The organism is Bradyrhizobium sp. SZCCHNS30572 (assembly GCF_032484415.1).
Lineage (GTDB): Bacteria > Pseudomonadota > Alphaproteobacteria > Rhizobiales > Xanthobacteraceae > Bradyrhizobium.
Genome location: NZ_JAUESY010000016.1, coordinates 1 through 56109 on the forward strand (window position 1 = coordinate 1; position 56109 = coordinate 56109).

The following is a 56109-nucleotide window of genomic DNA, read 5'->3' on the forward strand; positions in this document are numbered from 1 at the left end:
TCGCTGCAGCCGCTCAGAACCTTCGTAAGATGGCCAAGCTGATCCCGATGCCCGCGCTGACGCCCGCGTGAACCACACCGCGCCAATTCGTCCTCGAAACAGATGGCGTTCACGACGAAACTACTGCCGACTTTTTCAACGGAATCGGCTGAATGCGGACGCCGCCGACTCGATCGCGGAGGTCTGCCTTAGTCACGGGCTGTCCTCTCGAATGCGTCCGCTCCGCGGCTCCTGCCCCCCCATGGCTGCCGGCTTGCTGCACCGCGCAAGTCTGCGGGCTTCGGCCAAATCCGCTCATGAGCTCCCGCGCTTCATTTCGGCCGGCAGATGCAAGGCAGTTCGATAGGACATGCCCGCCCAGACCGCTGCGGAGAGTCGCTAAGACGGCATGGCTGGGCCGAGGGCCTGCCATGCCGTCGCGGCAGAGGGGCACAAGCTGATTGTGATATGCCGAAGCCCCAGGGCTTGCGTGACGAGCCAATGGCTTCTCCTCGCGCGTGCGCGACGAAGCGGAATTCGCCCGCATTCTCAGGCTGATTTGCCCTGTCCAGTCCCGCGACGAAAAATATTCTTGTTTCTTTTTTTCAGAATTCATGGCTGTATCACCCCATCCCGCCCGATCGAGAGGGGCGCTTCGCGAACGTCACGAAACGTTGGTGCGGGATGCGATGGCCGGTTCTCGTCGCAGCGTGCGTCAAGCGCGCGGACGAACGATGGGAGCCGGACGGCGAAATCGCGTGGTCCTGATACTCCGATGCTAGTATCAAGTCTGCGACGAGGCTCGGCTTCGCGCAGGCGACGGTGGCCAGAAAGCTCGGCGCGCCGGGGAGAACGCGTATAAGCCGTAAGTCCGTTGCGCAGGGAAGGCCGGATGTCCGGCTGATCCTGTGGTAACCGCCGCGTGCTTCCTTTTTTGCACGCGGGCCATGGGTGTCAGTCGACGCCCGGCCTTCCCTGTGCCCTCTCTCGATGGAGGGACGAACGGCAGACATCTCTCGGACGCTCTGCGCGTGGCGAGGATGCGAACGGCTGTCTCGTCAGATCTCGCGCGCCAAGAAAACAAAACTTCTCGCGGCATGGGTACATGAGAAACTTTCCTCTCCATATGAACAGATCTGCAAAATTGCGCAGGGCTGACGATCCTGCGAATGATCCTGGACAATTGCATGCAACCGCCTGTTTGGGAGATTGCCGAATGACACCGTCCTTCAGCGGCCTGCGTCGCGCGCGGCCCTTGCATCTCGCCCGTCGCGGCGTCCTGATGATGGCCGCGGCCCTGCTCGGCGCGCTCGCCACGTCGCAAGCCGACGCAGCCGAGACGCTGCGCATCGGCTATCAGAGATCCTCGACCCTGATCGCCCTCCTCAAGACCAATGGCGAGTTGGAGAAGGCGCTGGCGCCGCTCGGCATCAAGGTGTCGTGGCACGAATTCTCCAGCGGCCTGCCGCTGCTGGAAGCGATCAACATCGGCAGCATCGATGTCGGCGCCGATGTCGCCGATACCGTCCCGGTGTTCGCGCAGGCCGCGGGCGCGAGGCTCGCTTATGTCGCCGAGGAGGCCGCCTCGCCGTCGGCGCAGGCGATCCTCGTGGCAACGGCTTCGCCGGCCAAGACGCTCGCTGAGCTGAAAGGCAGGAAGATCGCGGTGACCAAGGGCGCCGGCAGCCACTATCTGCTGCTCGCCGCGCTCGCCAAAGCGGGTCTCACCTTCAAGGACATCACCCCCGCCTATCTGCCGCCCGCCGACGGCAGGACCGCTTTCGTCAGCAACAATGTCGATGCCTGGGTCGCGTGGGATCCGTTCCTGACCAGCACCATCCGCCAGTCAGGGGCGCGCGTGCTCGCGGACGGCAGCGACGGGCTTGCCAGCTACAAGCGCTACTATCTCGCATCCGCCGACTACGCCGCCGGGCATGGCGACGCCCTCAACGTCATCTACGGCAAGCTCGTCGAAACCGGCAAATGGGTGAAGGCCAATCCGGCCGCCGCGGCGAGCCAGCTCGCTGCCCTGTGGGGCATCGATGCCGCCACCGTCGAGGAGGCCAACAGCCACCGCTCCTACCAGGTCGGCGCGGTCACCGCGGCCGGCCTGTCGGAACAGCAGAAGATCGCGGATGCTTTCCTGGCGGAGCGCGTGCTGCCGGCGAAGGTGGACACATCGGCGTTGGCGATCTGGACTCCCAAAGCGCCGTGAGCCACACAGGAGCCGAGATTGTGCCCGGCAGCGAAGCGCGGCACGAGGCCCGACGACGAGCCTGAACGAAGGAGACTACCCGTGACTGCCCATCTTCCCCCGACCGGCCGCATCACCGAGCATCCGGCGCATCGCATCTTCGTCGATCGCTGGTCGCCGCGCGGCTTCAGCGACGAGGCGCTTCCCGAGACGGAGCTCCTGACCTTCATCGAGGCGGCACGCTGGGCGCCCTCCTCCTACAATTCGCAGCCCTGGCGCTTCCTCTACGCGCTGCGCGGCTCGGCCGAGTTCGACACCTTCCTGGCGCCGCTGGTCGAGTTCAACCGCGGCTGGGCGCAGCATGCCGCGGCGATCGTCTACGTGCTGTCGAAGAAGACCTTCATCCCGGCGGGCAAGACCGAGCCGGCACCGACGCGCACGCATTCCTTCGATGCCGGCGCCGCCTGGGCCAATTTCGCCAACCAGGCCGCGTTGTCCGGCTGGATCACCCATGGCATGAGCGGCTTCGACGTCGCCGCCGCACAGACAGCGCTCGGGGTACCCGACGGTTTCGCCGTGGAGATCGCGATCGCGGTCGGCCGCAAGGGCGATGGCGAAAAGCTGCCGGCCATGCTCAAGGAGCGCGAGAAGCCGAGCGCACGCCTGTCCATCGCCGAGATCGCCTCGGCCGGCCTGTTCCCGCAGCGCTTCGGCGGCTGATCGATGTCGCAGGGGCGGCGCACCGCGCCGCTCCTGACGGACCGCGAAATCTGTGGCAGAAGATGCGATCTGCTTGAGGAGAGTTGATCCGCATGCCACCGCCGAAACCGCCCGCCTTCGAGACCCTGAGCCTGCACGCGGGCCAGCACCCGGATCCCGCGACCGGCGCCCGCGCGGTGCCGATCTATCAGACCACGTCCTATGTGTTCGACGACACCGAGCACGCCGCGGCGCTGTTCAATCTCGAACGCGCCGGCCACATCTATACCCGCATCTCCAACCCGACCACGGCCGTGCTCGAAGAGCGGCTCGCCGCGCTCGAAGGCGGCGTCGGCGCGGTCTGCACCGCGAGCGGCCAGGCGGCGCTGCATCTGGCCATCGCCACGCTTCTGAATGCGGGCGATCACATCGTGGCCTCCTCCTCGCTCTATGGCGGCACCATCAATCTGCTCGCGCACACGCTGCCGCGCTTCGGCATCACCACGAGCTTCGTCAAGCCCAGGGATCACGACGGTTTCCGCGCCGCGATCAAGCCGAACACGCGGCTCCTGATCGGCGAGACCCTCGGCAACCCCGGCCTCGAGGTGCTGGACATCCCCAAGGTCTCGGCGATCGCGCACGCGGCCGGCGTGCCGCTCCTGATCGACAACACCTTCGCTACGCCCTATCTCAGCCAGCCGATTTCCCAAGGCGCCGACATCGTGATGCACTCCGCGACCAAGTGGCTCGGCGGCCATGGCATCGCGATCGGCGGCGCGATCATCGATGGCGGCCGGTTCGACTGGCGCGCCTCGGCCAAGTTCCCGCAGCTCACCGAACCCTATGCCGGCTATCATGGCATCGTCTTCGACGAGCAGTTCGGCGCGGCCGCCTTCATCATGCGCGCGCGGACCGAAGGCCTGCGCGATTTCGGCGCCTGCCTGTCGCCGACCAACGCGTTCCATCTGCTGCAGGGCGTCGAGACGCTGCATCTGCGCATGGAGCGGCACGTCACCAACACCCGCGCGGTGCTGGAGGCGCTGACCGCCAACAAGGCCGTCGACTGGGTGCTGCATCCTTCGCTCGAGACCCATCCGGACCATGCGCTCGCCAAGGAGCTGTTGCCGCGCGGCGCCGGCTCGATCATCTCGTTCGGTATCAAGGGCGGACGTCCCGCGGGACGCAAGTTCATCGAGAGCCTGAAGCTGATCAGCCATCTCGCCAATGTCGGCGACGCCAAGACGCTGGTGATCCACCCCGCCTCGACCACGCATCAGCAGATGGACGCAGCCCAGCTCGCCACGGCCGGAATCGGCGAGGAGCTGATCCGGCTCTCGGTCGGCATCGAGGCGGCCGGCGACATCATCGACGATCTCGGACAGGCGCTGCGCGCCTCGCAGAAGGTGTGAGCCATGCAGCTGTCGATCGGAGATCATGAGGTCTTCGCTGCCACGGGCGGCCGCGAGTTCGATTCGTCCCTGCCCGCCGTCGTCTTCATCCATGGCGCCGGCTTCGATCATTCGGTCTGGGCGCTGCACAGCCGCTGGTTCGCCCATCACGGCTTTGCCGTGCTGGCGCCCGATCTGCCGGGCCATGGCCGCTCGACGGGGCCGGCGCTGCCGACCATCACCGCCATGGCGGATTGGATCGTCGCGCTGTTGCAGGCGGTGAACGCGAAGCCCGCTCACCTGATCGGCCATTCGATGGGATCGCTGATTGCGCTGGATGCCGCGGCGCGCCATCCCGATCGCGTGTCGGCGCTCAGCCTGATCGGCACCGCGGCAGCGATGACGGTCGGACCTGACCTCCTGAAGGCCGCCGAAGCCAACGATCACGCCGCCATCGACATGGTCTCGATCTGGGGCCTCGGTTTTGCCGCCGAGCTCGGCGGCAGCCGCGCGCCCGGGCTGTGGATGCATGGCGGCGCGCAGGCGACCCTGGAGCGCTGCGCGCCGGGCGTGCTGTTCAACGATCTCTCCGCCTGCAACGCCTATCAGGATGCGCTGGCAGCGGCGGCCAAGATCAAGGTCCCGACGCGGTTGATCCTCGGCGAGAAGGACATGATGACGCCGCTGAAGGCCGGCAAGGCGCTGGCGGCTGCAATCGCGCAATCGCGCATCATCGTGCTGCCGGGCGCGGGACATACGATGATGGCGGAATGTCCGGATGCGCTGCTCGATGCGCTGATCGAGTAGCTTGCGGTCACGGTTCTGCCATTGGATGCGACCTCGTGCCGCCGACATGCTCCGTCGCGGCGCGGAACGGAGGGCGACGGCGAGCCGTTGCCCTCCGGCACAACGAACAGAAAGGAGCACGCAGATGGATCTGCGCAAACTTTTGACGGTCGCCACCATCGGAACGATGTCGCTCGCGGCCGCATCGCCGCTCGCCGCCGCGCCGTTGCTGCCGAACCACCCGGCGCCGACCGCCGCCACGAACGCGACCGAGCTGCAGCAGGTGCAATATCGCCACTGGCGCGGCGGCTACGGTCATCGCCACGGCGATTACGGCCGTCGCTATGGCGGGCATCGCCACGGCTACGGTGCGGGTGCCGCCGCCCTCGGCGGTCTCGCGGCCGGCGCGATCATCGGTGGCGCCATCGCCAACAGCCGCGCCGAGGCCGCCAACGCCCAGGCCTATTGCGCCCAGCGGTTCCGGTCCTACGATCCGGGCTCCGGCACCTATCTCGGCAATGACGGCCTGCGCCATTCCTGCCCGTAGCGACATCAAGGCCGATGCCGGTCTCCGGCATCGACCGCCGCCTGGACCCATGGCGCGCGACAAAACGTCCGCCGCGACAAATGCAACGAAGTTCGTCTCATCCGGTTGAGTATGAGCCTGAATCAACGGGAGACATCGGGATGGTCACCTTCAAAGCCGCCGCGACGCTCGCCATCGCCGGCGCACTTTCTGTATCCACGCTGCACTCGGTCTCGGCTGCGCCGCTGACGTCGCTGTCAGCAGCCGCCAAACCGGGCGCCGAAAGCTCGAATGCCGTCCAGGTCCGCTACGGCGGCTGGCATGGCGGCTGGGGCGGCGGTGCCGCAATCGGCGCGGGGCTGTTGGCGGGTGCCCTGATCGGATCGGCGATCGCCGCCCCCTCCTACTATGGCGGCTACGCGCCCTATCCCTACTACGGCGGGTATCGCTACGCCGCCTATCCCTACGGCTATGGCGGCTACTACCCGGCCTACCGCCCCTATTACGGCGGCTACGGCTACAGCTACGTGCCGCGCCCGATCTATCGCAGCTACGGCTATTCCTATGGCCCGCGGCCGTGGCGCCACAGCTACGGCTATTACCGCGGTCCGGGTTGGGGCCATCACCGCCACGGCCATGGCGTGATCCGCGCCCATCATCGCTGGTGATGTGAATTCGCCGGTGCGCGGCTGGCCCGACGCACCGGCAGCTTCCCTTCGATGGGTCTCAGGCCTCGGCAGCCGCTGACGACGAAGATCCCTGCCGCGCTTCGATGATGCCCCGATCGATCCGGGCGACCTCCGCCGCAGGGATGACGTACTCGTCGTGATCGCGCCAGGCAAACACGACGAATGTCGCCAACGCGCCCATTGCGCCGAGCGCCACCATCCACCAGATGTGCCAGATCAGCGCGAAGCCCATGACCGTGGCGAAGAAGGCGCAGACGAATCCCGTGGGGGAGTTTTTTGGCAGCTCGATGTCCTGATAGTCCTTTTCCCGCGTATGGGGCTGCTGGTCTTTTGCATTTTCCTTGATCCGCCAATACGCATCCTGCCCCGTCACATTCGGCAGCACCGCAAAATTGAACACCGGCGGCGGTGAGGACGTGGCCCATTCGAGCGAGCGGCCGTCCCAGGGGTCGCCGGTCGTGTCGCGCAGGAGCTCGCGATCGCGGATGCTGAAGACCAGTTGGAGAATCTGGAGAATGACACCGATGGCGAGCAGCGCCGTGCCGAACGTTGCAGCTGCAAGCCAGGGACGCCATTCCGCGACATCGTAGTGCTGCATCCGTCGGGTCATGCCGAGCAGGCCGACGACATAGAGCGGCATGAAGGTCACGTAGAAGCCAATGAGGGTGAACCAGAACGCCGCCTTGCCCCAGCTCTCATACAGCCGGAAGCCGAACGCCTTTGGAAACCAGTAAGTGACACCGGCGAATACCCCGAACAGCACGCCGCCTATGATGACGTTGTGGAAATGGGCGACCAGGAACAGGCTGTTGTGCAGCAGGAAATCCGCCGGCGGCACCGCGACAAGCACGCCGGTCAGCCCGCCGATCATGAAGGTGATCATGAAGCCGACCGACCACAGCATGGGCGTCGTGAAGCGCACCCGCCCGCCATACATCGTGAACAGCCAATTATAGATCTTCACGCCCGTGGGCACCGCGATGATCATGCTGGCAATGCCGAAGATCGCGTTCACGTCGGGGCCCGCGCCCATCGTGAAGAAATGATGCAGCCAGACCATGAAGGAGATGACGCAGATCGCCATGGTCGCCAACACCATCGAGCGATAGCCGAACAGCGACTTGCTCGAGAACGTCGCGACCACCTCGGAGTAGATCCCGAACGCCGGCAGAACCAGGATGTAGACCTCGGGATGCCCCCAGGCCCAGATCAGGTTCATGAACATCATCATGTTGCCGCCGGCCTCGTTGGTGAAAAAGTGGAAGCCGAAATAGCGGTCGAGCATCAGCATCGTCAGCGTCGCCGTGAGGATCGGAAACGCCGCGACGATCAGCAGGTTCGTTGCCAGCGTGGTCCAGCAGAACATCGGCATGCGCAGATAGCTCATGCCCCGGGTGCGCAGCTTGAGGACGGTGGTGACCAGGTTGATGCCGCTGACCAGGGTCCCGACGCCGGAGATCTCCAGCGCCCAGATGTAATAGTCCACGCCGACTCCCGGCGAGTAGGTCAACTCCGACAAGGGCGGGAACGGCAGCCAGCCGGTGCGCGCGAACTCGCCGACCACGAGGGACACGTTGACCAGCAGCGCGCCGGTGGCCGTGAGCCAGAAGCCGACGGAGTTCAGCGTGGGAAAGGCGACATCCCGTACCCCGAGCTGCAGCGGCACGACCAGATTCATCAGCCCGATCACGAACGGCATCGCCACGAAGAAGATCATGATAGTGCCGTGGGCGGAGAAGATCTGGTTGTAGTGCTCCGGCGGAAGATAGCCGTTGGAATGAAACGCCACCGCCTGCTGCGTTCGCATCATGATCGCATCGGTGCCGCCACGCAGCAGCATCATGAAGGCGAGCAGCATGTACATCACGCCGATCCGCTTGTGATCGACGCTGGTGATCCATTCACGCCAGAGATAAGGGAAGTACCCCTTCGCCAAGACCCATACGAGGACACCGAGGATCGCCACCAGCACGAGGCCTGCGGCCACGAGCGGGATGGGCTGGCCAAAGGGGATCGCCGACCAATCGAGCTTGCCGAGCATGGACGCCCCCGGGGATCAGCGGGTAATATGTCGGCGCGATGGCCGCGAAGGCCGGCGGGCGCGCGCAAGAGCAACCAACGCGATGCCTCCGAGCCCAAGTGCCAATCCAATTCTGCTGAGCTGCCCGGCCGGCGGCAGCTTCTTGCGCACGAGCCAGCCGCCGCTCACCGCGGTGCCAGCGGCGATCGGCGCCAACACGGCACCTGTGCTGCGTGGTGCGCCCTTCGCGCGCGACAACAGGAAACGGAACGCCGTGCTCAGGAGTCGCTCGGTCGGCCAGCGCGCCAGGGCATAGGAGATCTGCCCGAGCCGCGCCGGCCAGCCGACGGCGACTTCGTCGTGAGGAGCGCGGATCAACTGCAAGAACGTCTCGGCGACGTCCTCGGGCCGATACAGCAGCGGTCCTGGACCGAGATTGCGGCCGGACATGTTGGCGCCATGCACGAAGCCGGGCGTGTCGACCATCGCGGGGAATACGCTGCAGACGTGGATATCCTTGTGACCGGCGAGTTCCTGACGCAAGCTCGCCGAGAAGCCGCGGAGGCCGAACTTGCTGGCGGTGTAGGCGGCGGCGAACGGAGTCGGAGCCCATCCGCCGAGCGAGATGTTGTTGATCAAGGTTCCGCGCTGCTGCCGCAGGAAGACCGGCAGAACCGCATAGGCACCGTTCATCGTCCCCAGCAGATTGACCTCGATGGTCTTACGGTGGAGCGCGATGTCGGCGTCCTGATAGGCGCCGAACACCCCGGTTCCGGCGTTGTTGATCCAGACATCGATGCCACCGAACGTCTGCACGGCCTGATCGGCCAAGTGCATGACCGCGGCTGCATCGGTCACGTCGGTGCCGACGGCGATGGCGCGCCCGCCAAGGGTTTCGCATTCGGCCGCGACATCTTTCAGAACGTCCACGCGCCGCGCGGCCAGCACGATGCTGGCCCCTTCCCGCGCCAAGTCGAGTGCCGTCGCCCGGCCGATGCCGCTCGAGGCGCCCGTCACCACGACGCGCGTTCCCTTCAGATCACGCATCAGCCGGCGCGCCTCGGGGGAGGCATCCAGCAGCCAGCCGAGCGCGCGGCGCAGCTGGTGCGCGCCGCCGGTGTCGAACCATCGGCCATGGGAAAAGACGACGCGTTCGGGCGCCAGCGCAATCAACCGCGCCGCCGCGAGCCGGACGGCACGGCCGCCGAGCCGCAGCAGCATCCGCAGATGGGTCGGTGCCTTGCCATCAGGCGCGGTGATCCCGAGCAGATTCGCCGCGGTCCGCGCCACGATGCCCAGACCTTCCGGTGCCAGGTTCTGCACGAGGTCTGTCAGGACGAGTGTGCGGCTCGGCCCGTGAAACAGCTCCACTTCGGTGAACATCGGTGCGGCAACGAGCACCAACTGGATATCTGCGGACCATTCGTCCGGCGTGACATCGGTCAGCTCACGATCGATACGCAGGCCGCTGCGGCGAACCTGCTGGCGCTCTGCCAAGCCCGGCGCAGCGAAGACCTGCGCATTCGGCAGGGCCGCCTGCCAGTCCGGCAGGAACATCCAGTGCGCGACGTTGGGCGCGAGCAGATATTTGATGGGTCCCAGCTGCTCCAGCTCCTCCCGCAGCGCATGAGTGAAGCACGTGGGCGAGTGCAGCAGCAGATCACCGCTCGACAGGCGGATCACCGTCATGCGCACGGAGAGCGGCAGTCCGGCGGCCCGAATCCGGCCGCCGTCGACGATCCACACATTGTCCGCCACGGGCCGCAAGCCATGGCCGTCGCTTCGAGGCTGAGTTATCTGGTCCATGAGAGTTCCGCCGACGAGATGCCCGTCAACAAACCTCCGGCGCGGCGCATGGTTTCAATCGGCTGGGAATGCGGATCCCAAGGCCGGCCGCCGGCAAGGTCTATGCCCGCCCGGCAGATCCGGCTCTGCTCGGGTCCCTGCGCCCTGCATCGCCGCGCGATAAGTCGGGGCTCAACGCAGGTAACTGGCCAGGTTCAGGCTCTGGATCTTGGAGATGGCGGTATAACTCGCCGTGAGCTGGGCTTGATAAGTCGAGAGCTGGGCGGTCACCGCCGCCACATCGACGCTGGTCAGGTCGGTCGCCAGGCTCTCGGCATAGCTCTTGTAATCGGTCTGCTGCGACTTCGCGCTCTCGATCCGGGACGCCGCATCGGAGAGCTTGGCCTGTACCGTGGCGACATCGTCCACCGCCTGATCGGCAAGCGACAGCGCGGAGGTGATGTCGGTTCCGGACAGGGTCGAGCTGTTGGCCACGAACTTCAGGACCCGCATGACCTCCTCGAACGCCGGATTGTCGGCAGTAACGCCATAGGTGACCGACTGCCCATCGGAAACCCGGACCGAGGCAAGCTCGCTGTCGCCCTGAAAATAGCTGGTATCCGTCGTGGTCAACGATCCCGTGCCGGAGGCGAAGCTCGACGTATCGACCGCCGCCGTCGCGGTCCGCGCACCGCCGAACAGATATTGCCCGTCGTACTGGGTGTTCAGAATGCCCGACATCTGCTGCAGCAACTGCTGCGCACTGCTGATCGCGGACGTGGTTCCCGTGCTGCTGCCGGAGCTCGCAGCGCTCAGGGCCGTGCGCAGCTGACTGACGATGTCCGACACCTGCCCCACGGCAGAGTACATGACCTGCACTTTGCTGTCCGCCAGAGTCGCAGCGTCGATGTAGGACTGCGCCCGCGCGACGGAGACCTGCAGATTGACGACGTGCTGGGTGTCGGCGCCGTAACCGGCGAGATACTCGGCCTTCAGCCCCGAGGCCTCCTGCACCTGGAGGTTGGCCATGGTCGCCTGCGTCCGCAGCGCGCCCGTGATCATCTGGTCGGAGTTCGAGAATGTCGCAATCCGCATCGTCATGATGTCCACTCCGGACTAGGTCGATTGCACGGCAGTGAGCAGCGACGAGAACATGCTGTTGACCACGGAGATCAGCTGCGAGGCGGCAGCGTATTTGTTCTGCAGCGAGCTCAGCCGCGCCGTCTCCTCGTCGAGGTTGACGCCCGATTGCGAGGACAGCGAACTGGCATAGCTCGACTGGGCCGTCGACTTCGCGGTGTAGGCAGTGGAGGCCTGCGACGCCTTGCTGGCGACATTGGCGACGATCGCCGCGGCGTAGTCGGCGAACGAGCCGGTCGTTGCGCTCAGGCCGCCAGCCGAGGCGAAGCTGGTCGAGCCGGTCAGCTTGTCAACGAGCGCGTCGATGACCGTCGCCGAGCCGGCCGTCAGCACCTGGCTGCCGGTCGTCAACGTCGCGGAGCCGTCGAGCGTGCCGGTGGGCAAACCGGCCGCGCCGCTCAGGATGCTGCTGTTGACGGCAAAATTGGCGGCGCTCGTGCCGGTGACGAGGTCATTCATGCCGAAATAGTCGGAGAAGCCGCTGCCGCCGACCGCGCTGGTCATGTCGTTGATCGCGATGCCGTTCGACGACGACGTGGCGCTGATCGACAGGTGTCCGCTGGAATCGATCGAGGCAGAGACCCCGGAGATGCCGTTGAGCGCCGTGACCAGATCGCCCACCGTCGCATAGGACGACAGGTCGAGATCCTCGTACGAAACGAGATTGCCGCTCTGGTCAGCCACGGCGATGCGGACCGTTCCGGACGCCGACAGGGCCGTCGTACTGCTGACGCTCGCCGACCCGGTCAGAGCGGTCGGAGGTGGAACGGCCGATGCGCCATTGGTGATCGCATTCAGCGACGATTTCAGCTGCGAGGCCAGCTGATCGAGCTGGGTCTGCGCGGCCGGCAGGGTCTCGTCCCGCAACGTGACCAGCGAACCGATCTTGCCCGACGTGATCTGCGACGTGACGTCGACGCCGTCGACCATGATGCCGCTGAAGCCGCCGGACGCATAGCTCGACGCCGCCGAGACATTCGCCGAGGCCGTATAGCTCAGCGTGTGCGCCGAGCTGTCGACGAGAGCTCGCCCCGACGAGGTATAGACCTGAAGGTCGCCGTTCGACGCCGCGTAGTAGCTGACGTTCATATAGGACGAAAGGTCCTGCAACGCGGCATTGCGCTCGTCCTCGAGATCGGCGGTCGATTGGCCGGACGCCGCCATCTTGCGGATCTCGACATTGAGATCGGCGATCTGTTGCAGGTCGTCGTTGGCGCTCTGAACCGACGACGCGATGTCCTTGTCGGCGTTGGCCCGCAACGTCTGCACACCGCTCGACGTGCTGCGCAGCTGGCTGGCGAAGTCATCCAGCGCGCTGACGACTGCCGATTGCAGCGAAACACTGCTGGGCGAGCTCGCCAGCGACGACAAGGCGGACTCCAGCGATGCCAGCGAGTTTGCCAGCGACGTTCCCGTCGTCGAGGTGCCGGATGTGGACGCGCTGCCGAACAGCTGCTGCAGTTGCGTCAGATAGTTGTTCGTGGTGTCGGCCGCGCCGAGCTCCGAATTGGCTCCGATCAAGGATTTCAGCAGCAGCTTGTCGACATTGCTCGAAATGCCGGTAATGGAAACGCCGGTCCCGACTCCGCCGGTCACGTTCGTGACCTGGTTGGCCGTCTTCTGCGTATACCCCTTCGTGTCGGCGTTCGAGATGTTCGACGACGCCACGCTGATCTGCAGCTCCGTGGCCGAGATGCCGCTGAAGGCGACCAGCCGTGCTATGTCGAGCGACATTGCCCTACTCCCGCTGTTGGCTGGCCATCACGCCCTCACGTTGGTTCCACAGGACGTCGCACGCGCGGTACGACGTCCACCGGCGCCATAGGGCGAGGCATTCGCGATCTGCTCGCGGATCGCCTGCATCACCGCCTCGATGCGACGATTGCTGGCTTCGATCGCAGCCCGCAGCCGAACGAGGTTCTCGTCCATCGCGCCACGAAGGTTGAAGATGTGCTCCATGAGCTGCTCGCGCAGCACACGGTCGCGGACGTCGAGGCTCGCCGTTCGCCTGGCGCATTCGGCGACCCGCTGCTCAAACAGCCCGGCGAGCCGATTCTTGTCGTCGAGCTGCTTGGAACGCGAGGCCGGGAGCCCTTTGGCAAGCTCCGCATTCTCCTCCGACACCACCGCGATGAGTTCGTCGATCAGCGCGATCAAGGTCCGCACTTCATCTTCGCTGGCCGGCCGCTGATCGGCCTGAATTGCGTGTTTCATCCTGTCGCTCCCATCCTACTGTTCACGCTGCGGTCGGCGGCTGATCTGCGCGACACGGGCGTAGGTATTCAGCGCCGTCACCCTCACGGTGGCGACCTTGAGCTCTTCGTCGAGCAGCGCGCATTCACGCAGCAGCTTTCGTCGGACCGTTTCGATATCGTCGATCAAGGCCAGCAGTTGCGCGCGGTCGTCCTTGCCGGCGGTCGCAGCGCGCAGTCTCAGCCGCCGCAGCCTCTTCAGCAGAGCCTCGCCCTCGCCGAGCCGCTCCCTCTTCAGGTCGGCCATGATCACCTCATCGACGAAATCAGCGTGTCGTACATCTTGTTGACGGCCGAGATCACCTGCGATGCCGCCGAATAGGCCTGCTGAGCCGAGATCATGTTGCTGAACTGGCCCGTGGTGTCGGTCGTGCTCGATTCCAGCTCACTGCCGTAGATGGTTCCTGCACCATTCTCGCCGGACGCCTGCAGGGTCGCATTGCCCGACGTCGCCGTCGACGTGTACATGCCGCTGCTATGCGCCACGAGACCATTGGGATCGGCGAAGGTCGCTACCGCGAGCTTGTAGATCGGAACCGTCTGTCCGTTGGAATAGGTCGCCTCGACGAGGCCATTCTTGCCGACCGAAATGCTGCTCAGCGTGCCAAACGAGATGCCATCGGAATTGGCGCTGAAATTGGAGACGCTCGGCGTCGTGCTGCCGGACGACAACTGGGTCAGGCCGTCGGTACCGCCGCCGGTGGTGCCGAAGCTGAGCGCGATCGAGCTCGCCGCGGCGCCGTTGTTCCAGGTGATACCGAGATTGGTCGAGGAGACCGTGCTGAGCGAACCATCTGAGTTGAAATCGATCGTATAGGTGCCGCTCGTCACGGTGCCGTCCGACGCCGTCGCCGGCGCGAAATCGGCGGTCCATTCGTTCGCCGTCGCCCCCTTGGTCCAGGTGACGTTGAGCGTGTGCGATTGCCCCAGCGAATCGTACACGGTCATCGAGCTGCTGAAGGTGTCTCCGCTCGCGGCATCGGCCGGCAGGTTGGCCGCAAGCGACGTCTTGGTCGTCGCCCCACCATTCGTCAGCGCCACCTTCGTATTGACCGGCTCGAGGCCGTTGCCGACCACGTTGCCGGTTGCATCGGTGCGCCAGCCTTCGAGGTAGTAGCCGTCGTTCTCGAGATAGCCGGCATTGTCGGTGGTGAACGCGCCGTTGCGGGTGTAGAAAGTCTCGCCTCCGGCCGAAGTCGAGTTGGTCGCGACGAAGAAACCCGAGCCCTGGATTGCGACGTCGGTCGCGTTGGTGGTGGCGGCCAGCAGCCCCTGCTGCGTGATGTTGGCACGGCCGGAGACCGAGACGCCCCCCGAGGAATAGGCTTTCGAACTGCTCGATGCCGTCACCAGCTGCTCGAACAGGCCGGAGGTGGTCTTGTATCCGGTCGTATCGGCGTTGGAGATGTTGTCGCTGATCATGGCGAGCGACGAACTCTGCGCATTGAGCGCCGAGATCGCCGATGACAGGGCTCCAGAAAGACTCATGATTGTACTCCGGGTAATGCCGTCAGGAGGTGACGCCGATGATGTTGCTGGCGCTGACAGGAACGCCGCCGACGGTGAGCGAGGGCGTGCTGGTCGAGGTGTCGATGCCGGTTACGGTCCCGGTGACCGTCGTGTAGTTGAGGACCGAGGTGCCCGCGGAGTCCGTCGCCGTCACGGAGATCGTGTACTGGCCGCCGTCGCTGAGCTGATTGCCGCTGGAATCGGTGCCGTCCCAGGTGATCGAATTGGCGCCCTTGTTGCCGGTCCCGGTGCCGGTCCAGACCGTGCTTCCGGAGGAATCCTTGATCGAGATCGAAACGTTCGATGCCGCCGACGACAGCGAATAGCCGAACGTCGCCGAGCCGTTCGAGAGAACGGCGGTGTCACTCTTGGCCTCGACGGTGTGACCGATGTAGTTCACCGAATTCAGCGTCACCAGGCTCGAGAACGAGCCGGCCAGCGAGGTCATGCTGCTGTTGAGCGACTGCTGCGAGGTGTAGTTGGCGTAGGACGTCATCTGGTTGATGAAGTCGGTCACGCTGGTCGCATTGAGCGGATCCTGGTTCTGGAGTTCGCTCACCAGGAGCTGAAGAAAGTCGGTCGAGCTGAGTGTCGTACGAGATGTGTCGCTGGATGATGAGGTCGATGAGGTGGTCGCAGTCGACGAACTCGCGGCAGAAACGGTCATGGCAGAACTCCGGCTCGCGCCGCGAACGACGGCGGGACACAGCACGACCACGCGGTCGTGAAGGCGTTTGCTGATCAAACGGCCGGAACGCCGATTCCAGGCGCACAATTAGTCGGTCGAATTAGTTGATCCGACGGCAGAATTTGCCGCCGCGCGGTTGCGCTGAGTGGGCAAAAATCGCCTGGTGCGAGGCTCCGATCTGCATCGGCGCGACGGTTCGCCGTCGCCGCACTCGGGCGCCCGGATTCGCGCGCAAGAGAGCTCGACAGATTGAGCGAGATGACTGATGCGATGGTGTTGCGCTTCCAGCGCCGAAGTCCAACCGGCCAAAGCGTAGCCGCCCAAGCTCGGCCCTGGCTAGGGCTCAGCCAGGCTGGTGGGCGTCGGCCGGGGCGGTTGCCGCTTCCTCTTGGGTCAGGCGATGGGCCGCAGCAAGGATGCGCGACGTCAAGCCCGCGGGTGCACGCGCCGGCGGCGACGACAGCGCCTCACGAACAAGACGTGCCTCGGACAGCAATCGATCGGCTTCGGGAGAGGATGCCAGCAGATCAGCAGCTGACTGACGCTGCTCCGCTGGCCAGCGCGAGATGTCCTCACCCAGCCTGCCGATCAGATCCTCGAATTCCCTGACGTCCATCGTCCGCCCAATCCAGCGCTTCCAGCTTGGTCATAAAGCATTCAGCCCGCGAACGAAATTGATATCGGCAATTGTGGCGATCGACCGCAACCGGACACGGAAAACTCCGTACTTTTCGGGAGCCGTATGCACGCGAGGCCGCACTGGATACCGAAACGGGAGACAATGCAGCCCGTTTCTGATCCGTTTCCCAAGATTTCCGCGGTGCGGCAGGGGCCTGATTCGCCAAAGCTACCGAGGGTTGGCCGAATCACCGGCCGCTCGCTTTCCCCGGGTTGCCGCCTCGACAGCCTCCCACGCCTCCCGCAGTTCCAGCAGACTTTCGGTGATCCGCTGGAAATTCTCGCGCATGTGAGGTCGACCGTAGGCCCGCAGCGCGGCCACGATCAGGGCGTTGTAGGTTCCGAACAGCTGGTCGGCGACCGGCCCGCCGCGCGTCGGATCGAGGTGAAGGCTCAATCCGCGCAGAATGGCCGTCGCCCGGGTCACATGGATGTGCCCCTCCTCGAAGCGGCGAGCCTCCTGCGCCTGCAGCGACTTCTGCAAGCTCATCATCGCTCCGTTGAGCAGCATGAAGACGGCCCGCAGCGGCGGAACGGCCACCGCAGCGCCGCGATAGGCCTGACTTGCGAATTGCGCCATCGAATTCTGGGTCATCAGTTACTCGAACTCGCGTTGAGAAGGGCTTTCAGATAAGTGAGCGTGTTGTTGGCGCTCTCGATCGCAGCCTGATATTTGGCGTACTGCGCCGTAAGCTGCGTCTGGAACGTGGCGGCCGAGCTCTTGATGTCATCGACCTTGGCCTGCATCGTGTCGTCCTGCGAGGTCAGATTATCGATCAGCGTCTGCAGCGATCCCGTGCTGGATGATGCGGTCTTGGCGATCTGGTAGATCTGGGTCGCGAGCCCCTGTGTGGAGGTCACGGTGATCGATTGCGACGTCGAGCCGGCATAGGTGAAGGCCATCCCGGCATAGATCGTCCCGGAATTGCCCACGATCGTGTTGCCGCTCACCGTGAACAGGGAGCTGTCGCCACCGACGGACGCCGCCGAAAGATTTCCCGACGAATCCACCGTCAGATCAAGGGTGAACGACTGCGGCGACGACCCGGTATTGACCACGCTGAGCTGGCTCGACGAGGTCTTGGTCTGCGCCGACAACAACGTCGTCACGCCGCTCAGATTGGTGCTGAGGATCGTCGACAGCGTGCTGGTATCGAGTTCGAGCTCGTTCTTCTCGTTGAACGACAGGCCAAGGTCGGCCATCGTCAACCCGCCGACCGAGGTTCCGAGCACGGCCTGAAGCGAATTCATGATGTCGCGCATGGTGCCGTCGCCGAACAGGACGGAGCTCGAGGACGCCGTCCCGTCTGAATTGGTGGTCTGCTGCGCGATCACAGCATCGCGGAATGCATTGTAGTCGGTAACGAATGTCTGCAATGCCGACGAGATCTGGCTCGTGTCCGTCCCGATCGTGACGGTCAGCGTCGTTCCGGACGGGGTCGCCTGCAGCAGGTCGAAGGTGACGCCGCTGAGAACGTCGGCGATGTCGTTGGTATCGCGCGTCAGGCTGATCCCATCGAGCGTGAATTCCGCTGCCTGCGCGGTCTGCAGCACCGTCGCGAAGGCTCCCGAGCTGTCGGTCACCCCGAGCTTGTTGAGGATGTCGTCCCCGGACGAGCTTGCATAGGTAATGTCCGCGGCATCCTGGGTCCCCGTCAACACCAGCTGATAGGACCCGCTCGATACCTGGACGATCGACGCCTCGACATTGGTCGTGGAGCTCTGGGCATTGATCGCGTCGACGACATCCTGCAGCGACATGCCGCTGGTGATGGTGATGTCGGCCGTGCTGCCCCCGGACAGGCCGAGCGAGAACGTACCGGAATAGCCGAGTGCCGCGGTCTGGCTCGACTGCGTCGCGCCCGTCACCTTGTGAGCCGTGGCGACCTGGCTGATCGTCAGCGTGTGGCTGCCGGTCGCGGCTCCGTTGCTCACCGACATCGACAGAGCCGATGAGGCGCTGACGTCGCCGGTAGCGCTGATGGTGGCGGCCCGCGTGGCGAAGGCGTTGGTCGCAAGCGAGTTCACCATCGACGTCGCCAGTGACGACAATCCAGATGACAGCGTCTTCAGCGCGGTCTGCAGCGTCTGATACGCCGTGATCTTGGCCTCATTGGCCGTGATCTTGGTCGAGATCTGGGTCGCCTGGGTGAGCTTGACATTGACGGCCGACTCGATCAGCGCGGTCCAGTCGATCGTGCTCGTCGTGCTCGTGCCCGACGTCGTGAGCGAGCTGCTCGAGCTCGTCGACGATGATGAAGACGACGACGTCGTGCTGCTCGTGCTCGAGGTTGCGCTGCTCACCGTCATCCGTCGTCGTCCTCCAAGGAAAAAGCCGGACCGGCGAGGCGCCGGCCCGGCAGATCACGGCTCAGCCCAGCAGCTTCAGGAGGTACTGCGGGATCTGGTTGGCGGCGGCTTCCGCCGACACCGCGGCCTGGGTCTTCACCTGCGCCGACGACAGCTTCGCCTGCTCGGACGCGATGTCGACGTCCTTGATCGCGGAATTGGCCGATTGCAGGTTCTGCGTCTGCGTGGAGATCGAGTCGGCCGAGAAGTTGAAGCGCGACTCCTGCGCGCCGATGTCGGCGCGGGCCTTCGACACGGTGTCGATCGCGGTGTCGAGAGCGGTCAAGGCTGCGGTCGCGCCGGTCTGGGTGCTGACGTCGAGCGACGAGACGCCGAGCGTGCTCGCGGTGAGATCCGACAGCGTGATGTTGATGGTGTCGGACGCGGACGAGCCGACCAGGACCGAGACGCCCGACGAGAAGGTGCTCGTGCCGTCGAGCAGGCTCTGGCCGCTATAGCGCGTTCCGGTCGCGATCGACGAGATTTCACTGGTGAGCTGCGAGAATTCCGACTGGATGTAGGTGCGGCTGGTTCCGACCGTGGTGCCCGATGCGGACTCGGAGGCCAGCGACTTCATGCGCGCCAGGATGTCGCTGATGTTGGATGCGCCACCATCCGCGGTCTGCAGGATCGACGTCGCCTGCGCCGTGTTGGTCGCGGCCTGCTGCAGCGTGGTGATGTCCGACGAGATGCGCGTCGAAATGGCGAGACCGGCCGCGTCGTCCGAGGCTGATGTGATGCGCGAACCGCTCGACAGCTTGGAGAGCGAGCTCGTCTCCTGGTTGGAGTTGATGTTCAGGTAGCGGACGGCGGAGTTGGCGGCGATGTTGGTGGAAATTGCGGGCACGGTGAGGACTCCTGAGTGATCGGCAAAGCACGCCGCATCGTGGAAGGACTGACGGTGCGGATCGGCCCCGTCTGACCGATCAAACGGAAGCGCCTGAGGGAATCAGGCGGGAATTCTCCCGCGACGGGATTTTTATGGTTAGCAATCCGTGAAGGCGCCGCGAATGTCGCGCTCGTGACGCCGCAGCATGTCGCGCAGATGCTGGCGTCCCCGTTTCAACAGCGACTCCACGGCGGCCACTGTCGTGTCCATCACCTCGGCGATCTCACCGTTGCTCATGTTCTCGTGATACGACAGGATCACAGCGATCCGTTGCTGTTCCGGAAGCCGCTGCATCGCTCCCTCCAGGAGGTCGCTGAGCTCCGCACGCTCGATGACGCTCACTGCATCCGGCTTGCCGTCCGCAACCTCGGGCACCACATCGACATTCTCGGTCCGCGGCTTGCGCCGGATGTCGATGCAGCGGTTGCTGACGACGCGATAGAGCCAGGTCGAGAATTTGGCGCGGCCGTGCTGCCACCGCCCGCGGTGCGTCCAGACCTTCAACATCGTATCCTGCACGACGTCCTCTGCATCGGCAGCATTGCCGACGATGCGCAACGCAATCGCATAGGCGCGGTCGATGTGGCGCTCGACGAGGAGACGAAATGCGAGTTCCTCTCCGGTGGCCAGCCGGTCGAGCAGATCCTTGTCCTCGTCAAAGATCGCAGCCTCGCCTGGCGGCGCGGAGTCGGGAACGGTGCTGGCCGACTCGCTCGACAGCAGCGTCGCAACGTCCGGCGCCTCCGGCTCCTTCGAAGATACGCCATCGGCCGGGGCCCAGACGTCCAGCGCGTAGCTCATTTCCGAATCTCCAACCCGCAATGCCGACTACGCAATTCGCAGACGGCTTCCGATCGTTGAACGCTGCGATCGAGAGAAGCAGGCGAAGATTTTTTGTGACTTTTCAGGTAGTTAGATGGAATGTTTTGCCTAGGGACAGGCAAATTCTGCCGCACTCGGATCGAGCGCTCGACGGTCGTTGAGAAGGAAAGGCCGATGTTCGGCATGGCGGGGATTTCATTCCGGAAGACGAATTCAGCAGAAAACGCGAGCCGCAACGCTTACTAACAGCATCCGTGGATGCGTACCGCGCACGCCAAATCCGCGCTCGCGCAAGGTCCGGAATTCTTGCGAAACGATCATCTCGCCCGGCAATTTTTTCCGAATCACCTCGACGAAATTATCTCATTTTTCGACTCTGTCAGTTGCCGCAGACGCGATTTTTGAATCGCGTGACGATTTTTGCGACATGACGCGCCTGATCTGTCGCGTTCTTACGTTGTAGTTGCTGATGACGCGACAAATGAAGCGAACGACGTGATGCGTCGCGCGCCATCGACACGCGCCTGGATGTCCATCGATGTCCATAGCGTCACCGAATGTTGCTGAATGTTTCGATCGATACAGACTCTCCGGAGCGGAGTTGCGTTCAATGTATCAGCGCGAAGCGCGGGATCCGCGCAGCGATCGCTTTTGCGCGCCCAATCGCTCACGTCAGTGCTGGTCAACTTGATCAGACGGGACGCGAATGCTCGTACTTCTGCTCCTGCAATCGCGATGTCGATTCAACCGTTGGGGTTTCGAGCGGCGCGCCCGGCAACATTGCGAAACGAAGTTCGCGTTTTCCGTGCTGAGAGCCTCGTCCTACGCGCATCATCGCAAGTCATCGGCGCAAGCACATGCGCGATCGACGCGCCTGATTGGCTGACGTGGTCCGTTTGATTGTGCAGGAGGACCCGGCATGACGCGACAAGACCCGAAGACCATTGACGACGACCCGGTGCAAGCCCTGCGCGCTCTCGGCGTCAAGCTCGGTCAGCAGCAAGGTCGTCGTCTCCAATGGCTGTCGCGGACGTTCGGGCCGCCGATTCACTGCGGCGACCGTCCGTCGCTTGGCCGTGGCCGTACGGTCGTCCTGCTCGACCCGCCAACGGGCGCGGGTGCCGAACTGCTGCACGGCTCGTTGACAACGTATGACGCCGTGGTCATCCCCTTCGGCGAGAATCCTGCGTTCGATTTCCTGAAATCCAAGTTGACCGCGTTCGGTACCGTCGGCACCTCAGCCGACGGTCCGCATGAATTGTGGTGGGGCGGCCGCGACTGGCCTGCTCCGGAGGCGGCACCCGCAGCCGCGATGCGCGTCGTGTCCTGCCATCCAACGACGGTCGGCGACCTGCACGTCTATCATCTCAGACGCTCGCTGCAGCGGTTCGGGCTCCCATTCGACATCGAGGCGATCGATCGACGCCCCGGCGAGCGTCTGAGCGCTGCCGACAAGGCCGACTTCATCGCGCGGATGTGGCAGCGTCACCGCGAGCCGCTGTTGTACGTCGAGGCCGACGTGATGTTTCAAGCCTCCCCGGACCTTCCTCATCTGACGGGCTGCGACTTCGCCGTCCATAAGTGGAACGGCTGGGAGATGTCGCCGCGCACCCTCTATTTCGGTCGCTCCGAGGCGGCCGAGACAATGCTGACGACCTGGCGTCAGATCGCCTCGTCATACCCCGATGTCTGGGGCGGCTATCTGATCGACCAGGCCTGGAGTGCGGTAACGTCTCAGATCGCGCTCGACACGGTCTGGCTTCCCCGCAGCTTTCATGCCGTTGCAGGGGAAGCCGGGGTCCGCAACGCGACGATCGTGCACAATCTGAAGCCGACCAAGGCTGATCTTGGTCCCGACCCGGACTTCGCCGAGGTGGCGCGGTCGCCGCGGCGGGCTGGGCGCGTCGGCGCGCTGGAGTCGCTGCTCGTGGTGCGCTCGAGAGTGAAGTCCGACCGGGGCATCACGGTCATCCTGCGCGACGTCGAACGCAGTAGCGCACGCGCAACGGCTGACAGCATCGAGAGGCTGACGAGCGCCTTCGTCGCCGATTGCGGCGGCTTTGGCCGCCTCGAGCTTTCGCTGTGCTCGTGGCCGCCGGAGGTTCGCATCGCGAGGGAGGCCGCTTTGCTGGCCGACAACATGGTGCTCGAGATCATCCCCGGTCAGGAACTGCCGGCGGATCTGTTCGCCGCCACCGCCGCCTCGGAAGCGACGCGCCGGCCCGCCAGCTTCAACGCCCATCGCCACTGACGCCAGCCAGGACAAATCATGTTCGACACCATCATCCTTCTCACCGGCAGCCGCGACCAGCAGCTCGCATTGTCGGAGCTCCTGCGGGCGCACAACCCTGCCCTCGCATTCCGTTTCGCGGTCAGCCTGCAGGACATCGAAGCCATCGAGCGCGACGTGCTCGGCAGATCCCGCCTGCTTGCCTTCACGACCGGCGTCATCGTGCCCGCCGCCATCCTTCAGGCGCTCGGCCACGGCGCGTACAATTTTCATCCGGGCCCGCCGGATTATCCCGGCTGGGCACCGGCCCATTTCGCGATGTACGACGGTGCGACGCGCTTCGGCGCGACGGCCCATGCGATGGAGACCCGGGTCGACTGCGGCGCGATCGTCGGTGTCGAGACGTTCGACATCCCGCAAGGCGTGGATGTCCGCGGCTTGGAACAGATGACGTTCGTGCGGCTCGCCTATCTGTTCTGGCGGATGTCGCGCGACCTCGCCTGCCATGCCGGCCCCCTGCCGGCACTCGGCACCGGTTGGAGCGGCGCGAAGAGCACCCGGCAGATGTACGCCGCCATGTGCGACATGCCCGTCGACATCGATCCGGCCGACATGGCGCGCCGCATCCGCGCCTTTCACGACGATTTCCGCGGCATTCCACTGACCCTCAACCTGCACGGCACACGGTTTCAGCTCATGCGCGCCGCGGACGCTGTCGGCGAGCCGATGACGGTTGACGCACCGGCGCTGGCGCTCGCATCGTGACTAGCGCTTGAGCGGCTTGATCACGGTCTGGTCGAGCCGCGTTTCCCAGCCGTGACGTTCCAACTCGGGATCGTCATGCTCCTCCTGCGGCCAGCCGACGCAAAGATACGCAATCAGGCTCCAGTCGGACGGCAACTCGAGTTCACGACAGACAGCCGCCGGGTCCAGGATCGACACCCAGCCGACGCCGAGACCTTCCGCGCGCGCTGCCAGCCAGAACGTCTGGATCGCGGCCACCACCGAGTAGCGGAGCGTTTCCGGCATCGTGGCGCGGCCGAGACGATGACCGGTGGCAGCGCCCTCGTCGGCACAGACTGCGAGATGGACCGGCGCCTGCGTCAAGCCTTCCAGCTTGAGCCTTGCATAGAGCGCGCGGCGCTCACCATCATAGCCGGCGAGCGCGGCCTGGTTCGCGTGCTGGAAGTTCTCGATGACCGTCGCGCGGCGTTCAGGGCTCTCGACGAGCACGAACCGCCAGGGCTGGCAGAAGCCGACGGATGGCGCATGGGACGCGAGCGCGAGCAACTGTTCGATCAGCTCTGGGGAGACCGGATCGGCGCGGAAACGGCGGACGTCGCGACGCCAGCGCACCAGCTCGGCAAAGCGCTGCCGGAATGTCGCGTCGAACTGCGGAGGGCTTCGGCCTGGCTCGCTCATGCGCCCTCCCCGCTCAGGACATGCAGGAACGATCCGGTCACCGACCCGCGCCGGGCGCCGCGCTCGGCGACAACGCCGCCCGACGCATCGCGGCACGCGATCAGCGGATCGTCTGCCTCGCTCAGGATGGTTGCATAGTGGAATTCGTGACCGTGAACGACGGCCCCTCTTCCGCCGAGACTGCAGTCGGCCAAGAGCGTCGCTTGACGATAGCCGAGATGCAGGCGGCGGCGCGCGAACGACGTTTCCAGCGACAGCAGCCCGGCCATCGCATGCCGGACACCGTGAGCATCCTCGAGTCCTGTCCCCAGCGTCATGTAGCCGCCGCACTCACCGTGGATCGGCACGCCGCGTAACGCCATCGCGCGCAACGCATCGAGGAACGACCGCGCCGAGGCCAACCGTCCCGCGTGCAATTCGGGATAGCCGCCTGGCAGCCAGACCGCGTCGGCTGCGGGATCGGGAGCCTCGTCGTTCAACGGCGAGAACGGAATGGTCTCCGCGGCCTGAGCGCGCCAGTGCCGGAGGAGGTGCGGATAGCTGAACGAGAAGGCGGCATCTGCTGCGAACGCGATGCGCTGTCCGGGCGGTTTGAGGCCGAGGCTGGATGTCTGCGCCGCCAGATCGGGCGCGCGGATCGGGTTCGCGAGAGCGAGCAGCGCGTCGAGATCGACCGATCCGGACACGCTGGCCGCGAGACGCTCGAGATGGGCCTCGATGGCCGTGATCTCCTGGGCCTGGACCAGGCCGAGATGACGTTCCGGCAAGGTCAATTGCGCGTCCCGCGCCAGAGCGCCGAGGACCTTGATTCCGATAGCCGCGAACGCCGGCTCGATGAGCGCTCGGTGGCGCTCGCTCGCGACCCGATTGAGGATCACCCCGGCCACGCGAACATCGTCGCGAAAACGCGCGCAGCCGAGCGCGACGGCGGCGGCCGTCTCGGTCTGTCCGCTGACATCGAGAACGAGCACGACCGGCCAGCCGGTCAGGGCTGCGAGATCCGCGGCCGAGCCGCTGCCCGCGCGCCCGGGATGTGACGCACCATCGAACAGGCCCATGACGCCCTCGATGATGGCGATATCGGCGTCGGCGGCAACGCTGCAGGCAAGCCCGAGCAGTTGCCGCGCCGACATCGCCCAGCCGTCGAGATTGTAGCTCGTCCGTCCTGCAGCGGCCGTGTGATAGGCAAGATCGATATAGTCCGGGCCGCATTTGAAGGGTTGCACGCGCGCGCCGCGCCGGCTGAGCGCACGCAACAGCCCGAGCGTGACCGTCGTCTTGCCGGCGCCGGAACGCGGCGCGGCGACGATGATTCCGTTGGGCGCCACCATGGTCATGGCCGCAACGCCGCCGAGGCATGGCAAAATGTGCTATGCGAACGGACATGAAGGAAACTGCGGATCCGCCGAACCGACCGCTGAAGCGTGGCTGGACGACCGGCAGCTGCGCCACGGCTGCGGCGCGCGCCGCCTACGAGCTGCTGATCACGGGCAACTGTCCTGCCATGGTCGAGATCGCCTTGCCCGGCGGACGTCGCGTCGGCTTTGCGATCGCGATGCATGAGGCCGACGGCACCAAGGCAACCGCGGGCGTGGTGAAGGACGCCGGCGACGATCCCGATGTCACGCACGGTGCGCTGGTCAAAGCGACTTTGCGGCGCGGTGCAGACAATTCCGGCGTGACGTTCCGCGCCGGCCCCGGCGTCGGCACAGTGACGCGACCGGGATTGCCGCTGCCGCCGGGAGAACCTGCGATCAATCCGGTGCCGCGCGAGATGATCGCGGCGGCGATCAATGAGGCCGCTGCAGCGCTCGGCGCGGCGCGCGATGTGGCCGTCGAGATCTCCATTCCCGGCGGCGAGGAGCTCGCCAGGAAGACGCTGAACCCGCGGCTCGGCATTGTCGGCGGCCTGTCGATCCTCGGAACCACGGGAATCGTGGTGCCGTTCAGTTGTGCTGCCTGGATCCACTCCATCTATCGCGGTATCGACGTCGCGCGCGCGGCTGGCCTGCCGCACATCGCCGGCGCGACGGGAAGCACGTCCGAGAAGGCCGTGCAGCAGCTCCATGGCCTGCCGGAGACGGCGCTGATCGACATGGGCGATTTCGCCGGCGGCATGTTGAAATATCTGCGCCGGCATCCGGTCGCCCGCGTCACCGTGGCCGGCGGCTTCGCCAAGATGACCAAGCTCGGCCAGGGCCTGCTCGACCTGCATTCGCGCGCCGGCGAGGTCGATCTCGGCTGGCTCGCGAACACGCTGCGTGACGCGGGGGCGCCGGCCACGCTGGTCACGAGCGCGCGCACGGCCAACACCGCGCTGCAGGTGCTGCAGGAGGCCGAGCGGGTCGGATTTCCCGCCGGCGAGGCCGTCGCGCTCGCCGCCTGGAAGACGGCGCGGCGTGCGCTGGACGACAACGACATGGTCCTCGACGTCGCCGTGTTCGACCGTGACGGCCGGCTGGTGGGACAAAGTCAGGGACCGGCTCATTCGCCCCTCCCCCGGAAGCGCCGCTGATAGCCGGTATCGTACAGCGCGCTGTCGCGAAAATCCTCGGCTGCGAGCGCGCGGCCCACGAGGATCAGCGCGGTCCGCTCCACGGCGGAAGCCGCGGCTTGTCCGACGATCGTCGCCAGCGTGCCGGTCAGGACCAACTGATCCGGCCAGCTCGCGCGATAGACGATCGCCACCGGACAGTCGTCGCCGTAATGCGGCCGCAGCTCGTCAACGACTTTATCGAGAACGTGGATCGAGAGATGGATGGCGAGCGTGGCGCGCGACTGCGCGAACAGCGAGAGCTGCTCCGTCTCCGGCATGGCCGACGCGCGGCCGGACGTCCGCGTGAGCACCACCGATTGGGCGAGGCCCGGCAAGGTCAGTTCGCGGCCAAGCGCGGCGGCAGCCGCCGCGAACGACGGCACGCCCGGTGTGATCGTGTACGGGATCCGCAACGCATCGAGGCGCCGCAATTGCTCGCCGAGCGCGCTCCAGATCGAGAGATCGCCGGAATGCAGTCGCGCCACATCTTCGCCCGCGAGCGTGGCGCGCTCGATTTCGGCGACGATCTCGTCGAGCGACATCGGTGCCGTGTCGACGATACGCGCGCCGGGTGGACAATGATCGAGCAGCGCCCGAGGGACCAGCGAGCCCGCATAGAGACACACCGGGCAGCGCGCGATCAGGTCGCGGCCGCGCAAGGTGATCAGGTCCGGCGCGCCTGGACCCGCGCCAACGAAATGCACCGTCATGAGGCAGGCTCCGCAACAATGGCGCCGTCGCCCTCCGCCACCGCGCAGGTCGCTACGGCGTTTGCGACGCGCACGAGGATCAGCCGGGCATTCACGCCGGCGGCAGCGAGCGCCGCCGTCTCGGCAACCGAAGGTACACCCTTCAAGCACCTGACGCGATCGCTCCGCGTGATCGCGCGATCGGCAACAGCCGCCATGTCAGCAGAGGCGATGGCGACGAGCGGACGGCCAAGCCGTTGCGCGGCGCAGATCACGCCAGGCTCACTGGCCTTGTCAGCCGCAGTGGCGAGCACCGCCACGTCTGCGGGCGCGAGGCGCACAAGCGAGAGCGCATGCGCGATGACCGCCTCGATATCTGCGACGTCGGCGGCACGCCGGCAACCAATCCCGAGCGCGATCATGGCTTCGTCACCCGCCACTGCGTGATCGGCATGGCCTGCCGCCAGCCATGCATGCTGCCAACCGGCTCGATGCGCGAAACGGCGATGCGGATCAGTTCACCGCCATGCTGGCCGAACAACGCGCTCAGCCGCGTCTCGCCTTCGAGCGACACCACGTTGGCGACGAGGCGGCCGCCGGGTTTCAACCGCGACCAGACGGCTTCGAACACCCCCGCTTCCGAAATGCCGCCGCCGATGAAGACCGCATCCGGCGTTTCGAGATCCGCCAGCACCGCTGGCGCGCGCCCCGTCACCAGTGTCAGCTCGGGAGTGCCGAGCGCCAGCGCGTTGCGCATCGCCCGGTCGGCCCGGTCCTGGCGCGCCTCGATGCCGATTGCGCGCAACGAGCCATGACGCAGCAGCCACTCGATTGCCACCGAACCCGAGCCCAGCCCGACGTCCCACAACAGCTCGCCCGGACGCGGCGCCAGGGCCGACAACGTCACGGCGCGGACCTCGCGCTTGGTCAACTGGCCGTCATGCTCGAACAGGTCATCGGCAAGACCGGCGGTCAGCGGGATCACGGGCGCATCAACCTCCGCGTCGACATCGATCGCGATCGTCGTCAGCGGATGAATATCAGAGAGATCGAACGCGTCGGCCGACGCGCTGCGCACCCGTTCGTGCGCGCCGCCGATCGCTTCCAGCACCGTCAGGCGCGAGCGTCCCATGCGGCGTGAGGTCAGCAGCGCGGCGAGCCGTGCGGCAGTGGAACCGTCCCAGGCCAGGGCCAGAATGCGCGCCGCCGGCGCGAGATGGCGGATGATCCCTTCGAGCGGGCGGCCGTGCAGCGTCACCTGCGCCACATCCTGCAGCGGCCAGCCGAGCCGTGCCGCCGCGAGGCTGAAGGCCGAGGGCTGCGGGACGCAAAGCATCTCGGCGGACGCGAAACGCTGCATCAGCTGCTTGCCGACGCCGTAGTTGAAAGGATCGCCGCTTGCGAGAACGACGACGGGCTCTCCCCGTCGCGCCGCGATCTGGTCGAACGCGAGCTTCAGCGGGCTGGGCCACGCCAGCCGTTCCCCCGCAATCAACGGCGCCGCAAGCTCGAGATGGCGCGCGCCGCCGACCACGAGCGCCGCCTGCGCGATGAGACGTCGTGCAGACGTCGAGAGACCGTCAACACCATCCTCGCCAATCCCGACGATGGACAGCCAGCGCTGCGCGTTGCAAGTTGCGGCCGAGTTCACCATGGATCCTGCCCCGCATGCGCATCCTCATTCTCGGCGGGACGACCGAGGCTTCGGAGCTGGCGAAGCTGCTCGCCGGCGACGACCGGTTCGCAGCGACGCTTTCGCTCGCCGGCCGCACCGCTTCGCCCAAACCGCAGCCGCTGCCGACGCGCATCGGCGGCTTCGGCGGCATCGCCGGACTGGAAGCCTGGCTGCGCGATCATGCAATTGACGCCGTCGTCGATGCCACGCATCCCTACGCCGACCAGATCTCGCGACATGCGGTTGCAGCCTGCCATGCGCTGTCGGTGCCGCTGGCGTCGATCCGGCGCGCGGCATGGCAACGTCAGGACGGCGACCGCTGGATCGAGGTCAGCAGTGCCGACGACGCGGCTTCCGCGCTCGGAGCAGATACGGCGCGTGTGTTCCTCAGCCTTGGTCGCCTGGAGCTCGCAGCCTTCGCAGCAGCCCCGCAGCATCACTACGTCGCGCGAACCATCGATCCGCCTGGCGACGTCGCGTTGCCGCCCGACATCCGCTTCGTCCACGATCGCGGGCCGTTCGACGAGGCGACAGAGGAAGCCTTTCTGATCCAGGAGCGCATCGCCTTCGTGGTGTCGAAGAACTCCGGAGGCGCCGCGACCTATCCGAAAATCGCAGCCGCGCGGCGGCTCGCGATTCCCGTGGTGATGATCGCCCGACCCGACAAGCCGCAGGGCGTCGCGCTGGACGGCGCGCGAGCCGCGTTGCAATGGCTGGAGGCACGACTGGCTCATGCGCCGCCCTCGACCTCGCGGCGCAGCGTATAGACAAACGGCGCCTTTCCCTCGCGCGCGATCAGGCGCGTGGCGGTCGATCCGATCAGCACGAGCGTTCGCATGTCCGCCTTGCCGGGATCGACCTCGCCCAAGGTGGTGATGATCCGTCGGACATCACCACTGCCGGCGGCCCGCACCATGACAACGACAGTCGACTCCGGCTTGATCCGCCGTAACAGCGCGAACGCCTCGCCCAGCTGATGAGGTCGCGCCTTGGACAGCGGATTATACAGCGCGATGACGAAGTCGGCGGCGGCAGCCGCCTCGAGGCGGCGGCGGATGGTCGTCCAGCTCTTGAGATTGTCGGACAGCGAGATCGCGCAGAAGTCGCCACCGAGCGGCGCCCCGACCTCGGCCGCCGCCGCCAGCATCGCGGTGACACCAGGCTCGACGCGGATGTCGAGGTCACGCCACGCCGCCGGTCCCGCCTCGACCGCTTCGAACACCGCTGCGGCCATCGCGAACACGCCGGGATCACCGCCCGACACCACCGCGACCTGCTTGCCGTCGCTTGCGAGCGCGAGTGCGTGGCGGGCGCGGTCGAGCTCGACGCGATTGTCGCTGGCGTGCCGGATTTGACCCGGACTCGTCGTGGTCACCCTGTCGAGATACGGTCCATAGCCGATCAGATCGGTCGCGCCTGCGATGGCGGCCGCGGCGGCCGGCGTGATCAGTTCGGCCCGCCCCGGGCCGACGCCCACGATCGTCAGCGTGCCCGTCATAGCCGACGCCCTTGTCCGGGGATCAGGATCATCGAGAAATAGGGGCCGCGGTCCAGTTCCACCTCGGCCAGCGGCGCGACACGTTGCGCCTCCATCGTGCCGCGCTCGACATAGAGCGCGCGATCGAGCAATCCGGCGCTGATGATCGCGCGCTTCACTTTGGCAAGGTTGCGCCCGACCTTCATGATGACGGCGGCCTCGCAACGCGTCAGCCGGTCATGCAGGACGTCCTCGCCCAGCGTGCCCGGCAGCACGGACAGGACATCGTCGCCCCAGGTGATGGGAACATTGGCCTTGGTCCAGCAGCCGGACATGCCGGTGACGCCCGGGACGACCTCGACCGGATGATCGCGCTCGAGCCGCCGCCACATATGCATGAACGAGCCGTAGAAGAACGGGTCGCCTTCGGACAGCAGACCGACCGATCGCCCCGCCCCAAGATGCGCGGTGATGCTCTCCGACGCGCGCCGGTAGAAATCGGCGATCTGGGACTGATAGGACAAGTCGGCGACGGGCAATTCCTCCGTGACCGGATATTCGAGCCGCAGCTCGTGGCGGCCGGATTCCATCAACGGCGCCACGATCCGTCGCGCGTTGCCTTCCATGCCGCGCTTGGCAAAGAACGCCACCACATCGACGGACCGAACCAGACCAGCGGCGCGCAAGGTCAGATAGCGAACGTCGCCCGGACCGACGCCGATGCCGTACAGCGTACCCGGATCGGCCGAGCCCGCGATGGTGTCGAGCAGGCTCATTCGACGTCGCTCGCGATCGCATTCACCGCCGCAACCGCCATGGCGCTGCCGCCCTTGCGGCCCTTGACGATCAGATACGGTACCCGACCATCGGCCGCGAGCGCCTCCTTGGACTCGCGGGCTCCCACGAACCCCACAGCCGTTCCGATCACCGCCGCCGGTCGCGGCGCGCCCTGATCGAGCATGTCGAGCAGATGAAACAATGACGTCGGCGCATTGCCGATCGCCACCAGGGCGCCGCCGAGGTGCGGCCGCCACAGCTCCAGCGCTGCTGCGGATCGGGTCGTGCCGAGCTGCGCGGCGAGCGCCGGCACCTCGTGCGCATCGAGCGTGCAGATGATCTCGTTCCTCGCCGGCAACCGCGCCCGCGTGATCCCCTGCGCCACCATCTTGGCATCGCACAGGATCGGCGCGCCACGATCGAGCGCCTCCCGCGCCGCGGCGGCGAAGTGTTCGGACATCGCGATGTCGGAGGTGATCTCGACCATGCCGCAGGCATGGATGATGCGCACGGCGATCTTCTCTTCCAGTCCGCGGAAGCGCGACAGATCGGCCTCGGCGCGGATGGTCGCGAACGAGCGGCGATAGATCTCCGCGCCGTCCTTGATGTAGTCGCGCAGCTCAGACATCGGCCTTTTCTTTCGTTTCGAACAGCCCGTCGACGTCGATCTCGGTGGGATCGAGCACGCCGCAGGGCTCGCTCTTCACCGTGCCGTTGCGGACGACGTGATAACCTTCGCCCTCGCCGACCAGCACGACGTCCGCGGCTGCCGAGCGTGCGCAGCCCTTGGCGCAGCCGGAGACGTGCAGCGTGCCGTTGAATCCGGTCCGAGCCATCGCATCCGCGAGCAGGCCGGCATGCTGTCGCGTCGCCAGTCCGGTCGATGGACAGCAGCCGACGCCCGAGCAGGCGTCGATGCGCATCAGTGGATCGGCATCGTCGACGACCAGGCCGAGCCGGGCGGCATCCGCCGCCAGTTGCTCCGCGATCACGGCACCCGCGGCGACATACAGCGCGCGCCATGGTGACAAGCGGACCTCGGCGACATCGTGTGCTGCAAGCATGGCCGCGAGCCGCGCCAGCGTGCCGCTATCAATGCGGCCGAACGGCACGCCGAGACCGACGGCGCAGGTTTGATCCGTCAGAGCGATGACGCCGCAACGTCGCTGCGAAATGGTTGCCGACGCCGTCGCGACGGCGTTTGAAACATCGAGGCCCAGTTCGGCGCGGATGGCAGCGCTCGCTTGCGGCTGCAACGTCGCGGAACGTCGCGTCGGGCTGTGTTGCAGCACCAGCCGCGCGAGGTGAACGGCCGTCGACGCCGCGTCGGTCACGGCTGCCGTTCCCAGCCACACATCGTCGTTCGAACCGGCAATGCCGACGGCGATCCGCCTCGCCTCAGTACCACCACAGGCGACGAGACGAACGTCCGCGGCGAGCCCGGTCAGCGGCAGCCTGCCGCCGCCGTCCAGCGCAAAGCCGAACTTGGGCGGCAGCGCATGGAGCGCCTGATCCGAGGCCAGCAGCGTCTCCAGCTCGGCGGCGACGGGGCGCATGTCGACCCATTCGGCCGGGTCGAGTCCCGCCAGCGGGTTGACGACGATGTTGCGGATGGCCTCGAGCTCGGCGCTGTCATCGAGCAGGCCGAGCGATGCCATCAGCTCCCACAGCGGCGCGAGCGTCTCGGACGATACGCCACGAATTTGCAGATTTGCGCGGCGCGTGAGGTCGATCTGGCCGTTGCCGTAGCGCCGAGCGGCCTCGGCAAGCTCGCGCAGCGCCGACACCGGCAACGCGCCACCATGCGGCCGGACACGAACGATGAGGCCGTCGCCGCTCGGCATCGGCCGCCGCGCGCCAGGGCACCAGCCCTTGATCTCGACCGAGGCGGTCATGACGCGCTCTCCGCTTGCGTCAGGCGCGCGCGGGCATGCGCAAGCTCATCGGCGACGGCATTCCGGCGTGGCACCCACAGCTGCCGACGCAGCGCGTCTTCGAATCGCGCCACGATCGCGGCGACGGCCGCGGGATTGCGTGCGGTCATGCCGTCCAGCACGGCCTCGTCACGTAGCAGCGCGCCATGCGCCAGATCGAACAGGTGCTCGGCAACGGTGTCGGAGGTAGCCGCAAAGGCGTAGAGCGCGTCGACGCCCTGCGCGATCTCGGCGACGCCGCGATAGCCATGCGCGAGCATTCCCGAGATCCAGCGCGGATTGGTGAGACGGCCGCGCACCACGCGGGCAATCTCCTCGCTGAAGCTCCGCGCCGCGGGCGCCTCCGGACGGCTGGTGTCGAGATGCAGCAGTACGGGCGACGCGCCGAGCGACGCTGCAGCGGCGGCGAAGCCTCCGGCGAAATCGGCCACCTCCTCGCCATCGAGGAGGTCGCGCTCACGATCGTCCTGCGGATGCACGAGGGCATCGGCGCTGCGGACGCGGGCGCGGAACGTGTCGGAGGCCGACACGCCGTCATGCGCTCCGCCGAAACTGTAAGCGGTGCTCTCAAGATACGCTTCGCCGAGCTGCGACCGGCTCGTCCAGTCCATCCCGAGCGCGAGGTCGGCGGCAACGGCCCCGTAGCTGCCGGGCGCGCCGCCGAACACGCGCGCCAGGCTCTCGCCGCGCCGCCGTGCCGCGGCCAGCGGATTGTCGGCATCGTCCTCGTCGAGCGACGCCACCTTCTGCACGGCGAGATCAAACAGCGCGATCTGCGCTTCGAACAGGTCGCGGAACAGCCCCGAGATCCGCAGCGTCGCATCGATGCGCGGGCGGTCGAGCATCGCCAACGGCAGCACGTCGACGCCGGTGACCCGATTGGAGTTGAGGTCCCAGCGCGGCCGCGCGCCGAGATAAGCCAAGGCCTGGGCCAGATCGTCGCCGCCCGTGCGCAGCGATGCGGACGCCCAGAGATCGAGCATGAGCGCGCGCGGGTAGTCGCCATGATCCTGCAAATAGCGCCGGATCACCTCATCAGCCGCGCGTACGCCGACCAGGGCCGCGGTCCGGGTCGGGATCGCGCGCGGATCGATCGCGGTCAGATTGCGGCCCGTGGGCAGCACGTCGAGACGGCCGCGGCTCGGCGCGCCGGCGGGACCGGCAGCGACGCGGCGACCGTCGAGTGCCGCGAGCAACGCGCTTCGCTCGGCCGCAGCGCTCGCGGCGATCCGTGCGGCGATGTCGGCGCGATCGACCGTCACCGCCTGCCCCATCGCCGCCGTGATCGCATCGGCCAGCAGGGCGGTCGCCGCCGTGTCGGGCGCCTCCCCAAACACATGCAGGCGGTCGCGCACCGCGAGCTCCTTGATGTCGCAGAGCTGCGCATCGAGCTGCGCGATCGCCTCGCGTCCGGTCATGGCACGGTCGAGCCCGCAATCGGCGGCCAGGCCGCCCTGCCAGGCCCGCGCGACGATCTCCTCCTCGAGCAGTTTCAGGCGGCGTTTGTCGAGGCCATCCGCCTCGGCATATTCCTCGACCAGCCCCTCCAGCTCCAGCAGGGATCCGTGCAGACCGGCCTGCGACAGCGGCGGCGTCAGATGCCCGAGCGTCAGTGCCGACAACCGCCGCTTGGCCTGCATCGCTTCGCCGGGATTGTTGACGATGAAGGGGTAGATCACCGGCAGCGGGCCCAGCACGGCCTCCGGCCAGCAGGCATTTGACAGCGCCAGCGCCTTGCCCGGCAGCCATTCCAGCGTGCCATGCGCACCGAGATGGATCAGCGCATCGATCCGCTCGGCCTCTCGCAGATATGCATAGAGCGCGACATAGGCGTGCCGCGGCGGCACGCTGGTGTCGTGGTAGCCGGACTTGCGATCGGCGCGACTGCCACGATCCGGTTGCAACAAGATCAGGAATTTTCCCGCACGCAGCACCGGAAAATGGAAGGCGCCATCCCGGAACGCCGGGTCCGCTTCCGCCTCTCCCCAGATGTCATGTAGCGGACGCTGCAGGTCGTCCGGCAACGGCGCCAGAGCACACCGATAGGCCGCGAGCGGCACCACGAGCTCATCTGCCTCGTCCCGCAGCAGCGTTTCGATATCGTCCGCGGTCGGCGCTACACGGCCGATATCGTACCCCGCCTCCGCCAACAGCCGCGCAATGGCGGCTGCGCTTGCGCTGGTGTCGAGACCGACGGCGTAGCCACGGCGGCCGCCGCGCGACGGATAATCGGAGAGCACCAGCGCCACGCGCCGCTCGCTGGCCGGCAGCCCCCGCAATTGCGCCCATCGCGCCGCCAGCTGCGCGACGTAAGCGATGCGGTCCTGTTGAGGCACATAGCGCATCGCGCTGAATTGCAGACGCTCATCCGCCGGCGCCTCGCCCTTGAACGCAATCGGGCGCGCCAACAGCCGGCCGTCGAGCTCCGGCAGCACGACATTCATCGCGAGGTCCGTCGGCGACAGTCCACGCGCCGACGAGGCCCAGGCCTCTTCCGTGCTCTGCGCCTGGATGATTTGCAGAACTGGTGCATCGGCCACGTCGAGCACCGTAGTGCCGTCGTCGCGCAGCGCCGAGAACGCGGTGGCGTTCAAAATGATCGCAGGACGCCGGCGCTGGACGAGTCGCGCCAGTGCATCCCCGATATTGGGATCCTTCAGGCTGGTCACCGCGACCGCGACTGCCGCCAGCCCTTTGGCTTCGATCGCCCGCATCAGCTCAGCCATCCCGGCCGTATCGGCAGCGAGCAGGCTCGCACGGTAGAACACGATCAGCGCGCTCGGCCGCGCATCATCATGGCTGCAGAGATCATCGATGCCGACGGCTCCGCGATCGGGCATGAAGCCGACGATCGAACCGATCGCGATCGGTTCGGCAAACTGCGCGTCGCGCCCGAGCAGCGTCGCGAGATAGCGCAGGGCCTCGCGCGCATTGCCGACACCGCCCTCGTGCAGATAACCGTAGAGACGCGAGGTCGCGTCCTGCGGCAAGGTCGAGAGCTCAGCAAGCCTGTCGTCGGCGCGATCGTCACCCGGCAGTGCCGCGAACAGGATGTGGCGGCTGCGGCAGACCGATGCGATGCGCTCCAGCCCGTACCGCCAATAGTCGAGCCCGCCGAGACAGCGCACGACGACAGCGCGCGCGCCCAGCACGACGCGGTCGACATAGAGATCGACCGACATCGGATGCTTCAGCCGTTTCAAGCTGGCGAGGCGCAGGCTCGGCAGCTCATCTGACGACGCGGTCCAGGCTTCGGCCAGCGCCGACAGGTCGGTGTCCGAGAACGACAGCACGACGATCTCGGCCGGCGACTGTGCAAGATCCACGGCCTGTTCGAGGTCGTCGAGATCCGCGCCCGTCGTCGCCAGCAGGTGCATCGGTGACGCCTATCCTGTGATCAGGCTCTGGATGGCAGCGGCATCGAGGCCGCGCTCGCCGATGATCACCAGCCGCCCCTGCCGCGATTCGCCCGAGCGCCACGGGCGCTCGAACTGATGCTGGATGCGGCTACCCACGGCCTGCACCAGGAGGCGCAGCGGCTTGCCGGCGACTTCCACGAACCCTTTCACCCGCAACACATCATGTGCGTCGACGGCGGCCGCGATGCGGTCGACGAGCGCATCGGGCGAAGCCTGCGCCGGAACGTCAAGCACGAAACTCTCGAAATCGTCGTGATCGTGCTCGGCCTCGTTGTCGTGATGCGACGGCCGGGCCGCGAGATCGTCCTCCGCGGCGGCACCGAGCCCGAGCAGCACCGAAGCCGACAGCCTGCCGTGCTCCGTCGCGATCACCTTGACGGCACGCTGCACCTTCGCCGCGATCTCGGCGGCGACGTCCTTGCGCTGCTCCTCGCTCATCAGGTCGCTCTTGTTCATCACGACGAGATCGGCGCACAGCAGCTGGTCCTCGTAGACCTCCTCCAGCGGATTGTCGTGATCGAGCGACGCATCGGTGGCGCGCTGCGCGGCGAGCGCTTCGGGATCGTCGGCGAAGCGTCCCGCGACCACCGCCGGACCATCGACGACCGCAACGACGCCGTCGACGGTGACGCGCGTCGCGATCTCGGGCCAGTTGAAGGCCTGCACCAGCGGCTTCGGCAGCGCCAGTCCCGAGGTCTCGATCACGATATGCTCAGGCGGCTCCTTCTGATCCAGCAGGCTCCTGAGCGCGGGGACGAAATCATCGGCAACGGTGCAGCACAGGCAGCCGTTCGACAGCTCGACGATGCGATCCTCCGGACAATCCGGCACGCCGCAACCCTTCAGGATGTCGCCGTCGATGCCGACATCGCCGAACTCGTTGACGATGATGGCGAGCCGGCGACCGTTCGCGGTCTCGATCAGGTTGCGCACCAGCGTGGTCTTGCCGGCGCCGAGGAAACCGGTGACGATGGTGCAAGGCGTCTTGGCGAACGACTTCGTCATGGCGATACGATCTCTCGTTTTCAGCGTGGCGCTGACAGCGCAGGCACGCGCGCGACGGTGTTCTTGCGAATGTATTCGGGACGCTCGCGCCAGGCCGGCAGGCCGGCGTCATGGCGCTGATGCAGTTGCGCAAATGTCAGCACATCCCGCGCATGCAGATCCGGATCGAGGGCGCCGAGCACATAGGTCCATTTGCCCGGCGCCGTCACCGCAACCGTGCACGCACGATTGCAGTTCGACAGACACTCGACACCGACAACGGTGACACCGGCGCGCTGCGCGGTCGGCAACGTCTCGATCGCGGCGAGCAAACGGGCTCCGGCCCGCGGCTGATCAGGCGGCGTAGGTTCCGTCGCCTGCGAACGGCAAGTGACGCAGACGAACAGCGTCGTCTCATCAGTCTCTGATGCGGTCATCAATCAGCCGATCACGCCGGCCGCCGTCGCCGCGGCGACCCCACCCACCAGCACGATGGCAGCGCCCGCGAGCCGCAGCGCCAGCGGCGCAGCCGTCTTGGCCTTCGCCGACAGCAGCCTGGTGCCGAGGAACGCGCCGGCGGCGATGATGGTCTGGATCACGAGCAGACCGACGAGATAGGCCCCGAGCGGGGTGTTCTCGGCCCCGACGATCGATTCACCCAGCGCATATCCATGGACGAGGCCGGTCACGGCGAACAGGCCGGCGACGGGCAGCACACCGAAACGGCCACGCATCACCACCACCAGCCCAACCACGACGGTGGTCAGGCCGACCAGCAGCTCGGCAGCCGGGATGTTGGCCTTGGCCACATGAAGGCCGACGCCCGCGATCATCGCGGTGGCGAAGGCGAGCACCGGCGCGAAGCCGCGGCCCAGAAGCGCTGCAACGATGCCCGCGCCCACGATCGCCGCCAGATGGTCGATTCCGATGACAGGATGGCCGAGGCCGGACAGCATCCCCTGTGCAAACGTCTGCGGCAGCTTGCCCCCCATCATGTGATGCGCGAAGGCGGGATCGGTGGCGAGCAGCACCAGGCTCGCGGCTGCAAAGGTCGTGGTACGGGTCAACTTCATGGCCATCTCCGTCGCTTGCCGGCTCCCCAGAGGACCGGACGATGCGCTGCATCCGACGGCACCCCGCCCATCCCGGCGGGATCAGAACCAGCATCGCGACTCCCCGCGCGACGGGTCGGCCAACAGCAATGTCGACGGCAGGTCTCCTGGCTCTCGGGTCACCGCATGAAGCCACCTTCCCGGTTTCCCAGTGGTGTCTTGGCCTCACACTCGCCGATTACAGTTGCGGGGGCAGCCACGGCCTTGGGTCAAGAACCCGCACCGTGTTCCCTAAATCTCTCCTTTCGGAGAACCGTCATCTGTTAGATACGGGTCGCACCAAAGCCCGTCAATCGGAATCGTCCCCATGGTCCCCGCCCCGCCGCATCCCGCCCTGCCGCGCCTGACGTTGGTGCTCGGCGGTGCGCGCTCGGGCAAGAGCCGCCATGCCGAGGCCCTCGTCACCGCCCTTCCCGCGCCTTGGACCTATGTTGCGACCGCGCAGGCGTTCGACGCCGAAATGACCGACCGGATCGCCCAGCACAAGGCGCGCCGCGCCGAGGGATGGCAGACGCTGGAGACGGCGCATGATCTCGCGGGTCTCGTCCGGGCAAGCGGAGAATCGGGCGTACCGATGCTGATCGATTGCCTGACGCTCTGGCTCAGCAACGTGATGCTCGCCGACATGGACGTGCCGGCAAGATCAGCCGAGTTGATCGACGCGCTCAGGAACGCGCATGGCCCGATCGTGGCCGTGTCCAATGAGGTCGGACTGGGCATCGTGCCGGACAACGCGCTCGCGCGCGCCTTTCGCGATGCCCAGGGGCGACTGAACCAGGACATCGCGGCCTTAGCGGATCGCGTGATCCTGATGGCGGCGGGACTGCCGCTGACGTTGAAGTGACGAGGAGACAATGCCGATGACCGGAAGCGCCGACGATTCACGCCACAAGGCGAAGATGGAGAACCGCAAGGCGGTGCAGGATGCCGAGGTCGCCTCCAAGACCGTGGAGAAGGGCCTGCTGATCGTTCACACCGGCAAGGGCAAGGGCAAATCGACGGCGGCGTGGGGCCTGATGCTGCGCGCACTCGGCCGCGGCTTTCGCATCGGCGTCGTGCAGTTCGGCAAAGGCGCGTGGGAAACCGGCGAGCGCAAGGCGATCGAGAAGTTCGGCGATCAGGTGTCGTGGCACACGCTCGGAGAAGGCTTTACGTGGGAGACGCAGGATCGTGCGCGCGACGTCGCCGCGGCCGAGCGCGCCTGGGCGAAGGCAAAGGAGCTGATGGCGGATCCGTCGATCCGGCTGCTCGTCCTCGATGAGCTCAACATCGCGCTGCGCTACGATCACCTTGATATCGCAGACGTCGTCGCCACGCTCGCAGGGCGCCGTCCCGATCTGCACGTCGTCGTCACCGGCCGCAACGCCAAGCCGGAGCTGATCGAGGCCGCCGATCTCGTCACCGAGATGAACCTCGTGAAGCATCATTTCGCGGCCGGCGTGAGGGCGCAGGAAGGCATCGAGTACTGAGTTCATGAGCGCGCGGGCCATCATGTTCCAGGGCACCGGCTCCGACGTCGGCAAATCGCTGATCGTCGCAGGGCTCGCGCGCGCGCTGACATTGCGCGGCCTCAAGGTGGCGCCGTTCAAGCCGCAGAACATGTCGAACAACGCCGCCGTCACCGCTGATGGCGGCGAGATCGGCCGTGCCCAGGCGCTGCAGGCGCGCGCGGCGCGGCGGCCGATGACGGTGCACATGAACCCGGTGCTGCTGAAGCCACAAAGCGAGATCGGGTCGCAGGTCGTGGTGCAGGGCCGCGTCATCGGCACCGCCAAGGCGTCCGCCTATCAGGCGATGAAGCCGCAACTGATGGCGGCCGTGCTCGACAGCTTCCATCAACTCGCGGCGGATGCCGACATCGTGCTGGTCGAAGGCGCAGGCTCCGCCTCCGAGATCAACCTGCGCGGCGGCGACATCGCCAACATGGGTTTCGCGCAGGCGACGCAGATTCCGGTGGTGCTGATCGGCGACATCGATCGAGGCGGCGTGATTGCGAGCGTGGTCGGCACCAAGACGGTGATCGCGCCCGACGATGCCGCACGCGTGGCGGGTTTCCTCGTCAACAAGTTCCGCGGCGACCCCGCCTTGTTTGCATCGGGCATGAACGAGATCGCGCAGCGGACGGGGTGGACGTCGCTCGGGCTCATTCCACATTTTCCGGATGCGCGCCGCCTGCCGGCGGAGGACGCGCTTGGCCTGGCTGAACGCGGATCATCGGGAGGACAGCGGCCGAAGGTCGTCATCCTCGCCTACCCGCGCATCTCCAATTTCGACGAGTTCGATCCCTTGCGGCTGGAAGATGGAATCGATCTGCAGTTTTTGCGGCCTGGCACGCCGATCCCCGGCGACGCATCGATGGTGATCCTGCCGGGCTCGAAGGCGACGATCGCCGATCTCGCCGCCTTGCGTGAAGTCGGCTGGGACATTGATCTCCGCGCGCATCTTCGCCGCGACGGCCGCGTGCTCGGCATCTGCGGCGGCTATCAGATGCTGGGGCGCGTGATCAGCGATCCCGATGGGCACGAGGGTGCAGCTGGTTCCGTCGCGGGACTTGGCCTGCTCGACGTCGAAACGACACTGACCGATGACAAGGCGTTACGCGAGGTCCAGGGCACGCTGACGCACGATAAGCTCTCGTTCCGCGGCTACGAGATGCACATCGGCCGCACGGAGGGACGGGCGACACAGCGCTCCTTCCTCACCTTCTCCGATGGCCGGCGCGATGGCGCCATCGCGCCTGATGGCCTGGTAGCCGGCTGCTACGTGCATGGCCTGTTCGCCGACGACGGCCTGCGCAGCCATTGGCTGCGCGGCCTCGGCGCGACGACCAGCGGCCTCTCCTATGAGATCGATGTGGACACGACGTTGGATGCACTCGCGGCGCATCTCGAGCGCTACGTCGACGTTGACCGTATCCTGGCATTGGCGAGCAAGCCCGCGCCGCCCGTGGCGGCTACAGGATCCTGACCAGGACGAGCCCTGCGACGACCAGGGCTTGAACCAGACAGGCCAGCCGATACAGCCGCAAGGCCTGCCGGATGTCGGACGCGTCGAGATCGGCGCGCCCGTCGCCCATCCAGGCATCGGTGACGAGATGACCGTGATAGACGCGCGGCCCCGCCAAGCGCAGTCCGAGCGCACCGGCCATCGCCGCTTCGGGCCAGCCGGCGTTGGGCGAACGGTGCTTCGATGCATCGCGTGCGACGGCTCGCACCGCGGCCGAAGCCGAGGCGCTCGGGATGCAGGCCGCGGCGGCTGCGATCCACAGCGCGGACAGGCGCGAGGCCGGCAGGTTGACGAGATCGTCGAGCCGCGCCGCCGCCCAGCCGAACGCGCGGTGCCGGTCCGAGAGATGACCGATCATGCTGTCGGCGGTGTTGAGAGCCTTGTAGATCAGGATGCCCGGCAGCCCGCCGACGACGAGCCAGAACACGGGCGCGACGACGCCATCGGAGAAGTTTTCTGCCAGGCTCTCGACCGCGGCCCGCGCGACGCCGGCCTCATCCAGCCGATCGGGATCGCGGCCGACGATCATCGAGACGGCTCTGCGGCCGCCCTCGAGCCCCTCCTGCCCCAGTCCCTCTGCAACCGCGGCGACATGCGTGTCGAGACTGCGCTGGGCCAGCAGGCTGCTTGCCGCCACACCAAGGATGATGGTTGCGACCGGTTCGCCGATGAGCGCCTGCATGACCCATGTTGCGGCGAGACCGGTGGCCATCATCCCCGCGACGAGCAGGCACACGAGCGCCATGCCGCGCGCGCGTCGTGCGGCAAAGCCGTCTGCTGCCCTGTTCCAGCGGCGGTCCCCCCATGCTATCAGCGCGCCCACCCACATCACGGGATGACCGATCCGCTGCACCAGGACCTGGGGATAACCGACCGCCGCCTCGACGAGGAGCGCCGTGAGCGCGAGAGAGACGAACATCGATCTCCACTGAAGGAAAGACATGTAAAGGAAAGAGATGGACGACAGAGCGACTAGCATGCGCGCGGACGAGCCGGAAGCGATCCTTCACGGCGGCGATCTCGCTGCGATCAGCCGTCGCTATCCGGATGCGCCACAGCCGTGGATCGATCTGTCGACCGGCATCAACCCGATCCCCTATCCCGTGCCGGCGATCCCGGCTGAGAGCTGGGCGCGTCTGCCTGGCAAATACGAGATTGACGCTTTACGCGCAGCGGCCGCGGCTCGCCATGGCGTGGCAGAGCCCGACATGATCGTTGCCGCGCCCGGCACGCAGGCGCTCTTGCAGATCCTGCCCAGACTGCGCCCACCCGCGACCGTCGCCGTGCTCGCGCCGACCTATGAGGAGCATGCGCTGTGCTGGCGCCGTTGCGGTCATCGCGTCAGTCTGGTCGATGATCTCGATGCGCTCGCTGGCGCCGATGTCGCCGTGGTCGTGAATCCCAACAATCCGACCGGCCGCCTGCTGCCGCGCGACGCACTGGTCAGCATCGCAGCGGGGCTGCGCCGGCGCGATAGTCTGCTGATCGTCGACGAAGCATTCATCGATCTTTATCCCGCCGATGCCAGCCTGGCAGCCGACCTGCCGCCGGCTACGATCGTGCTGCGCTCGTTCGGCAAGGTCTACGGCCTTGCCGGCGTCCGCCTCGGTTTCGCGATCGGCTCCGTCGACATTGTACGGCAACTCCGTGATGCGCTCGGGCCTTGGGCCGTGTCCGGACCGGCGCTCGCGATCGGAACGACGGCGTTGGCGGATGAAAACTGGTTGCACCAGACACGCGCCCGTCTCGCGAAGGATTGTTCGCGCATTGACGATCTTCTGAGCAAGGCCGGCTGCGCGGTCCTCGGCGGCACGCCGCTGTTCAGACTGATCACATCGCCGAGCGCGCCTGACATTGCCGAGCGGCTCGCCCGCCATGGCATCCATGTCCGGCGTTTTCCGGCTCAAACAAGCTGGCTGCGCTTCGGCCTGCCGGGCCATGAGACAGGCTGGCAGCGGCTGGCGCAGGCGCTCGGCAGCGCGTCCTAGCCGAGAACGCAGGCGGCCAGCAGCAGCGTTTCCGTGACCTCGATGCTGGCGCCGTGGCAATCGCCGGTGATGCCGCCGAGCCGCCATTGCCAATAGAACGCGATTCCCGGAACCAGAGCGATCGCGATCAGCGTCGGCACCGCACCGGCCAGCGCGCCGATCGCGAGCGCGCCGCCCCAGGCGACGATGACGTTCCAGCCGACGCTGTTCGAGATGCTCGCCCCCAGCCCTGGCTTCAACGACAGCAGGGTCTTATTGCAGATCAAAGTCCCCCAGCGTGCCCAGGCCGGGATCAGCACCAGCGCCCAGGCCGTCGGGCCCGTCGCCAGCTCGGCGATCAGCACCAGCTTGGCGGCCATCTGCAAGCTGATCGCGACGACGGCAAAGCTGCCGGCATGGGGATCGCCCAGCACGGCGATGAAGCGTTCCGGCTTGCCATGCGAGGCGCCGAACGCGTCGGCGACGTCGCCGAGCCCATCGAGATGCAGCGCGCCGGTGATCCCGATCCAGGCGACCAGCACGGTCAGCGAGACGATCCAGGGATCGGCATCATGAAAAAGGCGGGCGACCAGCGCCAGACAGGCGCCAATCACCAGTCCGGCTGCCGGAAACCAGACCGACGCCCGTGCAAGATCGTCCGGTCGCGACTCAGCGACCCGCGGTGTCGGCAGCCGTGTCAGGAACTGCAATGCGATCCAGAATTCACGCAGACTCATGGCTGGATGATCTCGACGATTTCGCCCCAAGATACACCATCACCGCCCTGCCCGGCTTCGAGCGTGATACGCGTGCCGGGCCGGATGCGCAGGCTCCACAGCTGGCGCAGCGGCCAGCCGAGCAGATGCGAGAGCGCTGCGCGCATGGCGCCGCCATGCGCCACCACCAGAACCGGCGCAGGCTCGGGCCGGACAAGGATACGATGTGTTGCGCGCGCCACTCGCGCCTGCAAATCGGACCAGCTCTCACCGCCCGGCGCCCGGATTACAGCATCGGCATGGAAGGCGTCGAGCAAGGCTTCGCCTCCGGGCTCCGCGGCGATGTCGCGATGCGTCCGCCCGTCCCAGAGGCCGAAATCGAGCTCGCTCCAATCCGCGTCGATGTCCAGCGCGCAGCCGGTCAGCCGGGCATAATCCTCCGCTGCCGCACGTGCGCGCGCCAACGGCGAGCTGACGACGCTGCGCCAGATCCGGCTCTGCGTCTGCCGCCGGAATTGATCCCAGCCGAGGTCGCTGAGCGGCGGGTCGGTACGGCCGTCGAGATGGCCGTCCCGTCCTGTCGTCCCGTGCCGCAGCAGATCGATCCGCATCAGGCTTCGCGACCCGATACGGCGGCCTCGGCGAACGTCGCCATGCCGTTGTGGAGTGCGCAGGCGAGCCGGATGATCGGCAGCGCAGTGGCGGCGCCCGAGGCCTCGCCGAGCCGCAGATCGAGGTCGATCAGCGGACGGGCACCGAGCGCGTCGAGCACGATGGCGTGGCCGCGCTCGGCCGAGCGATGCGAGAACAGCAGCCACGGACGGCAGGAGGGATTGAGGCGGACGGCGACCAGCGCCGCGACCGAGACGATGAAGCCGTCGACCAGCACCGGCCAGCGCCGCTGCGCGGCGGCGACGATCGCGCCGGCCATCGCAATGATCTCGAAGCCGCCGACGGCAGCCAGGACGTCCGCGACGGCCGCTCCCGCCGTGAGCCCGTGTCGCCCCAACGCATCGGCAATCACCGCAGCCTTCCTCGCCCGTCCGTCGGCGTCGAGCCCGGTGCCGCTGCCGACGATGTCCGCGGGCGCGCATGACAGCAGCGCAGCGGCGATCGCTGCCGCCGACGTCGTGTTGCCGATCCCCATCTCGCCGAAGATCACGAGCTGCGGCGCGTGATCGGCCTGCCGCGCCACCGCGCGCCGTCCGGCGTCGGCCGCGAACGCAACCTCCTCCGGCGTCAGCGCCGCCCCGGTGCTGAAGTCGCGCGTGCCGCGCCGCGGCTTGTCGACGACGACACCGGGCACCGGCTCATCCGCCAGCGTACCGACATCGACCACCTCGAGCGGACAGCCCAGGCTGCGCACCAGCACCGAGATCGCCGCGCCACCGGCCGCGAAGTTGTGCAGCATCTGCACCGTCACTTCCGGCGGATACGCCGACACGCCCCGTGCCGCGATGCCATGGTCCCCCGCGAACAGCACCACCGGGACCCTATCGGCCCCCGGCCGCTCCAACGCCTGCAGCGCCGCCAGCTCGACCGCCACCTGCTCCAATCGCCCAAGGGCGCCAATCGGCTTGGTCAACTGGGCCTGGCGTTCCAGCGCCGCCTGCCGATGGAGCTCGGACGGGGCCACACAATCAAGGCTGATCCATTCGGGAAGCACCACGGATCCTTTCAGCATCACTCGGGTTCGGGACGATTGCCACCGCGAGGCGGCCGAGACAAGCTCCGTGAGGCGCCCTATTGTCATCGAACCGTCATCGAACGTGACGACAGGTGGCTGCCACCCAGCCCGAAAGACTCTCATGGAATACTTCCGCCGCTTCACCTTCCTGTTCGCCGCTCCCGTGTTCGAGACCGACGACCTTGCGGGCGTCCGCTTCAACCAGATCATCGAGGAGATCCAGCGCTCGGGCTTCGAGGTGGTGCGCGCCCGCAAGCTGGAGGACGCCGAGATCGCCGTGCAGACGGATGCCGCGATCGGCTGCATGGTCGTCGATTGGGGCAAGAAGGGCCTGGAAGGCAAGACGGCGTCGCTGATCAACCTGATGCGCCGTCGCGGACTGGACTTCCCGATCATCCTCCTGATCCGCCGCAAGCGGTTCGAGGATCTGCCGGTCGAGGTGCTCGACTTCATCGACGGATACGTCTTCCTGTCGGAGGAGACTCCCGCCTTCATCGCCAAGAACCTGGTCAGCCGGCTGAAGCAATATGCCGAGACACTGAAGACGCCATTCTTCGGCGCGCTGGTCGACTACGCCGAGGAAGGCAACCAGCTCTGGACCTGCCCCGGCCACAATGGCGGCGTGTTCTATAGCCGCAGCCCGATCGGTCGGGTGTTCGTCGAGCATCTCGGCGAGGCCGTGTTCCGGGACGACCTCGACAATTCCGTGCTCGATCTCGGCGATCTCCTGACCCATGAGGGGCCGGCGCTGCGCGCGCAGAAGGAAGCGGCGCAGATCTTTGGCGCCGAGAAGACCTATTTCGTCCTCAACGGTACCTCGACCTCCAACAAGGTCGTGCTCGGGGCCCTGGTCACCGACGGCGACCTCGTGCTGTTCGACCGCAACAACCACAAGGCCGCCCATCACGGCGCGCTGCTGATCTCCGGCGGCGTCCCGATCTACGTCCCAACGGTTCGCAACCCCTGGGGCCTGATCGGCCCGATGCGCTGGGATCTGCTCGATGAGGAGCACCTCCGGCAACAGATCCGCGACAACCCGCTGGTCAGGGACCCCGACGCTTGGCGCAAGCCACGCCCATTCCGCGTCGCAGTGGTCGAGCAGTGCACCTATGACGGCACGATCCACAGCGCCGAGATGATCCTGAAGCGGATCGGGCACCTCTGCGACTACATCATGTTCGACGAGGCCTGGGCGGGCTTCATGAAATTCCACCCGCTCTACGCCGGCCGCTTCGCCATGGGCCTCGGCGATCTCGGGCCCGACGCCCCCGGCATCATCGCCACGCAATCGACCCACAAGCAGCTCGCGAGCTTCTCCCAGGCCTCGCAGATCCACGTCAAGGACCGCCACATCAAGGGGCAGCGGCGGCGGATCGAGCATCGCCGCTTCAACGAAAGCTTCATGCAGCACGCCTCGACCTCGCCGTTCTACCCGCTGTTCGCCTCGCTGGACGTCGGCGCGCAGATGATGAAGGGCCGCTCCGGCGAGGTCCTGTGGGACGACACGATCCGGCTTGGCATCGAGTTGCGCAAGAAGATCCGGGCGATGCGCCGCGAATTCGAGGAGAAGGAGAAGGATCCGGCGCGGCGCTGGTTCTTCGAGCCATTCGTTCCGGATCGCGTATCGATCCCCGATGCGGCCAATCCCGGGGCTAGCCACGACGTGGCCTGGGAGGCGCTCTCGACCGACCAGCTCGCGACCGATGCCGCGCTGTGGCAGCTCGCGCCCGGGGCGGCATGGCACGGCTTTCCGGATCTCGCCGCTGGCTTCACCATGACCGACCCCAACAAGCTGACCCTGCTGACCCCGGGGTTCGATCGCGCCACCGGCGGCTATGCCGAGCACGGCATCCCGGCTCCGATCGTCGCGCAATATCTGCGCGAGAACCGCATCGTGGCGGAGAAGAACGACCTCAACTCGCTGCTCTTCCTGCTGACGCCGGGGGTCGAGGCGAGCAAGGCCGGAACCCTGATCAGCGGCCTGGTCGCGTTCAAGCGGCTCCACGATGACAACGTGCTGCTGGAGGACGCGATTCCGGAGTTCACCCGCAAGCGCTTTGCGCGTTACGGCAAGCTGCGGCTGCGCGACCTCTGCGCCGAGATGCACCGCTTCTACCGCGAGGCCGAGGTGAGCGCGCTGCAGGCGAAGCAGTTCCAGCCGCAGCACTTGCCCGAGATCGCGATGTCGCCGCGCGAGGCGGCGCGTGCGTTGATGCGCAACGAGGTCGACTACCTGCCGATCGACCAGATCGCCGGGCGCATCGCGACGACGCCGTTCGTGGTCTATCCGCCGGGCATCGCCACCATCGTTCCGGGCGAACGGCTGTCCGAACGCGCCCAGCCGATGATCGATTACCTCAAGATGTTCGAGCGGGCGTTCAACGCCTATCCCGGTTTCGACGTCGAGATCCAGGGGCTGTACAAGGAGCTCGACGAGTCCGGCCGGATCCGGCTCCATACCTATGTCTGCGCAGAGTAATTCGAACCATGGACAGCGCGATCACGGCTCGCGAGACCGAGCCGCCGGTCCTCGTCAGGCCGTCACGCGACGAAGATGTCGAGGCCATGCTCTCGATCTACCGGCGGCACGTCCGCCGCGGGGTCGAGGACAGCGCCGCCGGTTCCGGGGCGCCCGAGCCGGACGATCTCAAGCAGCGGCGCAAGAATCTGCGCAATCATCGGCTGCCACATCTGGTCGCGACATTCCGCGGCGAGGTCGTGGGCTATGCCTATGTCGTCCTGTTCAGGAAGCGGCCAGCCTATCGGTTCGCGGTCAAGCATTCGATCTATGTCCACCATGAGCATCTCGGCCGTGGCGTCGGCCGGCTGCTGATGCAGGCGCTGATCGATGCTTCCGCAGCGGCCGGATATCGCCAGATGATCGGCTATATCGACGCCGACAACGTCGCCTCGCTCGGCATCCATGAGCGCTTCGGGTTCGCCAGGGTGGGGCTGCTTCCGGGCGTCGCCTACCGTTACGGCCGCTGGTGCGACACCGTGATGGTGCAGCGCTCGCTGGGCCCCGGGGCCAGCGACGCACCGGCTGGGCTGCGCCGCTGAGCCGCAAGGTCAGGAGGGAAAGTCGGCCGCCTTCACCTCGATGCGGTCGGCATGCAGCGACCAGTCGCGCAGCTCCTGCTGTTGGCAGAACCGGGACTTTGCGATCTCTGCAGCTTCGTCTTCGCTCTCGGCCTCAACCTCCAGCGTGCTCTGGCAAATCTCGCACTGGCGGCCGTTCTCGCCCAGCACGTCCTTCATGAAATGGATGACATAGCGCGACATGCAACCTCCTGTCTCTCACGGAGTGCTCGGAGGTGATGTTACCGCGCTTCCCAGCTCGCTGTTGACCGATATCAAGCGGTCGATGCAAATATTTGACGCAGCTCGTGGAACCGGCGCTCAGGCACCGACCGAAGGCAGGCTCGCCGCGGCGATTGCGACGAACTGCGAGACGGCGCGACGGACGCGGCCGTGGGTCGACTTCAGGATCGCGTTCAGCCTGCGCATCGGACCAACTTCCCTTCCGCGCCGAGCGAAAAACGTGGCCTAAGCTCATGGCGCCACAGGAAAAATGATCAGCCTTCATCGAGCTGTCGAGACAGCTCGGAAAATAGCAATGTCCGCTTCGCGGAAGCCGCCCCGGAGAGAAGATTTGCTGCCACCTCGCGGCTTGCGACGCATGAAATCTTCTCCTCGCAATTCCCCTCTCGCGGCTAGGCGGGTGTCACTCCGAATGCCTCGCGGAAACGGGCGCTGTAGCGCGGCCAGGCCTCGGGGTTGATGAGGCGCGGCGGCCGCCCGCCGTCGAGCGTGGCGAGCAGTTGCTCGGCGGCGATCCGGCCCATGTTCTGCCGCGCCTCGCGAGTCACGCCGGCCGTATGGGGACTCGCCAGCACGTTGTCGAACTGGAGCAGCGGATGGTCCGGCGGCGGCGGCTCCTTGGCCCAGACGTCGAGGCCGGCGCCGGCGATGCGCTTTTCGCTGAGGGCGGCGAACAGCGCCTCCTCGTCATGGATGAAGCCGCGGGCGGTGGTGACGAAATAGGCGTGTGGCTGCATCAGTGCGAACTCGCGGGCGCCAATCATGCCCCGGCTCTCCTTGGTGAGCGGGCAGTTGATCGAGACGAAATCAGAGCGCCGCATCAGGTCATCGAGTTCCACCTTCTCCGCGCCGCGTGCCGCGATCTCCTCCGGCGAGAGATACGGGTCATAGGCCAGCACCGCCATGCCGAGGAGGCCGCGGCACAGCTCGGCAACCCGGCGGCCGACATGGCCAAGCCCGACGATCCCGATCGTCCGCCCCTGCACCTCGTTGCCGATCAGATCGTTGCGGTTGACGTCGCGCTCCCGCCGCAGCCGGCGGTCGGACTGGATGATGCGCTTCGACAGGGTCAGCATCATGCCGAGCGTGTGCTCGGCCACCGAATGCGCGTTGCCGCCGGACTGGTTCACGACGAGGACGCCGGCCCCGGTGCAGGCGTCGACGTCGACCGGGTCGTATCCAGCCCCGTTGCTCGACACGACGAGGAGGTTTGGGGCGCGGCGCAGCAGGTCTGCATCGACATGGAAGCGCGGCGCGAGCTCGTCGCGGGCCGCCCCGATCTGGTAGGCGTGAGCCGCCGCGAGGATCGGCGCCGTCTCGGCCTCGGAGCTCTCGTTCTCCAGCCGGTCGAGCCGGACGTCGGGGCGTGCGGCGAGCAGCTCGCTGAAGATCGGGTGCGCCAGATATTTGACGTAGAACACGCGCTTGGAATTCGCGGCCATGAACAGGCGACCTCCTGGTGTCTTGGTTCTTGATGTCGGACTTGAAAGGCGGATGCCTGACCGGCCGGGCCGGCATGTTGACAATCGTCCCGGTGCCGTCAAGCTCAGCGCCAACAGCGCCCCCATCAGGGACGACCGGAGGAACAGCAATGGCCGCCGATGCCGATGCGGCGCGATCCGCAAGCACCGTGCCGAATTGGCACGAGATCGTGCTGCAGACCTTCAAGCGCAACGCCGTCGACCTCATCCCCTACGTTCCCGACCGCGTCCTGACGCCGCTGATCCACAGCCTGCACGACGATCCGTTCTTCACGACGTTTGCGACGGCGCGCGAGGAGGAAGCGGTCGGCATTCTCGCAGGCGCCTGGATGGGCGGGCGGCGCGGCGCGCTCCTGATGCAGACATCGGGCTTCGCCACGCTCGCCAACGTGCTGGCCTCGCTGGTCGTGCCCTGCCAGATCCCGCTGATCATGATCGTGTCCGAGCGTGGCACGCTCGGCGAATTCAACTACGGCCAGTCGCTGGTGTGCCGAACCATGCGCCCGGTGCTCGACGCGCTGGCGATGGAGCATCACACCACGACGCGCCTCGACGAGCTCGAATTCATCATGGACCGCTCGATCAAGCAGGCGGTGGCGACGCAGGCGCCGGTGGCGCTCATCCTGTCGCCGCTGCTGACCGGCGGAAAGGTGTTCGCATGAGCGCGACCATCAGCAACACCAAGATCATGAACCGCACCGACCTCACCTGCCGGCTGGTCGCGAAACTCAAGCACGAGGAAGCTGTCATCGGCGGCATCGGCAACACCAATTTCGATCTGTGGGCGGCGGGCCCGCGGCCGCAGAATTTCTACATGCTCGGCAGCATGGGGCTTGCCTGTCCGATCGCGCTCGGCGTCGCCCTGGCGCAGCCGCAGCGCCGGGTGTTCGCGCTCGAGGGCGACGGCTCGCTGCTGATGCAGCTCGGCTGCCTGACCACGATTGCGACGCTGGCGCCGAAAAATTTGGCCATCATCGTCATGGACAACGGCATCTACCAGATCACCGGCAGCCAGCCGACCTCGGCCCGGCAGGCCGACATTGTCGCCATTGCCGCCGGTTGCGGCATTGGCGCCAGCCATTGGGCTGTAGACGAAGAGGATTTCGAACGCTTGATCGATGTTGCGTTCGAGGCGCCCGGTCCAGTGCTGATTGCGGCGAAGATCGACGACAAGCCCGGTACGGGCGCCACCAGGCGCGATCCGGCACAGATCCGCGAGCGCTTCATGCAGGGTCTGGGAGTCCGGCAGCCGATCTGAGGCGCCGGACGAAAGCTGTTCGCGGTACGATGAGAAGGCCATGTTCCGGCTTCCGAGCCACGTTAACTAAACCGGTGCCTCAAGCGACCGTGACCCCGGTTCGTGGCCCGGAACGTGCTAAGCAGCGTCCATGAAGATCGCGATCCGCCTCTCGGCCTGGCTGCTCGCCGCAGCCGTTGCCTTCGCAACGCTGGGTCCGCCCAGCTATAGGCCCCATTCGCAGCTTGGACAGGACGGCGAACACGCCCTCGCCTTCATCCTGATCGGCCTTGCGTTCGGCCTCGCCTATCGCAGTCATCGGCTGCTGACCACCGGGATTGCGGTGATCCTGATCGGTGCACTCGAACTCGCGCAGTTCCTGGCGCCAGGGCGTCACGCACGGCTGGAAGACTTCGTCGTCGACGCCGCGACCGCCTGCATCGGATTCGGCCTGTCCGCGGCCATCGACTGGCTCATCCGACAGATCCGCACGCAAACCGCATGACAAGAGGCCCCGCCGCTGATGCGACGAGGCCCCTGCCTGTCAGAATGTCAGATCACTCGATGATCTTGATGACGCGGCGGGTGCGCGGATCGACGATCACGCGGCGATCGTTCACGACGGCATAGCGATACTCGGTGTAGCGCGGTACCGGACGCAGTTCGACGGTGGCGGGCAGCGGCTCGCCGACCACGACACGCTCATGGACGACCACCGACGGCGCGCGCTCGGCCTCGATCGAGTTGATGACCGCGTTCGGAATCTCCAGGCCCGCACCGACGGCGGCGCCGACCGTGCCACCAACCATGGCGCCGACCGGACCGGCAACGGCGCCGCCGGCCGCAGCACCATTGGCGGCACCTTCGACGGTCGTGGACTGGGCGAACGCAGCGGTCGACGCCAGCAGCGAGGTGGCGATCAGCGAAACGGCAAGACGGGTTCTCATCATTGTCTCTCCTCCAGTGCTTTCGAGATGCCGTTCAACACCAAGGGATCGCCTGCAGTTCCGGTTCCAAATGGCCGAAACTTCATCATGCCAAGGGAACCATCATGCCAAGGGAACCAAGCCTCGAACTCTTCACCATCGTCGGAGATGATGGAGAGATTGCTCAGTTGCTATCCACGTTTCAAACAACCGCGCGCAGGTTCGCACTCTCGCGGCGGATCACGCCCGAGTCCTGCGATCGATCGCCCTCCGATGACATCGAGAGGGCGCAGGGAATGCCGGGTGAAGGCCTCACCCATGGCCCGCCTGCTGAAAAAAATGCAGGCGGCAGGTACCACAGGCAAAGCCGATCAACCGGCATTCCCTGCGCGGCGGTCTTAACGCTTCTTTCGCGCTCTCCTCGGGGACCGGCTGATTGACCCCGTCGCTCGCGCGAGAGCTAAGCTCTCGTCGCGCGCTTGACCTCGGCACCGGGAGGCCAGGACCACACGACTTCGCGTCCGTGATGTGTCGTTCGTCCGCATGCGCAAGCACATGCTGCGACACCTCACGGCCACCGCATCCCTGCCCCACGTGTCGTGACGATCGCGCGCAACGTCCCTCTCATCGAGGCAGGATGCGCACATCATGCACGATTTCTGAAAAATGGAAAGCGATTTCTTGGCGTCGCAGCGATGTGCGCGAGATCAGCTTGATTTCGTGGACGAATTCGATTCGTCCGATGCGGCGTGTCGTAGCCCTGGCGGCGCTCGTTTCAACCACGTGAGCACAAAGTGCCCAGACTGATTTGCCCGACGAGCGCGTGCAACCCTTGTCCTTCGGATCGCTTCTGGCCCGTCACGACCTTCCCGGTCGATGGCGGCGATGTCCGCGCTGGAGGCCACATCGGAGCAAATCTTGGAATGGTCAGCAGACAGCTCTTGACCAAAGTGGAACCGGCAGCCGTTATTGCGCAAGGCGATGGAGTTCGGTCGATCGGATGATGGACAGATGAGGCTGGTGAGGGTGACGCTGGTCGCGGCGTTCATGCTTGGGAGCATGCAACCGAGTCATGCTGCCGTGCGCATTGTTTTCGATCAGGGCGGACGGATTGGAAACTATATCGACAGGTTCAAAGTTTTACGCGACTTCGGCGCGTCCGTCATCATCGACGGGATCTGCGCCGGCGCCTGCACGCTCGTGCTGGCGTACATTCCCCACGACAGCATCTGCGTGACCCCAAGAGCCGTATTCGGCTTCAGGGTCGCCGACAATCCTGGGCCCGATGGGAAGGCTATTCCCAACCCTGAAGCCACGCAGATGCTCTATGATCGTTACCCACCCGCAGTCAGGCAATGGATTACGCGGCACGGCGGCATGACCGCGCGCGCGATCTACCTCCGCGGCCGGCAACTCCAAGCGCTGTATCGGCCCTGCACCACCGATGTGGAAGGTGGACGAGGCCAGCCACGGTAGCCAATGCCCACGGATGATGCTGCGCCGGGTCACCATGACGAGGCGATCCCGCAGTGGCCGGGCTCGAGGCCACCCAAGAGTTCTCGGATTCAAACCCCGACTCTGAAGCCGAGCCGCGTCTTGAACTGCTAGAGGACTGTAAACACGCCGGTGATTTTGACGGCTCTACGCCTCAACGGCAGCTTGCGTTTTGTCGGCGATATTACGGGCTCACTCGTGAAGCTGCCATGTCTGCTTCGGACCATGTCGGACCTTCCCGTCTGCGGGGCAGGTCCGTTGTTAGGGTCGAATCGGAAGCAAGCGGTCGGGCGCGTGGAGGGCGCGTTTGACCCAAAGCCGACTTGATGTCTCGGCTCTAACGGCGTTCTTGCCCTGCTGCATAACGGTTCATGTCCTTTACGGCTGCATTGAACGCAACCCTGATCTCGGACTGACTAAATGAGCGATCCCAAAGCTCGGTCATGAGGAAATTGATGATCTGACTTAGAGGGTCGCGATCAACAAAAGCGCCTCTCTCTCGTAGCTTTTTGCAGTGCTCAGCCAAACCTGCAGCGGCGTCGGCTGCCGCAAGATAGGCTCGTTCATCCTCAGTCAGATCATCTGGATTGTCGGCCGTCATTCGGTTCCTGCCGCCATCATTATCGATAAGTTCGCTACATCGGGCTCTTTCCTAGCCGTCGCAAGATAAAGAATGCGCGAAAAAACTAAGAAGAAATGAGACGGCTTGGCATGTCCGGAATTGGGCCCTTTCCGGACCTTCCGGAGTGGCGCTGAGAATGTCCGCTCTCGGGCCCGATCGGAAGTAGGCGCCGGAGTGCCTCAGGGCCCCTTTTGACCCCAAGCGACCCACCAAGGCTTGCTTTCATCAACTCTCGCCAGCCGACGGAACATTCCGGGTTGACACCGGTTCGCCCAAGTTCCAGTGCGCGTGGAGCCGACACGCGTTTTCTCAAGGGGTCCGCTGATGTCATCGTCCGATGTGGTCAGGAGTGCTCACGACCGCCGTCAACGAAGGCTGCTGATCGTGTTGGCCTTGGGATTTGTCGCCTTTGGCGCCGCCGCGGCGGGCCTGTTCTACGTCTTGCAGCCCGAAACTCTCCGGATCGCCGTCGGACCGGCGGCGAGCGACGACCACAAGGTGGTCCAGGCGATGGCCGACGCCTTCGGTGAGGAAAGCAGGACCGTCCGGCTCTCCCCGATCACGACCGGCGGAGCGGCTGAATCCCTGGCCCTGCTGGCCGCCGACAAAACCGACCTGGCGGTCGGCCGCGGCGACCTCGGCATGCCGCCCGATGCGCAAACACTGGCCGTCCTGCGCAAGAACTATGTCGTGCTGTGGTCGCCCTCCGGGCGACGCGGCAACGAGCCCAAGCAGAAGGCCGGCGGCAAGATCGCAGATATCGCCCATCTGGCAGGTCACAAGGTCGGCATCATCGGGAGGACCGGAGCAAACGTCGCGGTGCTCCAGGCCATTCTGGAGGGCTCCGGCGTGCAACCCGATAAGGTTGCCACGGTTCAATTCGGGACAGACGAGATCGAGAAGCTTGCGCAAGACCCCACCCTCGATGCGTATCTCGCCGTCGGTCCGCTCGACAGCAGGATCACGGTGGACGCCATCACCGCGACCTCCCGAGCCCGCGGAGC

55 protein-coding genes and 1 riboswitch (1 of these 56 only partly in view) are annotated in these 56109 nt (G+C 66.2%); of the genes, 21 read left to right on the forward strand and 34 right to left on the reverse strand.

Features of this window, described 5'->3' with window-relative positions; translation table 11 throughout:
* The first annotated feature begins 1264 nt into the window (after positions 1-1264).
* From QX048_RS34730 to QX048_RS34755, 6 genes are all read left to right on the forward strand, one after another.
* Entirely contained in the window at positions 1265-2194 is a 930-nt protein-coding gene (locus QX048_RS34730; protein WP_315756572.1) for an aliphatic sulfonate ABC transporter substrate-binding protein, read from the forward strand.
* Between the two features lie 81 nt (positions 2195-2275).
* Positions 2276-2893 carry a nitroreductase family protein gene (locus QX048_RS34735; RefSeq protein WP_315828409.1) on the forward strand — a complete coding sequence of 206 codons (618 nt, stop codon included), beginning with the start codon at positions 2276-2278 and terminating at the stop codon, positions 2891-2893.
* Positions 2894-2985: 92 nt separating this feature from the next.
* On the forward strand, positions 2986-4281 hold the full coding sequence (locus QX048_RS34740) for an O-acetylhomoserine aminocarboxypropyltransferase (RefSeq protein WP_315828410.1): 1296 nt from the start codon (positions 2986-2988) through the stop codon (positions 4279-4281).
* Positions 4282-4284: 3 nt separating this feature from the next.
* A complete protein-coding gene (locus tag QX048_RS34745; protein WP_315828411.1) occupies positions 4285-5067 on the forward strand; it encodes an alpha/beta hydrolase in 783 nt (260 codons plus the stop codon).
* A gap of 124 nt (positions 5068-5191) precedes the next feature.
* Positions 5192-5593, forward strand: a complete 402-nt coding sequence (locus QX048_RS34750) for a BA14K family protein (protein WP_315828412.1) — start codon at positions 5192-5194, stop codon at positions 5591-5593.
* Between the two features lie 140 nt (positions 5594-5733).
* Entirely contained in the window at positions 5734-6240 is a 507-nt protein-coding gene (locus QX048_RS34755; RefSeq protein WP_315828413.1) for a hypothetical protein, read from the forward strand.
* A 58-nt stretch (positions 6241-6298) separates the two neighbouring features.
* Here QX048_RS34755 and cyoB read toward each other — a convergent pair whose 3' ends face one another.
* From cyoB to QX048_RS34820, 13 genes are all read right to left on the reverse strand, one after another.
* Positions 6299-8302 (reverse strand): cytochrome o ubiquinol oxidase subunit I, encoded by a 2004-nt coding sequence (gene cyoB, locus QX048_RS34760; protein WP_315828414.1) that lies wholly within the window; start codon positions 8300-8302, stop codon positions 6299-6301.
* A 15-nt stretch (positions 8303-8317) separates the two neighbouring features.
* Complete coding sequence (locus tag QX048_RS34765; RefSeq protein WP_315828415.1) at positions 8318-10087, reverse strand: SDR family oxidoreductase; 1770 nt, start codon at positions 10085-10087, stop codon at positions 8318-8320.
* Between the two features lie 171 nt (positions 10088-10258).
* On the reverse strand, positions 10259-11167 hold the full coding sequence (locus QX048_RS34770; RefSeq protein ID WP_315828416.1) for a flagellin: 909 nt from the start codon (positions 11165-11167) through the stop codon (positions 10259-10261).
* Between the two features lie 15 nt (positions 11168-11182).
* Complete coding sequence (flgK, locus tag QX048_RS34775; protein ID WP_315828417.1) at positions 11183-12940, reverse strand: flagellar hook-associated protein FlgK; 1758 nt, start codon at positions 12938-12940, stop codon at positions 11183-11185.
* Positions 12941-12967: 27 nt separating this feature from the next.
* Entirely contained in the window at positions 12968-13420 is a 453-nt protein-coding gene (locus QX048_RS34780) for a flagellar protein FlgN (RefSeq protein WP_315718457.1), read from the reverse strand.
* 15 nt (positions 13421-13435) lie between these two features.
* Positions 13436-13705: a hypothetical protein gene (locus tag QX048_RS34785; RefSeq protein WP_315718456.1), complete on the reverse strand. Its 270-nt coding sequence runs from the start codon at positions 13703-13705 to the stop codon at positions 13436-13438.
* A 2-nt stretch (positions 13706-13707) separates the two neighbouring features.
* Positions 13708-14946 carry a flagellar hook protein FlgE gene (gene flgE / locus QX048_RS34790; RefSeq protein WP_315769942.1) on the reverse strand — a complete coding sequence of 413 codons (1239 nt, stop codon included), beginning with the start codon at positions 14944-14946 and terminating at the stop codon, positions 13708-13710.
* A 22-nt stretch (positions 14947-14968) separates the two neighbouring features.
* Positions 14969-15634 carry a flagellar hook assembly protein FlgD gene (locus QX048_RS34795; RefSeq protein ID WP_315718454.1) on the reverse strand — a complete coding sequence of 222 codons (666 nt, stop codon included), beginning with the start codon at positions 15632-15634 and terminating at the stop codon, positions 14969-14971.
* Between the two features lie 364 nt (positions 15635-15998).
* Positions 15999-16271, reverse strand: coding sequence for a hypothetical protein (locus tag QX048_RS34800; protein WP_315754497.1), 273 nt, complete (start codon positions 16269-16271; stop codon positions 15999-16001).
* 231 nt (positions 16272-16502) lie between these two features.
* A complete protein-coding gene (locus QX048_RS34805; RefSeq protein ID WP_316201057.1) occupies positions 16503-16928 on the reverse strand; it encodes a flagellar export chaperone FliS in 426 nt (141 codons plus the stop codon).
* The gene (gene fliD / locus QX048_RS34810; protein ID WP_315828419.1) at positions 16928-18643 is read right to left on the reverse strand and encodes a flagellar filament capping protein FliD; all 1716 of its coding nucleotides are present in this window, start codon (positions 18641-18643) and stop codon (positions 16928-16930) included. The genes QX048_RS34805 and fliD overlap by 1 nt, the downstream gene beginning before the upstream one ends.
* A 61-nt stretch (positions 18644-18704) precedes the next feature.
* The gene (locus QX048_RS34815; protein ID WP_315718450.1) at positions 18705-19529 is read right to left on the reverse strand and encodes a flagellin; all 825 of its coding nucleotides are present in this window, start codon (positions 19527-19529) and stop codon (positions 18705-18707) included.
* Between the two features lie 138 nt (positions 19530-19667).
* Positions 19668-20372 (reverse strand): RNA polymerase sigma factor, encoded by a 705-nt coding sequence (locus QX048_RS34820; RefSeq protein WP_315754502.1) that lies wholly within the window; start codon positions 20370-20372, stop codon positions 19668-19670.
* 940 nt (positions 20373-21312) lie between these two features.
* Between QX048_RS34820 and QX048_RS34825 the strand changes: the two genes are divergently transcribed.
* Complete coding sequence (locus QX048_RS34825; protein ID WP_315828420.1) at positions 21313-22644, forward strand: hypothetical protein; 1332 nt, start codon at positions 21313-21315, stop codon at positions 22642-22644.
* 18 nt (positions 22645-22662) lie between these two features.
* Complete coding sequence (locus QX048_RS34830) at positions 22663-23388, forward strand: formyltransferase family protein (protein WP_315828421.1); 726 nt, start codon at positions 22663-22665, stop codon at positions 23386-23388.
* On the opposite strand, the gene bluB is transcribed toward QX048_RS34830, so the two are convergent.
* Positions 23389-24045 carry a 5,6-dimethylbenzimidazole synthase gene (bluB, locus tag QX048_RS34835; protein WP_315754509.1) on the reverse strand — a complete coding sequence of 219 codons (657 nt, stop codon included), beginning with the start codon at positions 24043-24045 and terminating at the stop codon, positions 23389-23391.
* Entirely contained in the window at positions 24042-25382 is a 1341-nt protein-coding gene (locus QX048_RS34840; RefSeq protein ID WP_315828422.1) for a cobyrinate a,c-diamide synthase, read from the reverse strand. The genes bluB and QX048_RS34840 overlap by 4 nt, the downstream gene beginning before the upstream one ends.
* 47 nt (positions 25383-25429) lie before the next feature.
* On the opposite strand from QX048_RS34840, the gene QX048_RS34845 reads away from it, so the two are divergent.
* Positions 25430-26560: a cobalt-precorrin-5B (C(1))-methyltransferase gene (locus QX048_RS34845; protein WP_315828423.1), complete on the forward strand. Its 1131-nt coding sequence runs from the start codon at positions 25430-25432 to the stop codon at positions 26558-26560.
* On the opposite strand, the gene cobM is transcribed toward QX048_RS34845, so the two are convergent.
* Genes cobM through cbiE form a run of 3 tightly spaced genes read right to left on the reverse strand, consistent with a single transcriptional unit; the run spans position 26530 to position 28924 of the window.
* Positions 26530-27291, reverse strand: coding sequence for a precorrin-4 C(11)-methyltransferase (cobM, locus tag QX048_RS34850; RefSeq protein ID WP_315754514.1), 762 nt, complete (start codon positions 27289-27291; stop codon positions 26530-26532). The genes QX048_RS34845 and cobM overlap by 31 nt on opposite strands.
* On the reverse strand, positions 27288-27692 hold the full coding sequence (locus tag QX048_RS34855; protein WP_315718442.1) for a cobalamin biosynthesis protein: 405 nt from the start codon (positions 27690-27692) through the stop codon (positions 27288-27290). The genes cobM and QX048_RS34855 overlap by 4 nt, the downstream gene beginning before the upstream one ends.
* Complete coding sequence (gene cbiE / locus QX048_RS34860) at positions 27689-28924, reverse strand: precorrin-6y C5,15-methyltransferase (decarboxylating) subunit CbiE (RefSeq protein WP_315828424.1); 1236 nt, start codon at positions 28922-28924, stop codon at positions 27689-27691. Before cbiE ends, QX048_RS34855 begins: the two co-directional genes overlap by 4 nt.
* Positions 28925-28938: 14 nt before the next feature.
* On the opposite strand from cbiE, the gene QX048_RS34865 reads away from it, so the two are divergent.
* Positions 28939-29712 carry a cobalt-precorrin-6A reductase gene (locus tag QX048_RS34865; protein ID WP_315828425.1) on the forward strand — a complete coding sequence of 258 codons (774 nt, stop codon included), beginning with the start codon at positions 28939-28941 and terminating at the stop codon, positions 29710-29712.
* On the opposite strand, the gene cobJ is transcribed toward QX048_RS34865, so the two are convergent.
* From cobJ to QX048_RS34905, 8 genes are read right to left on the reverse strand one after another with little or no spacing between them, the layout of a single operon-like run.
* The gene (gene cobJ, locus QX048_RS34870) at positions 29676-30443 is read right to left on the reverse strand and encodes a precorrin-3B C(17)-methyltransferase (RefSeq protein ID WP_315828426.1); all 768 of its coding nucleotides are present in this window, start codon (positions 30441-30443) and stop codon (positions 29676-29678) included. The two genes, QX048_RS34865 and cobJ, sit on opposite strands and share 37 nt — an antisense overlap.
* The gene (locus QX048_RS34875) at positions 30440-31198 is read right to left on the reverse strand and encodes a precorrin-2 C(20)-methyltransferase (protein WP_315828427.1); all 759 of its coding nucleotides are present in this window, start codon (positions 31196-31198) and stop codon (positions 30440-30442) included. The genes cobJ and QX048_RS34875 overlap by 4 nt, the downstream gene beginning before the upstream one ends.
* Complete coding sequence (locus QX048_RS34880; RefSeq protein ID WP_315718437.1) at positions 31195-31827, reverse strand: precorrin-8X methylmutase; 633 nt, start codon at positions 31825-31827, stop codon at positions 31195-31197. Before QX048_RS34880 ends, QX048_RS34875 begins: the two co-directional genes overlap by 4 nt.
* A complete protein-coding gene (cobG, locus tag QX048_RS34885; protein WP_315828428.1) occupies positions 31820-33094 on the reverse strand; it encodes a precorrin-3B synthase in 1275 nt (424 codons plus the stop codon). Before cobG ends, QX048_RS34880 begins: the two co-directional genes overlap by 8 nt.
* Positions 33091-36510: a cobaltochelatase subunit CobN gene (cobN, locus tag QX048_RS34890; RefSeq protein WP_316201056.1), complete on the reverse strand. Its 3420-nt coding sequence runs from the start codon at positions 36508-36510 to the stop codon at positions 33091-33093. The genes cobG and cobN overlap by 4 nt, the downstream gene beginning before the upstream one ends.
* Before the next feature lie 9 nt (positions 36511-36519).
* Positions 36520-37557 (reverse strand): cobalamin biosynthesis protein CobW, encoded by a 1038-nt coding sequence (gene cobW / locus QX048_RS34895; RefSeq protein ID WP_315718434.1) that lies wholly within the window; start codon positions 37555-37557, stop codon positions 36520-36522.
* 20 nt (positions 37558-37577) lie between these two features.
* Positions 37578-37973 (reverse strand): DUF1636 domain-containing protein, encoded by a 396-nt coding sequence (locus QX048_RS34900; RefSeq protein WP_316171918.1) that lies wholly within the window; start codon positions 37971-37973, stop codon positions 37578-37580.
* A 3-nt stretch (positions 37974-37976) separates the two neighbouring features.
* Positions 37977-38609, reverse strand: coding sequence for a HupE/UreJ family protein (locus tag QX048_RS34905; protein WP_316201055.1), 633 nt, complete (start codon positions 38607-38609; stop codon positions 37977-37979).
* Positions 38610-38727: 118 nt separating this feature from the next.
* A riboswitch (cobalamin riboswitch) is annotated at positions 38728-38921 on the reverse strand.
* A gap of 34 nt (positions 38922-38955) precedes the next feature.
* On the opposite strand from QX048_RS34905, the gene cobU reads away from it, so the two are divergent.
* Genes cobU through QX048_RS34920 form a run of 3 tightly spaced genes read left to right on the forward strand, consistent with a single transcriptional unit; the run spans position 38956 to position 41615 of the window.
* Positions 38956-39492, forward strand: a complete 537-nt coding sequence (gene cobU, locus QX048_RS34910) for a bifunctional adenosylcobinamide kinase/adenosylcobinamide-phosphate guanylyltransferase (protein WP_316201054.1) — start codon at positions 38956-38958, stop codon at positions 39490-39492.
* A gap of 16 nt (positions 39493-39508) precedes the next feature.
* Positions 39509-40117 (forward strand): cob(I)yrinic acid a,c-diamide adenosyltransferase, encoded by a 609-nt coding sequence (gene cobO, locus QX048_RS34915; RefSeq protein ID WP_315718430.1) that lies wholly within the window; start codon positions 39509-39511, stop codon positions 40115-40117.
* A gap of 4 nt (positions 40118-40121) precedes the next feature.
* Positions 40122-41615: a cobyric acid synthase gene (locus QX048_RS34920; RefSeq protein ID WP_316166984.1), complete on the forward strand. Its 1494-nt coding sequence runs from the start codon at positions 40122-40124 to the stop codon at positions 41613-41615.
* On the opposite strand, the gene cbiB is transcribed toward QX048_RS34920, so the two are convergent.
* Entirely contained in the window at positions 41602-42573 is a 972-nt protein-coding gene (gene cbiB, locus QX048_RS34925) for an adenosylcobinamide-phosphate synthase CbiB (RefSeq protein WP_316201053.1), read from the reverse strand. The genes QX048_RS34920 and cbiB overlap by 14 nt on opposite strands.
* A gap of 37 nt (positions 42574-42610) precedes the next feature.
* Between cbiB and cobD the strand changes: the two genes are divergently transcribed.
* The gene (cobD, locus tag QX048_RS34930) at positions 42611-43642 is read left to right on the forward strand and encodes a threonine-phosphate decarboxylase CobD (protein ID WP_316201052.1); all 1032 of its coding nucleotides are present in this window, start codon (positions 42611-42613) and stop codon (positions 43640-43642) included.
* Here cobD and QX048_RS34935 read toward each other — a convergent pair.
* The 3 genes from QX048_RS34935 to cobT are packed head-to-tail and all read right to left on the reverse strand — an operon-like array spanning position 43639 to position 46003.
* Positions 43639-44358, reverse strand: a complete 720-nt coding sequence (locus tag QX048_RS34935) for an adenosylcobinamide-GDP ribazoletransferase (RefSeq protein WP_316201051.1) — start codon at positions 44356-44358, stop codon at positions 43639-43641. The genes cobD and QX048_RS34935 overlap by 4 nt on opposite strands.
* Positions 44355-44948 (reverse strand): histidine phosphatase family protein, encoded by a 594-nt coding sequence (locus QX048_RS34940; RefSeq protein ID WP_316201050.1) that lies wholly within the window; start codon positions 44946-44948, stop codon positions 44355-44357. Before QX048_RS34940 ends, QX048_RS34935 begins: the two co-directional genes overlap by 4 nt.
* Positions 44948-46003 (reverse strand): nicotinate-nucleotide--dimethylbenzimidazole phosphoribosyltransferase, encoded by a 1056-nt coding sequence (gene cobT / locus QX048_RS34945; protein ID WP_316188181.1) that lies wholly within the window; start codon positions 46001-46003, stop codon positions 44948-44950. The genes QX048_RS34940 and cobT overlap by 1 nt, the downstream gene beginning before the upstream one ends.
* A gap of 142 nt (positions 46004-46145) precedes the next feature.
* On the opposite strand from cobT, the gene QX048_RS34950 reads away from it, so the two are divergent.
* Positions 46146-48503 carry an Orn/Lys/Arg decarboxylase N-terminal domain-containing protein gene (locus tag QX048_RS34950; protein WP_315718424.1) on the forward strand — a complete coding sequence of 786 codons (2358 nt, stop codon included), beginning with the start codon at positions 46146-46148 and terminating at the stop codon, positions 48501-48503.
* Positions 48504-48511: 8 nt separating this feature from the next.
* On the forward strand, positions 48512-49084 hold the full coding sequence (locus tag QX048_RS34955) for a GNAT family N-acetyltransferase (RefSeq protein ID WP_315828438.1): 573 nt from the start codon (positions 48512-48514) through the stop codon (positions 49082-49084).
* 9 nt (positions 49085-49093) lie between these two features.
* On the opposite strand, the gene QX048_RS34960 is transcribed toward QX048_RS34955, so the two are convergent.
* Positions 49094-49306, reverse strand: a complete 213-nt coding sequence (locus QX048_RS34960; RefSeq protein ID WP_316201049.1) for a hypothetical protein — start codon at positions 49304-49306, stop codon at positions 49094-49096.
* A 431-nt stretch (positions 49307-49737) separates the two neighbouring features.
* Positions 49738-50787, reverse strand: a complete 1050-nt coding sequence (locus QX048_RS34965) for a hydroxyacid dehydrogenase (protein WP_316201048.1) — start codon at positions 50785-50787, stop codon at positions 49738-49740.
* Positions 50788-50936: 149 nt separating this feature from the next.
* Here QX048_RS34965 and QX048_RS34970 point away from each other — a divergent pair, with 149 nt between their 5' ends.
* The 3 genes from QX048_RS34970 (at position 50937) to QX048_RS34980 (ending at position 52568) form a co-directional block, all read left to right on the forward strand.
* Entirely contained in the window at positions 50937-51488 is a 552-nt protein-coding gene (locus tag QX048_RS34970; protein ID WP_315754547.1) for a thiamine pyrophosphate-binding protein, read from the forward strand.
* On the forward strand, positions 51485-52084 hold the full coding sequence (locus tag QX048_RS34975; RefSeq protein ID WP_315828440.1) for a thiamine pyrophosphate-dependent enzyme: 600 nt from the start codon (positions 51485-51487) through the stop codon (positions 52082-52084). The genes QX048_RS34970 and QX048_RS34975 overlap by 4 nt, the downstream gene beginning before the upstream one ends.
* 130 nt (positions 52085-52214) lie before the next feature.
* A complete protein-coding gene (locus QX048_RS34980) occupies positions 52215-52568 on the forward strand; it encodes a VanZ family protein (protein WP_315718418.1) in 354 nt (117 codons plus the stop codon).
* A 52-nt stretch (positions 52569-52620) separates the two neighbouring features.
* On the opposite strand, the gene QX048_RS34985 is transcribed toward QX048_RS34980, so the two are convergent.
* Entirely contained in the window at positions 52621-53010 is a 390-nt protein-coding gene (locus tag QX048_RS34985) for a DUF1236 domain-containing protein (RefSeq protein ID WP_315718467.1), read from the reverse strand.
* Positions 53011-53958: 948 nt separating this feature from the next.
* Between QX048_RS34985 and QX048_RS34990 the strand changes: the two genes are divergently transcribed.
* Positions 53959-54465 (forward strand): hypothetical protein, encoded by a 507-nt coding sequence (locus QX048_RS34990; RefSeq protein WP_315828441.1) that lies wholly within the window; start codon positions 53959-53961, stop codon positions 54463-54465.
* Between the two features lie 355 nt (positions 54466-54820).
* Here the strand turns inward: QX048_RS34990 and QX048_RS34995 are convergent, their stop codons facing one another.
* Entirely contained in the window at positions 54821-55084 is a 264-nt protein-coding gene (locus QX048_RS34995) for a hypothetical protein (RefSeq protein ID WP_315828442.1), read from the reverse strand.
* A 345-nt stretch (positions 55085-55429) separates the two neighbouring features.
* On the opposite strand from QX048_RS34995, the gene QX048_RS35000 reads away from it, so the two are divergent.
* On the forward strand, positions 55430-56109 hold the 5' portion of the coding sequence (locus QX048_RS35000; RefSeq protein WP_315828443.1) for an ABC transporter substrate-binding protein. Its footprint extends 724 nt past the window's final position; 680 of the gene's 1404 nt are visible here — the first part of the coding sequence; the start codon lies at positions 55430-55432; its stop codon lies off the right edge, out of view.

Coding starts and splice junctions, on each gene's coding strand:
- QX048_RS34855 (WP_315718442.1), bottom strand. CDS start 27,692: ATGATCGCGCTCGGGATTGGTTGCCGGCGTGCCGCCGACGTCGCAGAT.
- QX048_RS34965 (WP_316201048.1), bottom strand. CDS start 50,787: ATGGCCGCGAATTCCAAGCGCGTGTTCTACGTCAAATATCTGGCGCAC.
- QX048_RS34730 (WP_315756572.1), top strand. CDS start 1,265: ATGGCCGCGGCCCTGCTCGGCGCGCTCGCCACGTCGCAAGCCGACGCA.
- QX048_RS34900 (WP_316171918.1), bottom strand. CDS start 37,973: ATGACCGCATCAGAGACTGATGAGACGACGCTGTTCGTCTGCGTCACT.
- cobM (WP_315754514.1), bottom strand. CDS start 27,291: ATGACGGTGCATTTCGTTGGCGCGGGTCCAGGCGCGCCGGACCTGATC.
- QX048_RS34805 (WP_316201057.1), bottom strand. CDS start 16,928: ATGACCCAGAATTCGATGGCGCAATTCGCAAGTCAGGCCTATCGCGGC.
- QX048_RS34800 (WP_315754497.1), bottom strand. CDS start 16,271: ATGGACGTCAGGGAATTCGAGGATCTGATCGGCAGGCTGGGTGAGGAC.
- QX048_RS34905 (WP_316201055.1), bottom strand. CDS start 38,609: ATGAAGTTGACCCGTACCACGACCTTTGCAGCCGCGAGCCTGGTGCTG.
- QX048_RS34740 (WP_315828410.1), top strand. CDS start 2,986: ATGCCACCGCCGAAACCGCCCGCCTTCGAGACCCTGAGCCTGCACGCG.
- QX048_RS34785 (WP_315718456.1), bottom strand. CDS start 13,705: ATGGCCGACCTGAAGAGGGAGCGGCTCGGCGAGGGCGAGGCTCTGCTG.
- QX048_RS34845 (WP_315828423.1), top strand. CDS start 25,430: ATGAAGGAAACTGCGGATCCGCCGAACCGACCGCTGAAGCGTGGCTGG.
- cobU (WP_316201054.1), top strand. CDS start 38,956: ATGGTCCCCGCCCCGCCGCATCCCGCCCTGCCGCGCCTGACGTTGGTG.
- QX048_RS34980 (WP_315718418.1), top strand. CDS start 52,215: ATGAAGATCGCGATCCGCCTCTCGGCCTGGCTGCTCGCCGCAGCCGTT.
- QX048_RS34955 (WP_315828438.1), top strand. CDS start 48,512: ATGGACAGCGCGATCACGGCTCGCGAGACCGAGCCGCCGGTCCTCGTC.
- flgK (WP_315828417.1), bottom strand. CDS start 12,940: ATGTCGCTCGACATAGCACGGCTGGTCGCCTTCAGCGGCATCTCGGCC.
- cobG (WP_315828428.1), bottom strand. CDS start 33,094: ATGACCGCCTCGGTCGAGATCAAGGGCTGGTGCCCTGGCGCGCGGCGG.
- cbiE (WP_315828424.1), bottom strand. CDS start 28,924: ATGGTGAACTCGGCCGCAACTTGCAACGCGCAGCGCTGGCTGTCCATC.
- QX048_RS34745 (WP_315828411.1), top strand. CDS start 4,285: ATGCAGCTGTCGATCGGAGATCATGAGGTCTTCGCTGCCACGGGCGGC.
- QX048_RS34935 (WP_316201051.1), bottom strand. CDS start 44,358: ATGAGTCTGCGTGAATTCTGGATCGCATTGCAGTTCCTGACACGGCTG.
- QX048_RS34755 (WP_315828413.1), top strand. CDS start 5,734: ATGGTCACCTTCAAAGCCGCCGCGACGCTCGCCATCGCCGGCGCACTT.
- QX048_RS34960 (WP_316201049.1), bottom strand. CDS start 49,306: ATGTCGCGCTATGTCATCCATTTCATGAAGGACGTGCTGGGCGAGAAC.
- QX048_RS34920 (WP_316166984.1), top strand. CDS start 40,122: ATGAGCGCGCGGGCCATCATGTTCCAGGGCACCGGCTCCGACGTCGGC.
- QX048_RS34750 (WP_315828412.1), top strand. CDS start 5,192: ATGGATCTGCGCAAACTTTTGACGGTCGCCACCATCGGAACGATGTCG.
- QX048_RS34825 (WP_315828420.1), top strand. CDS start 21,313: ATGACGCGACAAGACCCGAAGACCATTGACGACGACCCGGTGCAAGCC.
- QX048_RS34975 (WP_315828440.1), top strand. CDS start 51,485: ATGAGCGCGACCATCAGCAACACCAAGATCATGAACCGCACCGACCTC.
- QX048_RS34950 (WP_315718424.1), top strand. CDS start 46,146: ATGGAATACTTCCGCCGCTTCACCTTCCTGTTCGCCGCTCCCGTGTTC.
- QX048_RS34940 (WP_316201050.1), bottom strand. CDS start 44,948: ATGCGGATCGATCTGCTGCGGCACGGGACGACAGGACGGGACGGCCAT.
- QX048_RS34995 (WP_315828442.1), bottom strand. CDS start 55,084: ATGACGGCCGACAATCCAGATGATCTGACTGAGGATGAACGAGCCTAT.
- QX048_RS34985 (WP_315718467.1), bottom strand. CDS start 53,010: ATGAGAACCCGTCTTGCCGTTTCGCTGATCGCCACCTCGCTGCTGGCG.
- QX048_RS34795 (WP_315718454.1), bottom strand. CDS start 15,634: ATGACCGTTTCTGCCGCGAGTTCGTCGACTGCGACCACCTCATCGACC.
- fliD (WP_315828419.1), bottom strand. CDS start 18,643: ATGACGGTGAGCAGCGCAACCTCGAGCACGAGCAGCACGACGTCGTCG.
- cobJ (WP_315828426.1), bottom strand. CDS start 30,443: ATGACGGGCACGCTGACGATCGTGGGCGTCGGCCCGGGGCGGGCCGAA.
- cobO (WP_315718430.1), top strand. CDS start 39,509: ATGACCGGAAGCGCCGACGATTCACGCCACAAGGCGAAGATGGAGAAC.
- QX048_RS34780 (WP_315718457.1), bottom strand. CDS start 13,420: ATGAAACACGCAATTCAGGCCGATCAGCGGCCGGCCAGCGAAGATGAA.
- QX048_RS34770 (WP_315828416.1), bottom strand. CDS start 11,167: ATGACGATGCGGATTGCGACATTCTCGAACTCCGACCAGATGATCACG.
- cbiB (WP_316201053.1), bottom strand. CDS start 42,573: ATGTTCGTCTCTCTCGCGCTCACGGCGCTCCTCGTCGAGGCGGCGGTC.
- cobW (WP_315718434.1), bottom strand. CDS start 37,557: ATGACGAAGTCGTTCGCCAAGACGCCTTGCACCATCGTCACCGGTTTC.
- QX048_RS34820 (WP_315754502.1), bottom strand. CDS start 20,372: ATGAGCTACGCGCTGGACGTCTGGGCCCCGGCCGATGGCGTATCTTCG.
- QX048_RS34875 (WP_315828427.1), bottom strand. CDS start 31,198: ATGAGCCTGCTCGACACCATCGCGGGCTCGGCCGATCCGGGTACGCTG.
- QX048_RS34765 (WP_315828415.1), bottom strand. CDS start 10,087: ATGGACCAGATAACTCAGCCTCGAAGCGACGGCCATGGCTTGCGGCCC.
- QX048_RS34865 (WP_315828425.1), top strand. CDS start 28,939: ATGCGCATCCTCATTCTCGGCGGGACGACCGAGGCTTCGGAGCTGGCG.
- cobN (WP_316201056.1), bottom strand. CDS start 36,510: ATGCACCTGCTGGCGACGACGGGCGCGGATCTCGACGACCTCGAACAG.
- QX048_RS34880 (WP_315718437.1), bottom strand. CDS start 31,827: ATGTCTGAGCTGCGCGACTACATCAAGGACGGCGCGGAGATCTATCGC.
- flgE (WP_315769942.1), bottom strand. CDS start 14,946: ATGAGTCTTTCTGGAGCCCTGTCATCGGCGATCTCGGCGCTCAATGCG.
- bluB (WP_315754509.1), bottom strand. CDS start 24,045: ATGAGCGAGCCAGGCCGAAGCCCTCCGCAGTTCGACGCGACATTCCGG.
- QX048_RS34970 (WP_315754547.1), top strand. CDS start 50,937: ATGGCCGCCGATGCCGATGCGGCGCGATCCGCAAGCACCGTGCCGAAT.
- cobD (WP_316201052.1), top strand. CDS start 42,611: ATGGACGACAGAGCGACTAGCATGCGCGCGGACGAGCCGGAAGCGATC.
- QX048_RS34830 (WP_315828421.1), top strand. CDS start 22,663: ATGTTCGACACCATCATCCTTCTCACCGGCAGCCGCGACCAGCAGCTC.
- cyoB (WP_315828414.1), bottom strand. CDS start 8,302: ATGCTCGGCAAGCTCGATTGGTCGGCGATCCCCTTTGGCCAGCCCATC.
- QX048_RS34840 (WP_315828422.1), bottom strand. CDS start 25,382: ATGACCATGGTGGCGCCCAACGGAATCATCGTCGCCGCGCCGCGTTCC.